Raw genomic sequence first — 43,602 nt, 5'->3', positions numbered from 1 at the left:
CCGCTTACCGCTTACCGCTTACCGCTTCAATCCCTATTAAACTGCAGCTCACATAATTTTTGATAAAGTGGATTACTCGCTAGCAATTGTTGATGAGTACCTGTTGCGATTATCTCTCCGTGCTCCATTACCACTATCATATCAGCATGTTTTACTGTGGCGAGGCGGTGGGCAATGATAAGCGTAGTACGGTTTTGCATTAAATGTTCAAGCGCAGCTTGTACATGATGCTCACTTTGCGCATCTAAAGCGCTGGTTGCTTCATCGAGTAACAGTATTTCTGGGTCTTTTAATATTGCTCTTGCTAATACAATTCGTTGTTTTTGGCCGCCTGATAAGCGCACCCCTTGCTCGCCTAAAAAGCTCTCGTAGCCGTTAGGTAATTGTGCAATAAATTCATCCGCGTGAGCATGCTTAGCGGCAGCATATACTTGTTCGTCGCTTGCATCTGGGTTGCCATAACGAATGTTATGCATCACATCAGAGCTAAATAAAATCGGGTTTTGTGCCACCATGCCCATGCTGTTTCTGAGCGTATTAAGGGATAGATCTTTGATATTAATATTATGAAACTTAATGTCGCCACCTGCAGGGTCATAAAAGCGTTGTAGTAATTCAAATAACGTGGTTTTACCAGCACCTGACGGACCAACGATTGCTACTGTTTGGCCTTGTTCAATCGTTAATGAAATAGTTTTTAAGGCGCTCACATCAGGACGCGATGGATAATTAAAAGTTACTTTATCAAGACTAATGGCTGGAGCGTTAGAGTTGTTATGTAATAACTGATCTTGTGGTGCTGCAGGGTTTGTGATCTCACTTTTAACCGCGAGCAGTTCAAGTAACCGCGCGGCAGCGCCCGCTGCACGTTGTAGCTCGCCATATACCTCAGCAACGGTTGCTACCGACATCGCTACCATAATGGCGTAAAACACAAATGCACCTAACTCACCGCCAGTCATTGTGCCTGCCAGTACATCACTACCACCTATCCACAGCATCACGCTAATTGCGCTAAAGGTCAAAAATATTACTGCAGCAATTAAAAATGAGCGCTGTTTAATGCGGCTTTTCGCAACGTTAAAGGCTTTTTCGGTCTCTAGTGCAAAAGCGTGTTGTTCGCGTTGTTCGTGGCTATAGCTTTGCACTACTTTAATATTTTGAATTATTTCTCCCGCATAAGTGCTGATATCGGCAATCGCATCTTGGCTGGAGCTGGCAAGTTTGCGTACTTTTTTACCAAAAATCATCATGGGTACTAACACCAGCGGCACACAGGCAACTACAACTAAAGTGAGTTTTAAGTTAGTAAATAACAACATGGCTAAACCACCGACTAGCATCAGAGCGCTGCGCAGTGCCATTGAAAATGACGAGCCAATGATTGATTGCAACAAAGTGGTGTCGGTTGTTAAGCGCGACATTAATTCGCCACTGCGGTTTTCTTCAAAGTAACTCGGGTGCAGGGTGACTATGCGATCAAATACCGCTTTACGAATATCATTACTGACGCGCTCACCAATCCATGACATTAAATAAAAACGGCTGAATGTTCCTATGGCTAATAAGCTGATCAAGCCAATTAGCACGATTATGGCTTGTTTTAATTGTTCTTGAGAGCCCGCAATAAAGCCGTGATCAATAACAAATTTAACTCCTTGGCCCAATGATAAATTAACCCCGGCAGTAACAAGTAATGCTGCAAGAGCTGCAAAAACCACCCATTTATACGGCTTAATAAACTGAAAAATAGGAATTAAACTACTAAAAGCAGCTTTGTCTTTTTGCTCGGTTTTACTATTGCTCATAGTGGATTCTTTTAGATGAATAGGGTATAGATATGGTTACTTAAATCATAATTTCAATAACTAACTAAGGGACTAACCATGACAACTGAAAAAGTAACGGGCGAATTTAACGTTAAACTCAATCCTATTGAAGGTTATGCAAAGGGCATTGATGGCGTAAACCTGGGTCGTATGTCGATTGATAAAACGTTTACAGGTGAGCTTGATGCAACCAGCACTGGCGAAATGCTCAGTGCCATGACCGCAACTCAAGGCAGTGCCGGTTATGTGGCAATTGAACAAGTAGTTGGCACACTTGCAGGTCTTCAAGGCAGCTTTGTGCTGCAACATTTTGGCACTATGGATAAAGGCCAAGATTCATTAATTTTAAACGTGGTGCCAGATTCTGGCAGTAATGAACTTGCAGGCCTTAGCGGAAAAATGGCAATTCGCATCGAAGCAGGTATACACATTTATGATTTTGAGTATCAATTATAAGCGATACAGCCATGCAGAAAATAATTGAGTTTAAAAAGCAGCGTGGCTTTTTTAGAGGCGGTATTGATATTGACGCACTTAATGAGCGAATTTATCAATTAAACCAAGATGGCTGGAAAGTAATAAATGTTAGCGCCTCTACAGGATTATACGGCCAAGTTTATGCATACATCTTACTTATTGAAAATGAAGAACTATAAGGAATATAAATGACGTTATCACTGTGGCTAAGCTTAGTCGCCATTTGTATGATGGGTGCAATGTCTCCTGGGCCAAGTTTGGCTGTGGTGTTAAAACACAGCATTCATGGCAGTATGAAGAACGGCATGTTGGCAGCGCTGAGTCATGGTGTTGGCGTCGGTTTTTATGCTGCAGCATCGTTACTTGGCCTCGGCGCACTAATGTTGCAATTTCCTACTGTGTATCAAGTGTTAGTTTACTTAGGTGCAGCGTACTTGGCATATTTAGGGGTTAAAATCTTATTAGCTAAACCAAGTAATAGTGAGTTAAAAGTGGCTCAGCAAAGTGGCAGTGCAAAACAAGCTTTGCAAGACGGCTTTGCTATTGCGTTTCTAAATCCTAAATTAGCGGTATTCTTTTTAGCCCTGTTTTCACAGTTTATAGATCCTGCCAATCTCAGTTTTAAGGTCGGTTTGATTATGTGCTTAACGGTTTTTACTATTGATACTGGCTGGTATCTGATTGTTGCAGCATTGACAGAGCTTTCAAAGAAGCGCTTTGCTTTTACTAAATCATCCCCATGGTTTGATAAAATATTAGCGGTGATTTTTATTGGTCTAGCAATAAGGGTGGTGCTAATGGTGTAGTTTATTAAACTTAACTAATCCTTACTACTTCCCTTTAAAGCTGTTTTTAGCAATTTCTAATTCACCTGTGTAATAGTGGCTTATGACTGAGTTATTCCGTTAGTCAGTCGATTTATTTTACGTTATCTACATGATCGCAGCACTTCTAAACTAAGTTCCTCACCTTGCTAGCTATTGCCCTTACTGCTGCATACGTATTCATCACACTTATTTTACTTTTTAGTTACACTTTATTGGTTTTATTTTATCCATAATTTCAAAACAAACAGCACACAATTATAAAATCAATAGGGTAGAAAGCTCATGGGGAAATTCAAACTAAGTGCGTTAATGCTCGCAATGTTTGCAGCCAGCAGTGTATTAGCTGCGGTTGAAAGTGACGCGCAAAGTACCGTAAAAAAACCACAACTAGAAGAAGATCTTGAAGTCATTGAAGTGCGTGGCTTTAGTCGTAGTTTAATCCAATCACTTAATCAAAAACGCTTTACTGATACGGTATCTGAGCAGTTATCGGCGGATGACTTAGGTGCTTTGCCTGATGTATCTATGGCTGATGCGCTCACTCGGTTACCGGGGATCTCAGCGGTACGAACCGGCGGGCAGGCGGCAGAAATCAACATTCGCGGTATGTCCGGTGGATTTGTATTTTCAACTTTAAATGGCCGTGAACAGGTATCAACTAGTGGCAGCCGTAGTATTGAGTTTGACCAATATCCGTCTGAATTGATCAGCTCAGCAGCCGTGTATAAATCACCAAAAGCATCGCTTATCGAAGGTGGTGTTGCAGGTACGGTAGAACTGCAAACAGCTAGCCCGCTTGATAATGATCAGCAACATAAGTTTGTGGTTAACGCCAGAGGTATGTACAACGACCGAGCGTCAGAGGTGAACGATGCCACTGAGTTTGGCGACCGCATTAGTTTTTCCTATCAAGGTAAATATCTTGACGATACTTTAGGTGTAGCACTTGGTTATGCACGGTTATTTCAACCCAGCGTAGCAACACAGTTTATTGGCCTTGCCTATAACGATAATAAAGACGTTGATGGTGTTGCAAATGATACTAATGGCCCCGAACTTAAACCTGAAAATGAGTATATCAGCGAAGGTTTTGAGCTTCAGCATTTAGGTGGAGAAGAAACCCGTAACGGTTATATGGCGGCGATTGAATGGGCACCGGTGGATAATTTTAAATTAAAAGGGGACGTGTTTTTATCACGCTTTGATACTGAGTCATTTGCCCGTGGGTTACGAGTGAAATTAGGTGGCCCAACGGCCACTTATACAAACGCTCAGCTAGAGGGAAATTCAGTAGTTGGTGCCTCTGTTAATCGTACTTCAAAAGGCTACACTCGCGTTGAAATTGTGAATGATGATAACCAAGACTTTGATGAAGTAGATAGCTACGGTGTTAACGCCGATTGGCAAGTGACAGAACGTTTAAACGTTAATGTTGATGTGTCGCTGTCACGGGCTAAAAGTAACTTTCGCAATGGCTTATTGTGGGCGTTGGTTGCCGAAGACGCCTCAGCCGAAGAACCTGTGTTAGATAAAAACGTATCAATAAACTACCAACTTAATGGTTTAAATTTACCTGATGTAGGCTTTAATCAAGCGGCTGCATTTAGCGATATCGACCGAGTAATGGTTAGTAAATACGGTATTTACCCTTATCAAAATGAAGATGAAGTAAGCGCTTATCGCCTTGATTTTAAATACGAGCTGAATAACAGCTGGTTTAGCTCTGTTGAATTTGGCGCGCGTTATTCAGATCGCGAATACAGCAATAACCGCTCAGTGTTTGAATACGGTAATGATGGTGATTTTTCAGTGAGTGAGCCGCCACTGCGTTTAACCAATGACATGGTAAATGTTGTTGACTGGGAAGGTGACTTTAGTTATTTCCCGTCATATTTGGCGATTGATTTAGACAAAGCGCTTAATGCTTGGTTTCCTGAAGGCGCACCAGAGCCAGTTAAAACTTGGGGTAATGCAGATGGGGTAGTTGACTCGCAAGGTTACACCACTAACTATTCGTGGACCATGCTACAAAGTGGCTCAGTGTATGAAGAAGTGCTTTCAGCCTACGCCATGCTTAATATTAATACTGAAATTGGTACTATGCCGGTACTGGGTAATATTGGTATTCGCCGTGTTGATACCGACCAATCGGCCACTATTTTAGAAAATGTTAATGGTGATTTATCACTCGGTGCACAAAACATTACCGACAGTATCGGCATCATAAATAAAAATTATTTACCTAATGTACTTGGCACAACTTATACCGATTATCTGCCATCCCTTAATTTAAACTTTCAGCTAACGGATAACACGCAATTACGCTTTGCGGCGGCTAAAGTAATGTCGCGCCCACCGATTAATCGCCTAGCGGGGGACGCCAGTGCGCAAGCTGATAAAACCAGTGGCAAAATTAACGGCTCAAGTACCAATAATCCATTCTTAAAACCATTTTATGCCGACCAATACGATATCTCTTACGAGCATTATTTTGATGAGTCAGATGGTGCGCTAGTGATCGCAGGTTTCTATAAAAACATCGATTCGTTTATCGATACCATCGCCATTGAAGGGTTTGACTTTAAAGGTAATGGCTTTAACGTCCCTGACTATATAGAAAATCCAGTCAGTGGTGAGCAAGTTGCCACAACTAACGGCACTTACACAACGGCGGTAAATAACGCCAATGGCGGTTATATTCGCGGTATTGAACTTGCCTACACGCAAGTATTTTCGTTTTTACCCGCGCCGTTTGATGGCCTTGGGTTTAACGGTAGCTATTCATACACCGAGAGCGAAGTTGAATCTATCACCAGCTTAGGTGGTGAAACGGTTACACAAGGTTTACCTGGTTTGTCTAAAAACGTGTTAAACGGCACTTTATTTTACAGCTTAGATAATTTTGAAACCCGCCTTAATGTGCGTTACCGCTCAGACTTTGTTTCAGAGCAAGTGGCGATCAATGAGCAAGTGGTTAATTTTGATGCCGAGACCGTGGTCGATTTTCAAACCTCTTATCAATTTACAGACTCATTTGGCATGTTGCTACAGGTTAATAATCTTACTGATGAACCAACCCAAAGTTACTTTGGCAATGAAAACATCACCGGTACTACCCAGTACTTTGGTCGTCAGGTTTATTTAGGTTTTACCTATAGCCACTAATAGCAAATTGGAGCATAAATAATGAATAAAATAACTAAATTGACTCATTTGCTATTAGCAGTGAGCTTAACACTACTGTTTGGCTGTGGAGGCTCAGGTAGTAGCGATGTAAAAGCAGGCCAAGCCTTATTGACTTGTGATGTACCGCAAGTCCCTAGTGCAGCAGGCACTCAATGTGTTGATCCTGAGCCTATCTCTTGTGACGCACCGCTGTTTCCAGATGCAAATAATGAAAGCTGTACCAGTGGCTATAACCCCGACTTACCAGACCCTGTGGTATTTGCAGGCGAAGGTGAGGCTATTTTATTTTATAAACGTGATAAGAATGAAGGGTACGAAGGCTATCGTTTACACTCTTGGAATACCGACGGCTGTGATGCTTACGCGCCGCCGTTTGATGCCACCGATTGGGCTAATGGCCATGAATATAATGGTGTCGATCCAAACTATGGAGCTTATTGGATTGTCGCGCTAAAAGACGGTTATACCGAGTGCGCTAATTTTATTATTCATATTGGCACAGAAGGTTCAGGTAAAGCCCATGGTGATGTGGATTTAACCATGCCACTGATGCAGGACGACGAGCGTTTTGTACGTATGAACTTTACCTTTGACGGTGAGCCAACAGTATTTGAATACCCAGTAGAAGCGCTTGGCGAACGCCCCGTTGCAATTGACGGTGCATCAGCACACTGGATTGATTTAAATACTGTGCTGTATAAGCCAAGTAATGAGCTTACGCAGATTATTAAGCTGCATTCATCAGCTGCTGCCGATTTGGTTGTTGATGTTGATACTGGCTTAAATGGTGAAACCGTTGAATTAATGGCAACGAGTTTAACCGATGCACAAGCAGCGAAAGTACCGCACTTAACAGATTGGACTGCCTATCAAGGTAATTGGGATGCCGCTACTGCAAAACAACTTATAAAACAACAGCTCGTTGTAGCGGGCTACGATGCAGAAGGCAAGCTACTTGAAGCAAGTTTTGTGCAAACCGCCAAAGCCCTTGATGCACTTTACACCCAAGGTGAAAACGACGCAAATGAAGCCATGCTAGGCGTGCATTATAATAACAATGCAATTGATGTTTCAGTATGGGCACCAACCGCTAGCAATATGATGCTTAATGTATTTGACGCCGATAAAGCACAAGTACATAGCACTGCCATGACGTTAGACAGCAATACAGGTATTTGGTCAGTGAGTTTAGACAGCAAATACGACCGTCATTATTACCGCTATGCGTTTGATGTTTACCACCCTACTACTCAAGCGATTGAAAGTTTATGGAGTACCGATCCTTACTCACTGAATGTATCAAGCAATGGCCTGTATTCGCAGTTGATCAACTTAAATGATGACGATACCAAACCACAAGGCTGGGATGAGCGCAGTGTACCAACAATTACCAACCCGGAAGATGCCATTATCTATGAAGGTCATGTACGTGATTTTAGTATTCGCGATACGTCAGTAAGCGCAGCAAACCAAGGTAAATATTTAGCATTTACTGAGCTTGAAAGCATCCCTATGCAGCACCTTAAGCAACTAGCTGACAAAGGTTTAACGCATTTTCACTTACTCCCTGTAACAGACATTGGCACCATTGAAGAAGATGCGGATAAGCGCGTTGAAATCACTGACACCCTAGGTAAGTTATGTGAGCGAATAGACGATGCCGCCGATGCTTGTAAAATCGAAAATAAAAACAGCATCATTGCTGATTTAATGCAAAGCTACTTTCCGGGTTCTGATGATGCTCAAGCACTTGCCAGCGCGATGCGTGATTTAGACGGTTTTAACTGGGGTTACGACCCGCATCACTTTATTGCCCCAGAAGGTTCGTATGCATCAAGCAGTGAAGGGGTTGCCCGGGTTAAAGAGACGCGCGCCATGGTACAGTCACTTCAAGAGATTGGCCTTCGCGTGGTTCTTGATGTGGTATACAACCATACAACGTCATCAGGCATTTGGGAAAAATCAGTGTTTGATAAACTCGTGCCGGGTTATTACCACAGATACAGTGAAATAACGGGGGATATCGAGCGTTCAACCTGTTGTGAAAACACCGCGACTGAACATGTGATGATGGACAAGTTTGTTAGCGATTCACTGGTCATTCTTGCCCGTGATTTTGGTTACGACAGCTTTCGCTTTGATGTTATGGGGCACATGCCTAAATCATCAATTTTAGCAGCGCGTGAAGCGGTGCAAGCTGTTGACCCTGACAACTACTTTTATGGCGAAGGCTGGGATTTTGGTGAAGTCGCTAATAACCGATTGTTCACTCAAGCTAAGCAAGCTGATATGGCAGGCTCTGAAGTTGGCACATTCAATGACCGCATCCGTGAGGCTGTGCGCGGTGGGGCTATGTTTAGCAATAACCCGACCGATGGTAATTTAGCAGACCAAGATACTCTGCGTTTATCACTGGCGGGTAATTTACAAAACTATATCCTGAAAGACTTTAAAGGTAATTCGGCAAAAGGTAATAGCTTTAGCTGGAATACTCAGCCGACGGCTTATGCTTTAGACCCTGCTGACAGCATTAACTACGTATCAAAGCACGATAACGAAACCTTATGGGATCAACTGCAATATAAACATGCAACAAGTATGAGTATTGAGCAACGAGTGCGTGCGCATAATATGGCATTAGCAATTCCATTAGTAAGCCAAGGTATCCCGTTTATGCAACTTGGGGCTGATTTACTACGCTCAAAATCAATGGATCGTGACAGCTACAATGCAGGGGATTGGTTTAATGCGGTAGATTTAACGAAAGAAAATAATAATTGGAATATTGGTTTACCTAATGCTGAGAAGAACCAACAGAAATGGCCTGAAATCATTAAGGTCTCAGGTAATCCACAAGCTGCTGCACAGCCGCAAGATATAGCTTACGCAGGGGATGTGTTCCAAGAGTTTTTAGCTATTCGTAGTAGCAGCCCATTATTTAGATTAACCACAGAGCAAGATGTTATTGACCGTGTAGGTTTTCACAATGTTGGTAAAAACCAGCAACATGGTTTGATTGTAATGAGCATTGATGACGGTCAAGGTTTTGCAGATTTAGATAACCAAGTTGACGCGCTCGTAGTAGTAATTAATGCAACTGAGCAAGCGCTTTCACATACAGTACCAACCGCTGCTGGGTTTGAATTACATCCAATACTTAAAAACAGCACCGATAGCAGTATGTCTGGAGTGAGTTTTACTGCCAGTGAAACCGACGGTACATTTACAGTCCCAGCTTATACAATCGCGGTATTTGTAAAACCACAAGGCGAGAACCAAGGTGTAGGCTTAAGTGCGAATGCAACAGTGGGCGCGCCAGACGTAGTGCCTTTTGGCAGCACCACAGTATATGTGCGAGGTAGTTTAAATGATTGGGGCACAGCTGACAGCTTTGAGTATATGGGCAATGGTGAATACCGTATCGCTATTACTTTAACAGCGGGAGATTATGAATTTAAAATTGCCTCTGAAGATTGGTCGAGTGTGGATTTTGGCGCGCTGTCTGATGCTGATAAAGCAGTGTTGGAAAATCAAACCGAGCCTTTAATGCGCAGTGGCGCGAATATGACCTTTAATGCCGCAATTGATGCAACTTATGTATTCTCGTTTGATGCCAGCGATAAAGACAATCCAACGCTGAGAATTTATAACGAAGAACGATTCGTTGGCACGCCTGTATTTGTTCGTGGCAGCTTAAATGAATGGGGCACCAGTGATGAGTTAATCTATCAAGGTAAAGGCGTTTATACCTTTACTAAAATTCTCAGTGTAGGTAGTTATGAATTTAAAATTGCTTCTGAAGATTGGGATACCGTTGATTATGGTTCCGGTGAAGCGGATGCAATCGTAACCGTTGCCGAAGATAAGTTATTAGCTGTTAAAGGCGCTAATATGACGATGGATGTTGCAACCGAGGGTGAATATCAGTTCATTTTTGATGCCAGTGATTTGAATGCACCCACGCTGAGTGTATTTAATGCGCAAATGTTTGCAGACACTCAAGTTTACTTACGTGGCAGCTTAAATGGCTGGGGTACCGACAACCCCCTAATCTATCAAGGGAATGCTATTTATAGTACATCACTTGATTTAGATGCCGGTGATTATGAGTTCAAAATAGCCTCTGAAGATTGGAACACTGTGGACTACGGCGGGGTAGGTGAATCTCCACAGGTTATAGTTGGCGAGCAAAGTTTGCTTGAAGCTGTAGGGGCAAATATTAATGTAGCCATTGCTGACGCAGGCAACTATACCTTTACGGTTATTGGCCCTAATCGTAATAATGTGCAGGTACTGATCAATAAGAACTAAGCATTAATACACTTTATAAACAATCAGAACCGAGTATCCTAGATGCTCGGTTTTTTTATGATCAAATTGCAGCCTAGGCAAAGTTAGCGTAATTTATAATCATAATACGATTATGGGTAACTACGATGTCAGAAGCTATGTTAAAAAGTGCTACGTTTGATCCTAAAATAAAGCCTTATTGGTTAATTTTTGCAGTATGTGCAAGCACCTTAGGAGTTGTGACTATTCCGCTTATCCCGGTAATAGTACTGATTGTTTGGATTGTAAGTGGCAGTATATTAGCCGCTATGTCGGCTCAATTACTTGAGCGTAAACTGGTAGTAAAGCGCGGTGTATTTTTCAAAGAAGAAAAGTCCATCCCACTTGAAAAAATAACTGACGTCGGGTTAAGCCAAGGCCCGTTGATGCGTTTATTTGGTTTATATCGACTAAGCTTTGAAACCGCAGGTCAGTCTGGTCATGGCGCATTAGTATCGTTACTTGGGGTAGTTGATGCCAGTGAGTTTCGCGAGGCAATCTTAACTCAAAAAGATAATCTAACCGCACAGCAACCAACAAAAGCGAACAGTGATGAGCCACAAAGCCAAGTTGAGCTAATACGCGCACTTACTTACAGTGTGAAAAATATTGAACAAATGTTAGTGACGTTATTGGATGAGCGGAAATAGTTAGATATGAGTAATCCTATTTTGCTTTAAGGAAAATATGGAAAATACACCTTATATTAAGCTGTTTCGTAGGAAGACTCTGATACCAAGATTCATTGTTTTATTCTCGGTGCTTGTAGTTATTTTTCTAGCAAGCTTTTTATTTTTTACGGTTAATAGCCCTGAATCAAAAGCTAAAAACTTTCTCAAAAAACACGAGAATGATTTGGAGCACGCCATTTTACTTGCAGAGCAAAGGGATCTTCAGGCTGTACAATGGGTTGATGATAAAAGTGGTGAGCGTTTCGCGCATAAGTTAATAAGAAAAAAAGGCAGTAAAGAATTCGTGAAGGTGACCGATCCAAGTTTGGATGAGCTCACTGAGTTTTTACTGAATAAAAATATAGATGTTCTTTGGATTCAATATTTTCAGGGTGTTTGGTTGATTAGAAAAGCATTTACCTTTTCATACCAGGATAGGCAACAAGAAGGTTATTTTGTTTTTGGTAACCCTGAGAAAATAGGTTTATGTGTGCTCGGTTACGGCGCTAAAGATTATGGTAAGTACGAACATGTAACTGGCAATTGGTATATGGCAATGTGCGAGTATCCGCGAAATTAATACAGTGCTATGCCAATGTATTCACTAAACAGGGAGCTTAAGTTTACATTCGATAACCCAAGACTATTACATTAACTATCATTGGTTCCAGTTGTTTTAACCCTCCCAAAGTGTCTTATGCTATTAGCTCAAATTATCTCTAAACCCCTTGTTTTGTACCTTTTATGGGTGTAATTTAAAGCGATTTTATCTGAAAAGGATGCAGTTTTATTAGGGTTCAAAGTAGTTGATTTCTAATAGGGCTCTAATTTCGTAGCATATATTTGTGCTACACAAACACATGGAGAGAAGTTAAATGGCTAGTAAAGAGTCAACCGCAGTGATTTGGATGTTGTCAGATTCATTTATCTTAAGTGTGATGTTACTAATCGGTGGTTTTTTAGGTAAAGCTATCAGCCCATTCCAAGTTGTCTTTTTGGTTAATGTAATTGCAGCTTTTGCGGCCATTATATTATTCTCGAAAGGCAAATGGGAAAATATCAAACCCCAAAAAATGAAGCTACATATTTTCAGAGGACTGCTTGGTGTTAGTTCAACAATATGTTTGTTTTATGCTCTGCAATATTTAAGTTTAGCGGAAGTAACCGCGATTAACTTTTTTGTGCCACTTATAACGTCCATTTTGTCGGTGTTTATCTTTAGAGAAAAACCAAAAGCCTATGTCTATATGGCTATTATTTTGAATTTAGCTGGAGTGATGATGCTGCTTTCTCCAAAACTAATGGCGAGCCAAGTAACGCAGCAAAACCTCTATCTAGGATTGATCTTTGCACTGTCAGCGGTAGCTATTTTAGTCATTTATAATATTAATTTAAAGAAAATAGGCAATGCAGAGAAAGTTGTGCCTCAAATGGTTTTTGCTCCCCTCTATTCGGCGATTATCTTATTACCCGTCGCTATTTTTGTGTGGAAACCTTTAGGTACAAATAGTGCTCTACTAATTATGCTATATGGTGGGCTCCTTATTACTAAACTTGCAGCACGTTTTTTCGCTTTTAATAAAAGTGACTTATCTAAGCTAATGCCGCTTGAATATGCGCAAATTCTATTTTCTAGTATTTTGGGCTACATTTTTCTTCAACAAACTCAAACTTTATTGGGTATCGCAGGCATTGTATTGATCGTGCTATCAAGTATCGCTCATGTTTTATTCATGCACTTTGAGAGGAATAGCGACACTAAGAATATGAAAGGAATTACCAATGATTAAAGTCTTAACGCAAAAATTCCGGCGATCAAGTGATCGCCGGGCTGTTTTAATCTTTCATCTAAAGCTTTTTCCTAGCACCTAGAATCTTTACCCTTGTATTACTGGCTGACCTGCTAGCATACGTAGTTCTTTACTGCGCTCGGTTTGCATTTCGTATGAAGCGGTTTTAATGCTGCTCACGTAATTCCACTTAGCGGTGGCTTGCTCTGGGGTAAAGGTCACGGTTAAGTAACCTCTATCGACTAAGTTGTTATAGATAAGATCATTGACTAATAGTGCAATAACTTGCTCCATTTGTGCCGTAACTTCAGGTCCTTGTGTATTCAGCGCTAGGTATTCTTCAAGACCAGGCGAAGACACCGAAGAGGTAGCAAATTCTACACCGGCATTTTGTGACGCTGCAATTGGGTTTGCAGCATCAGTAACTAATTGCCCAGCCCAACCGTTATGAGTATCACCCGCTAAAACCACTAAGTTCTTTTGTGCGGCAATGGCAGTACCAAGCAGCACTTCACGTTCGTAGGCGTAACCATCCCATGCATCTAAATTGTATGGTGCAGTAGTATCAACTCGAGCGCGTTCCGCATCAGTAACACTTGGATCGCCTGCAAGCACGCGGCCTTTGATTTGTGCAAGTTCAGCAAATAATGCCGATGCTTGTGCTAATAATGCATTAGTGTCGCCGCCATTTGCTTGACTTATTTGTAAGCTCACTAGTAGTTGCAGTACTTCAAACGGCAAATGCATTTTGGTCATCAGTACTTGTTGGCCAAGTACCTGCCATTTTGAGTTTGATGTTGTCATGCCATCAGTGAGCCATGTTAGCTGCTCATTGCCAAGTAATGCGCGCGATGGTGAGCTTAGTGCATTTGCAAAATCACTTTGTCCTTGTGCACTGGTTAGGTCAAAATCAGCATAGCTTAGCTGTTCATCACGGGCGAGTACACGCGTGTCTAGCATGTATAAAGAGACTAAATTACCAAACTCAAAGCGACGGTAAATTCGTTCTTTATCAGCTACATTACGAATTGGCATCCATTCAAAATAGGCCTGTAGGGCATGTAGCTTACGTTCGCTAAATTCACCTTCGCCTTCATTATGGTTTTCTGCGCCATTTCGCCATGTGTCATTGGTAATTTCGTGGTCATCCCACACAGTAATAAATGCACAGTTACTATGCGCAGCTTGTAAGTTTGAATCAGTACGATAGTGGGCATAGCGGTTACGGTAATCAGCTAAGCTAATTATTTCGTCACTGTTATCTTCTGGCAGTAAACGGCCTAAAATACCAGCATCTTCAGTAGCGTAGCCATCATTGCCGTATTCATAGATGTAATCACCTAAATGCAATACAGCGTCTATGTCTGTTTGCTTGGCTATTTCACCATACACATGGAAAAAGCCTGCGGGGTAGTTGGCACACGATATAACAGCAAATTTCACTTTATCAATACTGCCTGTTGGTAGTGTTTTACCTGCACCAATAGGTGAGGTTTTGCCATTCGATTTAAAGCGATAATAGTAAGTGGTGTTGGCGTTTAAGCCTTGTAAGTCGACTTTTAAGGTGAAGTCTGTAGCTGCACTTATATGTGTTTCACCATTGTGGCTGATATTAGCAAAGTTAGGGTCGGTTGCTGCTTGCCATTGTACTTTAATGCTGGTGGTTGTTGGATCTAGAGGGGTTACACGAGTCCACAGAATTAGGCTGTCAGCTAATGGATCACCACTGGCAACACCATGAGCAAAGCTTACGTCAAGAATGTCGTCATCTTCATCATCAAACCGACAAGCTGTTAATCCTAATGATAAAACGGCGACACCAAATCCTGCCGCCGAGGCTTTTAAAAAATTTCTTCGTGTAAACGTCATTGCTCTGTACCGCTAAATTTAAAAGTAAGAGCTTATCCGACCAGTATGACTTTTATGTGAAGCTGTTATGCCAATTGCATTAAAATACTTGGCAAACCTGTTCTGCATTACAGGTAATAACGGTGACGTTTTCATAACCAACGCGGGTAAGTGCTTCAGCGCTTAATGTTGCGCGTGCGCCACTGGCGCAGTGTAAGTAAATTGGCCGAGCTGGGTCTTTTTCGATTTCCATTAACTTCATTTCTAGTAAACCACGGGGAATATTAATTGCGCCGATAGCTGCTTTTGCCGCATGTTCGGCGGGTTCACGTACGTCAATTAATAGCCCTTTGTTGTCAGCAATTTCTTGCTTGGCCTGTGTAGCCTCAATGCGGCGTTGATTTGGCGTAATTATTTTCATTAGATCTGGGATTGAAGTAAGCATGTTATTCCTCGAAACCTAGTTTTTTTAAAAGAGTGATCATCGGGCACCATTTACTAAATGCTGATTGAATTAAGTTTAGAGCAATAAACACTGTAAACCAAATCCACAATGGATCATGAAATTGCTGTAGTAACAATGATATGCAAATCATTACACCTGCTATCAAGCGAAGAGCATCGTTTAGTTTCACGGTTAACCTTAGTAATAGTGACTGTTACTATTTAATATATTAGATAAAGCTACATTAGTAAATTATAATATTAGACTTTTCTAATATAGCTAACTATAATCTGCTGTACTTTGAATATAAGAGTGGAACTATGACTATCGACTTTGCAGCTATGGCTAATAACGTAGAGCATGCTGAGCAGCTATTAAAAATTTTAGCAAATAAAAACCGTTTAATGATTTTGTGCTCTTTGCAGGGGCGTGAAATGAGTGTTTCTGAATTAAATGCGGCTGTACCATTGGCACAGTCTGCTTTATCGCAGCATTTGGCTACACTACGAAAAGCAAATATTGTTAGTACTCGTCGCGAAAGCCAGACCATCTATTATCGGGTGATTAACGACAACGCACAGGCTATGTTAGCCACGCTCTATGGTTTATTTTGTAAGGAATAACCTAATGGATAAGCTCGACAGTGCAGTAAAAAATAGTCTTAACGGGCGTATTCCTATCATTATTTTTGTAATGGCTGTGTTGCTTGGCATTATGGCTTTACAGCAAACTCCCCGTGAAGAAGAACCGCAAATAGTGGTGCCGATGCTGGATATTTATGTCTCAGCTCCTAACATTGAAGCTCCCGAAGTGGCAAGGCTGGTCACGCAACCACTCGAGAAGTTATTGGCGCAATTACGCGGTGTTGAGCATATTTATTCAACCACACAAAGTAATGGCACTGTGGTGACATTGCGCTTTACTGTGGGTCATGATCGTGAACAAGCAATCCTCGATACTTACGCCAAACTATATAGTTATCAACATACCATGGCGTCAGTTATTAGCTCATGGCAGGTGCGCCCGGTCGAAGTAAATGACGTGCCGATTGTGATGCTAGGCTTATTTAGTAAAGATCCTAAATTATATAACGACTATGAGTTAACCCGTTTTGCTAACGAAATTGCGAATAGTTTACAGCGCATAGAAAACACCAGTGAAGTTAAAGTGATTGCTGGGCGCAAACGCACTTTAACGGTCAATTTAGATGCGACGGCCCTAGCAGCTCATCAAACTACGCTCAGCGATGTTTATTATGCACTGAGTGTATCTAATCAATTATCTCAGGTTGGCAGTGTTGTTAATGCAGAGCAACAAATAATGCTACAAGCTGGTGATGTGTTACGAACAAAAGCCGCGATTGAGCAGCTTGTTGTAAATGTTATCAACGGCAAAAGTGTTTATTTAAAAGATATTGCAAAAGTACTCGATGGACCAAGTGAGCCTGAAAATTATCAGTGGCTAGCGCAATCTGATACCACACAAGAGCATCCTTTAGTCACCTTAAGTGTTGCTAAAAAAGCGGGCACAAATGCAGTCGCGGTCGCAAATGATGTACACGCAATGATGGCTGATTTAAAAACTAATTTTTTACCTTCGCAAATAGATTACACAATACTTAGAGATTACGGGCAAACCGCTAACGAAAAAGTGAATAACTTAACCTCAAGCTTAGTGTTTGCGGTATTTACCGTAGTGATTTTTGTTGGCGTGTTCTTAGGCTGGCGACCCGCTATCGTTGTTGGTTTAGCTGTGCCAATTTGTTATGGCATAACCTTAAGCCTCGATTTTGCGTTTGGTTACACCATCAACCGAGTAACGTTATTTGCATTGATATTATCACTGGGCTTGCTGGTGGATGATCCGATAACGGGCATTGATAATATTAGCCGTTTTTTACAAAACAAAGGCAATAAAAAACAACAGATTGTCGCTGCAATGAGCGAAATACGTGGTGCATTATTAATGTCGACACTGACCATCATGGTGGCTTTTATTCCTTTGGCTTATATCACTGGCATGATGGGCCCATATATGGCACCAATGGCATTTAATGTGCCTGTAAGCGTGATGGTCTCAACCATTGTGGCATTCTTTGTAACTCCTTGGCTTGCCATGAAGTTATTAAAAGAACCGGTTGTTGAGCACAATGATTTAACTTCCCCTAAAGTAGCTATTTATGAACGCTTATTAACGCCTTTACTGGCCAGTAAAGGGCGCGCAAAACTGATTTTATGGGCAACCTTAGGATTATTTATTATCAGTGCATTGCTGCCCGTGATGCGAATGGTGCCGCTGAAGTTATTGCCGTTTGATAATAAAAATGAACTACAAGTACTGATAGATATGCCCGAGGGGACGAATCTGGAGCAAACAACACTGACCGCTCGTAAAGTACAAGCTATAACATGGCAGCTTAGTGAAGTAAGTGAAATAGCTGCGTATGTTGGGCAACCATCAAGCATGGATTTTAATGGTATGGTGCGCGGTTATTATCGCCGTGAGGCCGCTAATTTAGCTGAGCTTAGAGTATTACTATTAGACAAAGCGCAGCGCGAGCAACAGTCTCATGGTGTCGTGATGCGTTTACGTAAACAGCTTGAGCCATTGGCCGTTAACGGCATTGTGATAAAAGTGGTTGAAGTTCCACCCGGGCCGCCAGTATTTAGCACCTTAGTGGCTGAAGTGTATCGTGATCCGTTTGTTGATACGCAAACCCACCATCAAGCGGCTCAACAAGTTGCACAACGACTGAAGCAAGAGCCCCATGTGGTTGAAGTTGATACAAGTATTGCAGCCACGGCACCGATGCAGCGCTTTATTACCGATAAAGCCAAGGCGGCTTTGTCGGCGGTATCAACACAAGATATTGCCAATACATTAACGATTGCATCTGCGGGTAAAAATGTGGGCGTAATGTATGTCAGTGGTGAAACGCAGCCCGTTGAGATCAAAATGCAATTACCATATCAGCAGCGAAACCAATTAGCGCAACTGCTTGCTATACAAATCAGAGGTGATAGAGAGCTGGCAAAATCAACTAATGAGTTTGGTTTAACTAGTGCGCCACGACCGTTGGTGGCTTTATCTGAGCTGGGTGAATTTTATAACCTAAATGTCGCAAAACCGATTATGCGTAAAGACCAACGCGAGGTTGTATACGTGATGGCAGAGCTTAATGGCCGTACTCCTGCAGAAATCATTGCGGACGTAAACGCTGATTTAAATGTAAGTAGCGATGATTTTGAGCAAACAAATTGGTTAGCCCGCAGCTTTTTTAATAACGGTGGAACCAAGGCTTGGCAATTACCACAAGGCACGCATGTAACGTTTAGTGGTGAAGGTGAATGGCGGATCACAATTGATGTGTTTAGAGATATGGGAATTGCGTTTGCTTTTGCGTTAACCGCCATTTTTATTATTTTACGAATACAAACGCAATCTGCCAGTTTATCGCTGATTATTATGTCGGCTATTCCACTTACTGTGATTGGTATTATGCCGGGTTTTTGGTTATTAAATCAGTTTGGTGAGCGCTCCATAGCCGGTGCTCCAGAGCCTGTGCTATTCACCGCAACAGCGATGATCGGCATGATAGCACTTGCTGGTATTGTGGTGCGTAACTCGCTTATTTTAGTTGAGTTTATTAATCAAGCTCGCGGGCAAGGGATGGCAATAAAAGCGGCATTGATTGCCGCAGGCACAACGCGGATGCGGCCAGTATTACTGACTGCTGGCACAACTTTATTAGGCAACTTAGTGATTACGTTAGACCCCGTATTTAGTGGTCTTGCTATCGCTATTATTTTTGGCATTGTGGCATCAACATTGTTTTCGTTGTTTGTGGTGCCGCTAGTTTATTATTTAGTGTTTGCGAACACACAAACAACCGAGGATGAAGCTCATGCAAGGTAAATCAAAACTGTTCGGCTCAATCATTGCGTTGTTAGTGATTATTGTTGCTGTGCTTTATATGGCAGGCAGCTTTTCAAATAAACAAGCCGCAGGAAATAAACCCGTATTAGCAACGACATATGAGGGAAAAGTCGCTACCGTTGAGCTGACGGCGATCAAGCGCAGTGAAGATGTTCCCGGTACTGTGATTGCAAAACAAAACACGCAAATTTCGTCACGAGTGATGGCACAAGTGGAACGTTTAAATGTACGTGCTGGTGATAGTGTTGTGCAAGGCGATGTTCTCATTACTTTGCAGCAAGACGATTTTAAAGCGCAATTGGCACAAAGTGATGCGCAAATAAAAGCCATTCAAGCGTCACTTACACAAGCTGATAAACAGCTTAAGCGCGTAACTGACTTATATTCACAAGGGTTGGTATCGGTTAGTGATAATGATGAGGCAAAAGCGAAATTTGATAACTTAACCGCAAGCTTAGCTGTTGCCAAGCAACAGCAAACCCAAGCACAAGTCGCACTTGAATTTACCCGTATAAAAGCGCCCATTTCTGGAGTTGTTGTAGAGCGGTTAGTTGAACCAGGTGATACCGCAGTGCCTGGTTCACCTTTATTGGCACTTTATAATCCACAACAATTACAGCTTGAATTTAATGTGCGAGAACGTCAGGCAATTAGCCTCACACTGGGTCAAAGCTTAACGGTCAGTTTGCCTTCACTTAATATAACCGCTGTTGCGGTGGTGAGTGAAATTGTTCCGATTGCCGATAGTGCTGCACGTAGTATGTTAATTCGTTTAGAGTTGCCAACACAATCAAACTTGATGCCTGGTTTATATGCACAGCTTCACTTGCCACTGGATACCGAGCAAGGAATTTTAATTGAGCCAAGTTGGGTGCATGAGTACGGTCAATTAGCCATGGTATATGTTATTAACGAGCAAAAGATTGAGCGCCGCTTTGTTCGTTTAGGGGAGGTGATTAATGCTAAACAGCATATTATCGCCGGGCTTAACGCCGGCGACACATTAGCGGTGGATTTTAAACCTAAATGAAGGTCGCAACTTCATCGAGTGATTTTTTCACCAAGGCATGATTAGGCACAGTAGCATCATCACTTGGGTAACCGGCAATGAGCAGCATATAGGGGCGTTCGTTGTCTTTGTCGCGGCCACAAATGTCGGTTAAAAAGCTCATTGGTTTAGGTGTGTGAGTTAGTGTTGCAAGCCCTGCGCGATGTAATGCTTGAATTAAAAAGCCGGTGGCAATACCGACTGACTCATGCACATAGTAGTTGGTGTTTTTATCATCAGTATTTAAGCCGCCTTTCTTTTGGCTGAATACGGCAATTAGCCAAGGTGCATGCTCTAAATAAGGTTTGCTGGCATCAGTGCCTAATGGCTTTAGAGCATCTAACCACTCTTCACCAGCGCGGCCTTCATAAAATGAGCGTTCTAATTTCTCGGCTGCTTCACGAATTTGCTTTTTCACATCACTACTATTAATTGCTACAAAATGCCACGGTTGGTGGTTTGCACCACTTGGTGCTGTAGCTGCGGCTTTAATGCAGGTTTGAATAATATCTTTTGGCACCGGTCGGTCGCTAAAACTACGAATTGTATGACGACGCTGGCTTGTCTTTAAAAACTCATTAGCGCGTTCAAGCATCTGTTCATGTGGATATTCAATAAAGTCTGTAAGTGGTTGGTGGTCATGTTGCTGCATGGCTTTTCGCTTCTTATTAAATGTTGATAACTATTTTTATACCCAGTAGCGAGATTAGGTGCAAGTAATATCTACTTTACAGTTATGTTATTTCCTAAAATAATGATTGTTAATTGCACATTGTGTTCACAGATTGTTCAGCTATATTTTCATACAGTATAGTTCGAAATTAAGAATGCATGGGTAGCTAAAAACAAAGCAACATTATTACAAGCACATGCTTTGAATACTCAGCCGAGCATACCGGCAGTCATTATTTAGACATTCAAAAATCATTAGTGCAGGCAGATTTTGTCGATAACTTAGTTATATAAAGTTATCGCTAGTGCAAACTGATGATGAAAATAACTACTGCAGTATTAAATACAGCTTTGAGTTAGTGTTACTTCAGAATTTAAGTTCACCTCTCCTAAGAGTGAAACCAAGCCGCACTTATTGCGGCTTTTCTGTTTTCATTCTGTTACAAAATTACAACCTCCTGCTATTGTTACTAACTTACTGGTAATGTAACTTACTTCGTATAAATAATTATTATAATCAAATACTAGGAAGTAAAAATGCTATCAATAACTGGGTTATCAAAAACTTACGATAACGGGGTGCACGCACTACAAGGGGTTGATTTATCAATAGGAAAAGGTCTGTTTGGATTACTTGGACCAAATGGCGCCGGTAAATCATCGTTAATGCGTACTGTTGCCACTTTGCAGTCAGCCGATGCAGGTTCTGTGATCTTTGACGGTATTGATGCATTTAAAGACCCACAAGCGCTTCGTCAGCGTTTAGGCTACCTACCACAAGATTTTGGTGTTTATCCGCGAGTTTCAGCTTATGACTTACTTGATCATATGGCTGTTTTAAAAGGGCTCGATAATAAAGCACTGCGTAAAGAGTCGGTTGAAGGCTTGTTGGCACATACAAATTTGTATCAGCATCGTAATAAAGCCGTGAGTGGTTTTTCTGGTGGTATGCGCCAGCGTTTTGGTATCGCACAAGCATTACTTGGTGACCCTGATTTACTGATTGTTGATGAGCCAACAGCAGGTCTTGATCCTGAAGAGCGTAATCGTTTTCATAATTTATTAGTAAGCCTTGGCGAGAAAAAAGTGGTCATTTTATCAACTCACATTGTTGAAGATGTCGCGGAGCTTTGCCCTAATATGGCGGTATTAGCCAGTGGCAAAATTTTACTTGAAGGTAACCCAATAGCACTTACTGATAAACTCCAAGGTAAAATTTGGCAAAAAACAACCAACCAAACTGAAGCGCAAGAGCTTGAACAGCATCTACCAGTGATTTCAAAGCGTTTATTCGCTGGGCAGACAATTTTAAATGTGTATGGTGAGCAAGCTCCTGAAGGGTTTACTGCTAGTCATGCTAACTTAGAAGATGTGTATTTTTCTACTTTGCATCAGCATCGTAATATCAGTGCAGCGTAGGGGAGGATATCATGTTTTTAAATATGCTTACCTTTGAGCTGCGTTATTTTATACGTCAGCCTTCATTTTATGTAACCGCTTTAATCTTTTTTTTAGTGGCTTTTTTTGCAAGTAGCAGTGACAACGTCTTACTTGGTGGCAGCAACGTTAATGTGAATTCACCATTTAGTATCTTGATGCTAGTTAGTATTTTGCTTCAGTTTGCTATTTTTTTAGTGGTAAATTTTGTTGCTGGTTCTGCGATTCGTAATGATGAAACGAATATGTCAGAGCTAGTTTTTAGCAAGCCATTCAAGCCATTAATGTATCAATTAGGGCGCTTTTTAGGTTCGTACTGTGTTGTTGCGCTTATTTTTGCGTTTGTACCGCTGGGAATATATTTAGGATCTGGTTTTGGTTTGCTAGTTGGTTGGCTTGATCCTGAGTTGGTAGGAGATAACAAGTTAGGCTATTACTTAACGGCCTATTTTTATATGGCAGTGCCTAGCTTGTTTGTTTTAGCGGCTATATTTAATGGTGTGGCAACGTATTTTCGCTCAATGATGGCAGTATATCTTACCGCGGTTGCATTTTTAATCGCCTACTCTACCGTATCTGTTTACTTTGATGATTTAGCGTTTCGATGGATAGTGGGTTATGCCGATCCTTTTGCAAGTGGCTCATTACTTGATATTACTCGTTATTGGACTGCGAGTGATAAAAATACTCAAACGTTAGAGCTAACAGGGGTTTTACTATTTAATCGTATATTATGGGTTATATTGGCAGCTGTTATATTTTTTGCCTCAGGCAAGCTGTCATCTCGCATTGTTATCAAGCGCGAAAAGAAGAAACTCGCTGCCTCTAATTTAACTAAACAAAAAGAGGCGGCTCTCATTGCTTCTTCGGTAAATCACAAAGCGAGCGCAAGTTCTTTCAAACAACAGCTATTATTGCGCTGTGCTTTTGAGTTTAAACAAGTTGTTATCAGTGCGCCATTTTTGATTTTAGGTATTATTACTTTAGCTGTACTTATGGTGCCATTACTAGCTCCAGTTGGTTGGTATGGCACAGTTAATTGGCCTGTTACTCAAAACATGGTTGGTATCATTCAAAATGCAATAGGACTATTAATTACTATTGTTATTGTGTACTACAGCGCTGAGCTAGTATGGCGTGAACGTAATAGCGGCATGGGTGATATTGTCGATAGCTTTCCGGTGCATAATAGTGTGTTTTGGGTGTCTAAGCTATTGGCTTTAGTGAGTGTTATTGGTCTGCTTTATATTTTTAGTATGGTACTGACAATTACTGTACAGCTAATTAAAGGACAGTTTAATTTAGAGCTTGGACAATACCTATTTAGGTTAGGTTATTTTGCTTTTTTACCTTTTGTAATGCTCGCTATTCTGGCCTTTTTTCTGCAGATAATCAGTGCTAATAAATACATCGGCATGGGATTATTTGGACTGTATTATTTAGTGTCAATAGTGCTAAGTAATTATGGGTTTAGTCATAATATGTTTCATTTTGCCCAATCAAGTCCTGCTGCTTATTCAGATATTAACGGTTATGGTCATTACTTAACTGGAGTGGCATGGTACACACTTTATTGGGGAGGGTTAAGTGTGGTGCTAGCCGTTATTGGGCTTGCATTGTGGCACCGTGGCCCGTCACAAAGCTTACGCAATCGTTTTGCGCAGTTAAAATATAACTTAGGTCGAAAAGGGCAAGCGGCGGCAGTACTTGGGTTAGTGGTATTTATCGCTGCGGGCGCACAAATTTATTATAATACAAGAGTGCTGAATGATTTTTATACTAAAGATCAACTTGAAAACTTGCAAGTTGAATACGAGCAACAGTTTGTGCAGTATAAAGATGACCCACTGCCGATAATCACTGACGTTGATCTTAATGTTGCGATATATCCACAGCAGCGCAAAATACTCGCCACTGCCAATGTGCTTATTACCAATACTAGTGAGCAAGCAATTAAGCGATTTTTGGTGAGTAAACCGGATAACAGCCCTCAGTGGAGTGTTAAAATTGCCGGAGGGGACATCACTGAACAATTGCCTGACTATAACTCAGCGTGGTTTGAATTTACTCAGCCATTAATGCCTGGTGAAGTGCGCAAAGGTGAGATTTCAGTCGAGCGCAGCCACCAAGGTTTTGCCGATAGCAACACCGATACTAAGCTTGTTGCTAATGGCACCTTTATTGATAATTGGCGCTTATTCCCGCGCTTTGGTTATAACGACAGTTATCAATTAACGGATAAACATGAGCGTCGTAAACGTGGCTTACCTGAGCTACAGCGTGCTAATAAACTTGAAGACACTCAGTATTACAAACAAAGCATGTTTGGCGCGAATGGTGGTTTTATCAACTTTGCTGCAACCATTACTACTGATGAGTCGCAATTTGCAATTGCACCAGGTTATTTAAAAAGTGAAACAGTGACTGACGGACGACGCACGTTCCGTTATGAAATGGATTCACCAATAATAAACTTTTATGCCATTTTATCCGCTCGTTTAGAGTCTAAAAAAATAACGCATAATGGAGTAAATGTTGAAGTCTATTACCATCAAGACCATACGTGGAACGTGGATCGTATGATTGAGTCGGTTACTGATTCAATTGATTATTTTTCTGCGGAGTTTGGTCCTTATCAACATAAGCAAATGCGTATTATTGAGTTCCCTGGTTATGAGTCATTTGCACAAAGCTTTGCTAATACTGTACCTTATTCAGAGCAAATAGGCTTTATTACAGATAACCGAGACAGTACTAAGATTGATGTGCCTTACTATGTTACTGCTCATGAGGTGGCTCACCAGTGGTGGGGGCATCAGGTTACCGGAGCTAATGTGCAAGGTGCTGCAGTATTGTCAGAAAGTTTATCGCAATACAGCGCAATTATGGTACTTAAGAAAAAATACGGTGAGCAAAAGCTACGTAAATTCTTAAAGTATGAACTTGATAAGTATTTGCAAGGTCGCTCAGTTGAAGCGTATCAAGAAATGCCGCTGTATAAAGTAGAAAGCCAAGCGCATATTTATTACCAAAAAGGTTCAGTGGTGATGATGGCCATGCATGATTTGTTTGGTGAGGAGCGTTTAAACAGCATTTTAAAAGAGTTTGTTAGTGACTTTAAATATCAAAGTAATCCTTACCCGACCACGTTAGATTTACTTAGTTATTTGAAACGTGACGCGACTCCCGCAGAGCAAGCGTTCATTGATGATCAGTTTATGTATATCACTTTATATGAGCTGACAATGAAAGAAGCGAAAGTATCTGATGAGGCTGATAGTGATGGCTTGTACACGGTCACTCTAACTGTCGAGGCCGCTAAAAAGCGTGCCGATGGTCAAGGTGAAGAAGCAGAGCAACCACTTGATGAAATGATTGATATTGCATTATTTAACGATGATCCTGAAAACCTACTAGCTGAAGATTTTGTGATTTATTCACAAAAGCATCGGTTAGTAACCGGCACTAACACCATTGAACTAAAAGTGAAAGAAAAGCCGCTTTTCGCAGGGGTTGATCCTTTTGTTAAGTTAATTGATAAAGATAGTGTTGATAACTTGGCTAAGTTTTAGAGTTCGTTAGCTGAGACTTGGTTTATATCCACTTTCACAAGGTGAAAAGCCGCATTTATTGCGGCTTTTCTATTGCTCTAAAACGGGCTAATTCATCAGTTAACCATTTGCTAGCGGTTAATGTGCTACTATCAGGTAAAATAACCGTATAGGCTTTACCACTCCATGAACTTTTGCTGGCAAGGTTGTCAATAAAATCATCAGCGGTTTTTGCATAGCGTTTGGCTTTTCGGTATTTCATGGCTAAATGCTCAGCCGCTTCTTCACTGTTATGTTCATCGCCATTTCGAATAAACGTTGCTTTACTTTGCTTAATAAAACTAATTAAGTGACTGACTTCCTGATCTGCGCTTGCTGCAACACTTAGCCGACTAACGCACAGTAAAAGGCACGCTATAAAAACGTATATATTATGGGGTAAGTGTTTCATCTATAGCCTCATTTAGGTGTAAATTTACCATTATAGGATTGTGATCTGAGCTTTGTTGTTGTGGCACACGGGTTGTATTAACGGTCACACCGCGGGGCTATATTTGTTAAAGCGCAAGACCAAAAGCATTTGTCCGTTTATCATCAATATAAAGCGTTTTTGAGAAACCAAGCTTATAAAGTGCGGTAATAGCTACCTTTTGCCTTGCATCACTACATGCATTGAGTTCCCCTGCAAAAATAATCGGTCCTTGATGTTGTTACATCTTGCGTGAGTGTATGAGCTGTTTCAGTAACGCCTTTATATTCGTCTGACAATGGTGCTGTGGCCAATGCTGTGATGCTTAGCAAAGCAATGGCAATTGCTACAATAGCAATAAAAGAAAATGATTTTATCTGCATCAATGACCTTAAAGCAATTTGACTAAAAAGAATGTTACTGCATTTTAGGTGCTCTAAATAAGAAAAAGTTCCTAAAAAAGCTTGCCAAGCTAATGAATACAGTTTGTTTCTACATTTTCAATACAGTTTCTTACTTTTTTTAGTAGGCATTCATTTTACACTCTGCACCACTAAATTAATCAGGATTAAGTTATGCGAATTTTTTTAATAAGTTTGTTATTTATTGTGCTTGGAGGGTGTTCAGCTGTAACAATCCAACCACAAAAAATGGCTAAACTTAGCTCAAAACCAACTTATCAAGATAGCCGTCCATTTTTTATGTGGGGACTGGTTGGTGAGCAGCGTGTTGATGTAAAAAAGGTATGTGGCGATCAAACTGTGGTGCAAATGCAATCACAACAAACATTTACCGATGGTGCGCTAGGGTTAGTCACGTTAGGTATTTATGCACCACACACAATTAAAGTCTGGTGTCAGGAGCAAGGTAGCGAAGGAGTTGGAATATGAAAAAGTTAACAGGGTTGTTCACTATTGTATTTATTGTCGTGTTAGCGGGGTGTACTAATATTCATTTTGATAACGGTGAATATGATGACTTAGCTGAAAACCATAAAAGTGAGCAATGGCATCACAACTTTGCCGCCGCTCTTTATGAGGGCTCGAATGCGGTTGATTTATCTGAGATTTGCCCTGATCCGCAATGGCAAAGTGTGCACACTTATAAATCATTTACTAATGGCTTAGCAGAACTGGTTGTTAACGAAGTTGGGCCTATTTGGTACCCAAAAACAGTTGAGGTGAGTTGTGCACAGGTACCGTATAAAGTGCAGTAATTTTTAATAATCAAAGATCATGTTAAAGTTGTACTAGTTAAGTACCTTAACCTTATTTAACTCAATCATATAGTTAGCATCGCACTCACTTTTAATGGGTGCTTTTTCTATGCTGGATATATTATCTTCTTCTCTCTATTAAAAGTATATTAAGTTAGTAGAATATAGTCCATTCGTATAGAGGCTGGCATTTTTTAGCATCGTGCACCAAATAGTTGAGAGATAATAATGAACAACGCAGAGCGTAAAATTGACGAACTAGTACTAGGGTTTTGGCGATTATTAGATTGGCAAATTACTCCACAACAGTGTTTAGCTTTTCTCGAGCAAGCAATTGAAGCTGGCGTAAGGCACACCGATCACGCTGACATTTACGGTGGATATGGCTGTGAAGCAGAGTTTGGTAAAACCTTGGCTTTAAAGCCAAGTATTCGAGATGAGATTAGAATTATTACCAAGTGTGGTATTAAACCTGCTTTTGCAAGCTTAGGATTAGCAGGCCAAGCTAATCATTACGATTCGAGTGCCGCACATATTATTAGCTCAGCACAGCAATCGTTAAAGCATTTTAATACCGATAGATTAGATGCATTACTTATTCATCGCCCTGATTATTTGATGAATGCAGACGAAGTAGCTGAGGCATTCACTACTCTTAAGCAAAATGGTGATGTACTCGATTTTGGTGTATCAAACTTTACGCCATCACAACTAAGTTTATTGCAGTCGCGTCTTGATTTTGAATTGGTGACCAATCAAATTGAATTTTCACCGTATGAAATGCAAGCACTTGATGATGGTAGTTTAGACCAATGTCAGTTACTTGATATTAAACCTATGTGTTGGTCACCTTTGGCTGGCGGTCGCATTTTTGCAGAAAATGATGAAAAAGCGATTCGCCTGCGTCATGTACTCGAACAAGTAGGCAGTGAAATAGGTGCAAGTTCAATAGATCAAGTCGTATATGCATGGTTATTAATGCACCCAAGCAGCCCATCAGTGGTACTGGGTACAGGTAATATTACACGAGTTGAATCAGCTGTTGCCGCTAAGCAGTTAAAACTCAGTCGTGAACAATGGTATCGTATTTGGCAAGGTTCAACAGGGCACAGTGTGCCATAGGAGTTGTAAGTTTTAAGCTATAAGCAGTCTGAGTTTAGGGTAAGTCTTGACATAAAATCTGAACTTAGTCGCTTTTACCGCTTACCAAGATCGAGAAAGGGCCTTACGGCCCTTAGTGTTGCAGCAAGTAACACATTCTTTTTATAGGCTAAAGTCCATTGAAAAAGCAACGTAAGCCTTAATATCACTGTCATCCATATCGGTATCAGATAGACCAAAAGTGAAGCCATCTTTAGAGATAGATACGCCGTAGTCGATGATATCGTCATCACCAATAAAATCACCAGAGTAGTGACCTAAGTGTAAAGCCATTTCAGTGCCATTAGTACCAACTGCGAAACCGTAATCTGCAGTCAGGTATAACGAATCACCAAAGTCTGTGCCATCACCGCTTGCGGCTGAAGTTGCAAGAACTGATGCGCCAAAGCTAAAGCCACCCATACTGATGCTACCGTAAATTTCAGAAAAATCAGCGTCTGCGCCAGAAGCTGCATCAGGGTAAGCGTAATAGATGTAGCCAACGTCGTAGCTCATATTTTCATTAATATCGCCACCAAAACCAGCATAGAGATCAAGCTCGTAGGTCATTTCATCGGCCCAGCTTGCATTTGAAGCCCAAGTACCAGCATAAAAACCTGATTCGTTGGCATAATCAATACCACCTGAAATTGCAGCATCACCACCGGTTTGTTCTTGACCACGCCATAAGTAGTTTGAAGTTGCTGCGGCATTGGCTGTTACTTCTGCATATGCTGCTGTAGATGTTGCACCCATGAGTACAAGTGTGCTGATCGCAATTGCTGATTTTAGTTTTAACATGTTTGGTATCCTGTTGTTATGCTGATTTTTTGGCTCGCAATTATTAATTAGATTGCAGTCTATAATTGCGGATCCTATTTTTAGTTGTCTACTAGGATAATTGCACTGCTTGTGCCAAGTTAAATGAAAAGCAATAATTTATATTTAAATTACTTTATAAACAAAGGTATAAATATTTATAGTGAAAGGATGAGATTGTTTTTTACGAAGCTTGCGCACTTTATTGGTGCGTAAAAAAACCCGCATGCACAACTCAGTTGCAGCGGGTTTTTGTATTTTTTACTGTGGTTTAACCAAAAATAGTACGCATTAGGCTGATTGTTTCGTTCACGCCACGGCCTTTTTGTACTTCGCTGATTATTGAATCACGCTTTGCGCGAATATGCTCAGGCATATCGTCAGCAGCAAGTGCGCGATCAACAAGTATTTCAGCAGACTCTTTACCACGACGCACTTTTCTAGTGCCAGTGGTTGTTGTACGCTTTGGTTTACTCAATAACTTGATGTAGTTAGAGTTTTCAGGCGTGTTTTTGTCCGCGTGGTAGAAGAAGCACGGAATTAACGCTTTGATTGCAACAAGTTGTTGATCCAGCTCGCTGTCACCACTTGCCATTTTAAACCAAGACATACCATGAACTGCTTGGACAATATCCTGCCAATAACGCGCAAAGTCACGATTATTTAATTTAGTAATAGCCAATGCTGAACAAAGTGCATCTAAACGGGTGTTATTAATTGGTGTAAAAACATCTGGGCGGCGCATTGCTAATAGACGAGTTGCCGGTGCAAGCGTTGGCTTTTCATTGCTATCAGTAAAGGCTTTTAAATATTTGACCACAAATTCTTGGTAATCAGCTTCAGTTACTTCACCTTCTAAAGGTATATGTGCTAATGCTTCATCAAATAATGCAGGCAGGTCGGCAAGCATTTGGTGAAAAGCTTTGGCGCTTTTAGTAGAGCTAAACCATTCGACATCAAAATTATAACTACTTGGATCCAGTGCAGAAGTATGTTTGCCACTAAATGCTAATAAATCTTCAGGGATCATCTCTTTCAGTGATTGCTCGCGAATACCAGCTATATAGTTGGCAAGGCGTAACTGTTCATCAAGGGCTAACACATCTTTATGTTGCTCTATAAATACACTAACTACAGGCCAAGGCGCTACGCGTAATGTTTTCAATTGTAAGAAGCTGATTGCTGAAACTAATAAGTCATTAAGCTTTTTTAAAATTGGTAATTGATTGGTTTCGAGTAAGTCATGATTAATACGGTCACGGCTAGCATTAAGTAGTTCATAGCACCAACCTAAGAAGTCTTCAGGATGATTTTCTATTTTCACCGCCATCAGGTTTAAGCTGATTTCAGAAGCCTGCTTTAGAATATTTTGATAAATATGGCCTTCTTGTTCGCCTAATGCCATTTGTGAAGGTGAAATGAGCAATTTTTTCATGCCTGATGGTACTCCGGTTAAATACATTTTTCAGTTGTTTAATTTTAGCGCAAAACGTCTTAAAACAACAGGGCTGTGCATCATACCGGAGAATACAGGGGATGCAATCTTGATAAGTTAAATCTGCACAAGATTGCATTTAAAGGGGTTAATCTGCTTCTTCAAGTGAAAATAACTGCTCCACAGTAGTTTCAAACTGCCGAGCTATCTTCAATGCAATGATCACTGAAGGTGTAAAGCGTGATGTTTCGACCGTGCTGATTGTTTTGCGTGAAACGGCGATAGCATCGGCTAGCTCTTGCTGTGAAAGCCCAGCGGCTTTGCGAAATTCAGCTATATGGTTTTGCACATTATCTCCTAATCACGGCTTTGCCAAAAAATTGAAAAGCCATATACCAAACTCATAACAGCTAAGTAAAAGGTGGCCATGGTACTGTGTGTTACATCAACAGCAAGGTTATCTGAAGCTAAATATATCGCCCCCATGCTAAACAGCAGAGCGAGTACAACATGTTTATAGGCTATCGTGTCTATAGTATTTAAATACTCATCTTTATAAGTCAGGCGGTAACTTAATTTCCATGTAAAGCCACCTCTGATCACAAACATAAAAAATGAACCAAGAAAAGCAGCACTTCCTAAAAACAGCAGCGGTGCTGATGTGTGATTAAGCATGGGGTAAACGCTAATAATTAGTAAGGTTATACCCATGAAGATCGAAAACCATGCGTTTTGGTTCATAAATTTTTCTTCGGTTTTAATATCTTGTTGTTTCATAAAGTCCATCCTGTGAAAGTGTTAATTTATATTTTTGTAACCTACAGGTATCAATGTAACCTTGGGGTATCATTTGGTCAAGTTGTTTTTTGTAACCTAAAGGTATCAAAATATTTCAGTCACAATTCATATATTCAATGTAGAATGCAGGGAATAGCATTTTTATTCGTTGCACAATGATTTTAATGCTAACTCCCGCTATGATAAGAACATTATTTGCACATTTGAAAGGACCATCATGAAGACCTTATTTAAAGTTATTGGTGTCATATTATTATTGCTTGTTGCTTTAATTATTGCTGCACCGTTTTTAATTCCAACCGATGCCATTTTTAATAAAGTCTCTGAGCAGGTTGAGCAAACCACAGGGCGTACTTTAACTATTAAAGGCGATAAAACATTATCCGTTTTTCCTTCTTTGAAGCTTGAACTTGAAGATGTGCATTTTGCCAATATGAAAACTGGCTCACGTGCAGATATGGCAAGCATGCAGCAACTTGCAGTTCATATTCCTTGGTTTTCGCTATTTGGTGGTGAACTTAAACTAGAAAAGTTTGTGATCAATGAACCAAACATTCTGCTTGAAACAGATAAAAATGGTAAAGCTAACTGGCAGTTATTTGATGCAGTAGCTACGAAACCTGAGCAGCAAACTCAAGCAGGTGAGGCAGTCAAACTACCTGAAAACTTTGATATTCAATTAGGTGAAGTAGCTATATATGGTGGGTCGTTTACTTATTTAGATGGTCAAACGGGAGCTAAACAGCAAATTAGCGATTTAGAATTGGCTATCTTACTGCCTTCACTGCATAAATCACTCGAAGTCAAAGGTGGGATCACTTATATGCAAGAGCGCTTTGAGCTTGATGTAACAGTTGATAACCCAGCTAAAGCAATAGAAGGTGATACATTTAATGTGACAACTGATGTCACTTCAAAGTTAGTTGATGTTGAGTTTAAAGGCTTAATAGCCGGTCAAGGTAAAGATATTCAAGGTCAATTAGCGCTCAGTGGTGATTCAGTAAAAGACATTGCTAAATGGCAGGGAGTCGAGCTGAACGCTAAAGAAAGCGCCTTTAATGCATTTAGTGTTAGCGGCAAAATGCGTATGCAAGGTGATAAGTTCAACCTAGCTGAATTAGTCGCCACTCTTGATGCATTAGAGATCAAAGGAAAAAGCGAGCTTAATTTAGGCAAGCGTTTAGCCGTTAATGCTGACATCGATTTAGGTATGCTGGACTTAAACCCTTACTTACCTGAGGTGGTAGCGCCAGCAGATAAACCAGAACCTAAAAGTGACGAGCCAGCCAAACCAATTGTATGGGATGACACAAAAATGGATTTAAGTGGCTTAAATGCCTTAGATGCGAATGTGGTGATCCGTTCAAGTGGCTTAAAAGCAAATGAAATCAAACTTGGTGCTAATCAATTCACTGTAAACCTTAACAAAGGCGTAGCAAAAATCAGCCTAGATAAGTTTGCCGCCTACGAAGGTAATGGTAAAGGCACAGTAACGGTTAATGCGAAACAAGCTTCTTACAAAATCAGCACCAACTTCTCGTTAGAAAAAATAGATGCACAACCATTGCTAACAGATGCCGCTGGCTTCGATAAGCTAATGGGCAAAGGCTCACTCAATTGGGACTTAGCAACATCAGGTCAGAGCCAAAAAGACTTTATGAGTGCCCTACAGGGTAAACTAGCATTTGAATTTGCCGATGGTGCAGTAAAAGGCGCCAACATTGCTGAAATGGTTCGCAAAGGCAAAGAGCTAATTAAGGGTAACTTTGGTGCAATATCACAAGGACTAGATACTGGCTTTGATAATTCCCAGCAAACCGACTTCTCTGCGCTAACGGGTAGCTTTAACTTTACCAATGGCGTAGGTAAAAACACAGATCTGAGTTTGTTAAGTCCATTAGTACGTATTAGTGGTGAAGGGGATGTTAATCTACCTGCAACGACAGTTAACTACCGCTTAGTGACAGGTATAGTCGATTCACTCGAAGGACAGGGTACCCAAGATGACAGTACCGGCTTTAAAATTCCAGTGCGAATCAAAGGACCATTTCATGATGTTGGCATCAGCTTAGATGTAAGCAAAGCGGCAGAAGATGAAGTAAAAGAAAAAGCGAAAGATAAAATTAAAGATAAGTTAAAAGGTTTGTTTGGCAAATAATGCCGATTTTATTCGGTGATAAAACAATCAGGGCATAAAATTGCCCTGATTGTTTTATAATCAATGCTAAAATAGCAAAATATGTTTCATCGACAAAACAACCATTCTCGTTATTCTAAATTAATTAAAAAATAACCTACCACTACCCCCGCAATGCTGATACAATTGCCCGCCCTTGGGAGACAACTAGATTGTTTTTTGAGTGGTTTTTAACCTAAATGTCTTGATTTTAAACAAATTTAAGACAGTTGTAATAACTACACCGGAGGTCATTAACATGATCCAAATGCAAACTCAGCTGGAAGTTGCTGATAACAGCGGCGCTCGCAAAGTGCAGTGTATTAAAGTCTTAGGCGGTTCGCACCGTCGTTATGCAGCGATTGGTGACATCATTAAAGTTTCTGTTAAAGAAGCGATTCCTCGCGGTAAAGTGAAGAAAGGTGATGTTAAAAACGCGGTAGTTGTGCGTACTAAGAAAGGCGTTCGTCGTCCAGATGGTTCTTTGATCCGTTTTGACAGCAATGCGGCTGTTATCTTAAATGATAACTTGCAGCCAATTGGTACACGTATTTTCGGCCCTGTGACTCGCGAACTTCGTAATGATAAGTTCATGAAAATCGTTTCACTAGCCCCAGAAGTACTGTAAGGAGTCAATCATGGCAGCAAAAATCCGTCGTGATGACGAAGTAATCGTTCTAGCAGGTAAAGACAAAGGTAAGCGCGGCAAAGTGCTTTCAGTTGTTACCGAGTCTGGTCGAGTATTTGTCGAAGGCATTAACTTAATCAAGAAGCACCAAAAGCCGGTTCCACAATTGAACCAGCCAGGTGGTATTGTTGAGAAAGAAGCGTCTATTGACGTATCAAACGTTGCGATCTTCAACTCGGAAACGAGTAAAGCAGATCGTGTAGGTTTCAAGATTGAAGATGGTAAGAAATTACGTATCTTTAAATCTACTGGTAAAACTATCTAATAGTTGGAGTAGAATGATGGCGAAACTGCATGAAGTATATAAAGACAAAGTAGTTGCTGAACTTCAAGAGAAGTTTGGTTTCAGCTCTGTCATGCAAGTCCCTCAGATCGAAAAGATCACATTGAATATGGGCGTGGGCGAAGCCCTAGCTGACAAGAAAATTCTAGACAACGCTGTTGCGGATCTAGAAGCAATCGCTGGTCAGAAGCCACTCATTACTAAAGCACGCAAATCTGTTGCTGGCTTTAAAGTACGTGAAGGCTACCCAATTGGTTGTAAAGTAACCCTACGCGGCGAGCGTATGTGGGACTTTTTTGAGCGTTTGGTTTCAATCGCTATCCCACGTATCCGTGACTTCCGTGGTGTAAGTGCTAAGTCTTTTGATGGACGTGGTAACTACAGCATGGGCGTACGTGAACAAATCATCTTCCCAGAAATTGATTATGATAAAGTAGACCGCGTACGCGGTATGGATATCACAATCACTACATCTGCGAAAACAGATGAGGAAGGCCGTGCGTTGTTAGAAGCGTTTAACTTCCCATTCAAGAAATAAGGGTAGGGTTATGGCAAAGAATTCTATGAAAGCGCGCGAAGCAAAGCGCACGAAATTAGTTGCTCAGTTCGCTGAAAAGCGCGCAGCACTAAAAGCTATCATCAGTGATGTGAAAACATCTGACGATGATCGTTGGGACGCGGTACTTAAGCTACAAGCTTTACCACGTGATTCTAGCCCTGCACGTCAACGTAATCGTTGTAACATTACGGGCCGCCCACATGGTTACCTTCGCAAATTCGGCATGAGCCGTATTAAAGTTCGCGAAGCAGCTATGCGCGGTGAAATTCCTGGCCTTAAAAAGGCTAGCTGGTAATAGAATCACGGGAGTAAGACTATGAGCTTGCAAGATCCTATCGCGGATTTGTTTACACGAATTCGTAACGGTCAGTCAGCGAAAAAAGTATCTGTAACGATGCCTAATTCAAAGCTGAAAGTAGCATTAGCTAAAGTATTAAAAGATGAAGGTTATATCGTTGATTTCACAATCAGCGGTGATGTTAAACCTGAGCTTTCTATCGAGTTGAAATACTTCGAAGGCAAAGCTGTTATTGAAAATATCCAGCGTGTTAGCCGCCCTGGTTTACGTATCTATAAGAGACGTGACGAATTACCAAAGGTAATGGGTGGTCTAGGTATCGCTATCGTATCAACTTCTAAAGGCCTAATGACAGACCGCGCCGCACGTAGTGCTGGTGTTGGTGGTGAAATCATTGGTTTTGTAGCTTAATCGGAGGGGAACTATGTCTCGCATAGCAAAGGCACCAATTAATGTTCCTGCCGGTGTAGAAGTTACATTAAAAGGCCAGGACATCACAGTTAAAGGCAAAAACGGCGAATTAACGCGTACTATCAACTCTGCAGTTGAAGTACAACTTAACGACAACGTTATTACAACTTTACCTCGTGAAGGCGTAGCCAATGCATGGGCACAAGCAGGTACTGCTCGCGCTCTAATCAACAATATGATTGTTGGTACGCATGAAGGTTACGAGAAGAAACTTCAGTTAGTAGGCGTTGGTTACCGTGCTGCAGCTAAGGGTAAAACATTAGATTTAACTCTTGGTTTCTCACACCCAGTTAATTTCGCAGTTCCTGAAGGAATTACGATTGAAACTCCAAGCCAAACAGAAGTTCTAGTTAAGGGCGTAGATAAGCAGTTAGTTGGTCAAACAGCTGCTAACATTCGTGCATACCGTAAACCTGAGCCTTATAAAGGTAAAGGTGTTCGTTATTCAGATGAGAATGTACGCCGTAAAGAGGCTAAGAAGAAGTAAGGTAAGACGATGGATAAAAAAACAGCTCGTCTACGTCGTGCTAAACGCACTCGTAGAAATTATATTGAACAAGGCACAACGCGTCTTGTTATCCACCGCACGCCACGTCACATTTACGCTCAAGTTGTAAACGCTGAGGGTAATGTACTGGCTGCTGCTTCTACTGTTGAGAAAGCTATTAGCGAAACAGTTAAAGGCACAGGCAACGTTGCAGCTGCGCAAGCAGTTGGTAAAGCGGTTGCTGAACGTGCGGCTGACAAAGGCATCGAAAAGATTGCTTTTGATCGCAGTGGCTTTAAATATCACGGCCGTGTGAAGGCGCTAGCAGATGCTGCGCGTGAAGCCGGTTTGCAATTCTAGGAGTAGACAATGGCTAACGTAGAAGCAAAGCAACAACAGCCTGATCTAGCTGAAAAGCTAATCGCGGTGAACCGTGTGTCTAAAGTAGTTAAAGGTGGTCGTATCTTTAGCTTCACTGCACTAACTGTAGTTGGTGACGGCGCAGGTAAAGTAGGTTTCGGTTATGGTAAAGCACGTGAAGTTCCAGCTGCTATTCAAAAAGCAATGGAAAAAGCACGTCGTAACATGATCAACGTAGACCTAAATGGCAACACATTACAGCATCCTGTTAAAGGACGTCATGCTGGCTCTCTTGTGTTTATGAAACCAGCATCTGAAGGTACTGGTATCATCGCAGGTGGTGCTATGCGTGCAGTACTAGAAGTTACTGGTGTGCAGAACGTACTTTCTAAATGTTACGGTTCTACTAACCCGATCAACGTTGTACGTGCAACGATCTCAGCTCTTGAGAATATGAATTCTCCTCAGTCGATCGCTGCAAAACGTGGTCTTCGAGTAGACGAGATTCTGGGGTAAACCATGGCTAATAAAACTGTAAAAGTAACACAAGTAAAGAGCTCTATCGGTCGTTTACCGAAACATAAAGCTACATTACGCGGTCTTGGTTTACGTCGTATCAATCACACTGTTGAGTTAGAAGACACAGCATGTGTACGTGGTATGATCAACCAAGTTTCATACATGGTTAAGGTTGAGGGGTAATTCGAATGCATTTGAATACACTTTCTCCTGCTGCAGGTTCTAAATCTGCTGGTAAACGTGTTGGTCGTGGTATCGGTTCTGGTCTAGGTAAGACTGGTGGCCGTGGTCACAAAGGTCAAAAGTCACGTTCTGGCGGTAAAGTACGCGTTGGTTTTGAAGGCGGTCAAATGCCTATGCAACGTCGTCTACCTAAGTTTGGTTTCACTTCTCGCAAATCTTTAGTATCTGCAGAAATAAACCTATACGAGATCGCTAAAGTTGAAGGCGATGTGGTAGACCTAGGTACGCTACAGGCAGCTGGTCTAGTTAAAAAGAACGTTCTGTTCGTTAAAGTTGTTAAATCTGGCGAAGTTTCACGCGCTGTTACCGTTAAAGGCCTTAAAGCCTCTAAAGGTGCTCGCGAAGCTATCGAAGCCGCCGGAGGCAAGGTAGAAGACTAAGGAAGTACTAATGGCTAAACCAGGTCAAGATACACAAAGTGCACAAAGTGGGCTTTCGGAATTGAAACGTCGATTACTATTCGTATTGGGCGCTATCATTATTTACCGTCTAGGTTCATTTGTGCCAATCCCTGGGATTGACGCCGCTGTACTTGCCGATTTCTTCGAGCAACAAAAGGGCACCATTGTTGAAATGTTCAACATGTTCAGCGGTGGTGCGCTTGAGCGCGCTTCGGTGTTAGCACTGGGTATAATGCCTTACATCACAGCTTCAATTATTACGCAACTATTAACGCATATGTATCCTCCGTTTATAGAGCTTAAGAAAGAAGGTGAACAAGGTCGTAAGAAAATTAGCCAGTACACACGCTACGGCACGCTCTTGCTTGCTACTATCCAATCGATCGGTATTGCCACAAGCTTACCGGGTATGATGGACGGGTTAGTTGTTAACCCAGGTCTCGGTTTCTACTTCACCGCAGTGGTGAGTTTAGTAACTGGTACTATGTTCCTGATGTGGTTGGGCGAGCAAATAACTGAACGTGGTATCGGTAACGGTATCTCAGTTCTAATATTTGTTGGTATTGTAGCTAACCTGCCGTCTGCTATTGGTTCGACAGCCGAAATGGCGCGCCAAGGTGATTTACATGTTTTAGCACTGTTATTGATTGCGGTAATCGTATTCGCTGTTACTTATCTTGTAGTGTTCTTTGAACGTGGACAACGTCGTATCGTCGTTAACTACGCAAAGCGCCAACAAGGTCGTCAAGTATTTGCTGCCCAAAGCACGCATTTACCACTAAAAGTAAACATGGCGGGTGTTATTCCACCAATCTTTGCTAGCAGTATAATTCTGTTCCCTGGTACTATTGCCAGCTGGTTCGGCCAGGGTGAAGGTCCTGTCGCTGATGTGCTACAAGCGATTGCTACAACGTTGACTCCAGGTCAGCCTTTGTATGCAATAGTTTTAGCTGCGGCTATTATCTTCTTCTGCTTTTTCTACACAGCGTTGGTTTTTAACCCACGTGAAACAGCAGATAACCTGAAAAAATCTGGCGCATTTATCCCAGGTATTCGTCCAGGCGAGCAGACATCGAAATACATTGATAAAGTGATGACACGCCTGACATTGGCAGGTGCTTTGTATATAACCTTTATCTGTCTGGTGCCCGAATTCATGACCATGGCATGGCAAACGCCATTCTACTTCGGCGGTACATCAATTTTGATTATCGTTGTTGTGATCATGGACTTTATGGCACAAGTACAGACTCATATGATGTCTCATCAATATGATTCTGTGCTGAAAAAAGCGAACCTTAAAGGCTACGGTCGATAAGGTCAGTTTACGGAGTTGAGCAATGAAAGTACGTGCTTCCGTTAAGAAAATATGCCGTAACTGTAAAGTTATTAAACGTGCCGGTGTTGTACGTGTAATTTGCAGTGAGCCTAAGCATAAGCAAAGGCAAGGTTAATTTATAAGTCGTGCAGGCTGAGGTTTCTCGGCCTGTGTTTTCAGTTGTGATTTGGTCTTCGTTTGAGTATCCTTACGGGCTCTTCAAACAGATGATAACCGAATTCAAATATAGGAGATGTGTTAGTGGCCCGTATCGCTGGCATTAACGTCCCTGATCATAAACATGCAGTTATTGGTTTAACAGCTATTTATGGCATAGGTAAGACTCGCTCTAAGGCTATCTTAGTAGCGACTGGTATCGCCGAAACCACAAAAATCGGTGAACTTTCAGACGAAACACTTGACGTATTGCGTGAAGCAGTTGGCAAGTACACTGTAGAAGGTGATCTTCGTCGTGAAGTTACTTTGAATATCAAGCGCCTTATGGACCTTGGTTGTTACCGTGGCCTACGTCACCGTCGCTCTTTACCACTACGTGGTCAAAGAACAAAGACTAACGCGCGTACCCGTAAGGGTCCTCGTAAGCCTATTAAGCGATAAGGGGATAGTATTATGGCTAAGACACCAATTCGTCGTAAAAAGGTTAAAAAGCAAGTTGCTGATGGTATGGCTCATGTTCATGCTTCTTTCAACAACACTATTGTTACAATTACCGACCGTCAAGGTAATGCACTATCATGGGCTACTGCCGGTGGTTCAGGTTTCCGTGGTTCACGTAAATCTACACCATTCGCTGCTCAGGTTGCTGCAGAGCGTGCAGGTACTGCTGCTCAAGAATACGGTTTAAAAAATCTAGAAGTTTTCATCAAAGGTCCAGGTCCAGGTCGTGAATCTGCTGTACGTGCTTTGAATGCTGCTGGTTACCGTATCACCAACATTACTGACGTGACGCCAATACCACACAATGGTTGTCGTCCACCGAAGAAACGTCGCGTTTAACAATAGGTTAGGAGAAATAACATGGCAAGATATTTGGGCCCTAAGCTCAAGCTGAGTCGTCGTGAAGGTACTGACCTGTTCCTTAAGAGCGGCGTAAGAGCTATCGACTCTAAGTGTAAACTTGAGACTGCACCTGGTCAGCACGGCGCTCGTAAAGGTCGCTTATCTGATTACGGTTTACAATTACGTGAAAAGCAAAAAGTACGTCGTATCTACGGTGTATTAGAAAAGCAATTCCGTAACTACTACAAAGAAGCTGCTCGCCTTAAGGGCAACACAGGTGAAAACTTGTTACAGCTTTTAGAGCAACGTTTAGACAATGTTGTATACCGCATGGGTTTTGCAAGCACACGTGCTGAAGCACGTCAGTTAGTAAGCCACAAAGCGGTTTTAGTTAATGGTCGTGTAGTGAACATTCCTTCATTCGTAATTACTCCAGAAGATGTAGTAGTTATCCGTGAAAAGTCTAAGACACAAGCTCGTATCATCGCTGCTCTAGAACTAGCCGAGCAACGTGAAAAACCGACTTGGGTTGAAGTTGACGGTAAGAAAATGGAAGGTAATTTCAAACGCCTACCAGAGCGTTCAGACCTGTCTGCGGACATCAATGAACAACTAATCGTCGAACTTTACTCTAAGTAAAGTTAAGAGTTAAGAGAGGATAAAATGCAGGGTTCTGTTACAGAATTTCTAAAACCAAGGTTAGTCGATATCGACGCTATTAACCCAACTCGTTCTAAAGTAGTTTTAGAGCCATTAGAGCGTGGCTTCGGTCATACTCTTGGGAATGCCTTACGCCGTATACTTCTTTCGTCAATGCCAGGATGTGCAGTAACCGAAGTTGAAATCGACGGTGTGTTGCACGAATACAGCGCGAAAGAAGGCGTACAAGAAGACATCATTGAAATTCTGTTAAATCTTAAAGGTCTAGCAGTTACTTTGGAAGGTAAAGATGAAGTTTTTCTTACCCTGACTAAGTCTGGTGTAGGCCCTGTGACTGCGGCTGATATTCAGCACGACGGCGATGTAACCATTGCCAACCCAGATCATATTATTTGTCATTTAACGGCAGATAATAGTGCGATCAGCATGCGAATTCGTGTTGAACGTGGTCGTGGGTATGTGCCGGCATCTAGCCGTTTATCCTCTGATGACGATGAGCGTCCAATTGGTAGATTGTTGCTTGATGCATCATTTAGCCCAGTTGAACGTATTGCGTACTCGGTTGAATCAGCACGTGTTGAACAACGTACAGACTTAGACAAGTTAATCATTGATATGGAAACAAACGGCACTATAGATCCAGAAGAAGCGATCCGCCGTGCGTCGACTATCTTAGCTGAGCAGCTAGAAGCATTCGTAGACTTACGTGATGTTACTGAGCCAGAAGAGAAAGAAGAGAAGCCAGAATTCGATCCTATTCTACTTCGTCCAGTTGATGATCTTGAACTAACAGTGCGTTCAGCAAACTGTTTGAAAGCCGAGCAAATTCAATATATCGGTGATTTAGTTCAGCGCACAGAAGTCGAGCTTCTTAAAACGCCTAACTTAGGCAAGAAGTCTCTGACTGAAATTAAAGACGTGCTAGCTTCACGTGGTCTATCTCTAGGTATGCGCCTAGAAAATTGGCCACCTGCAAGCCTAGCTGAATAATCTAAATCACTATATTAGTTTAGTTAGAAGGATAGGGTCATGCGCCATCGTAAGAGTGGTCGTCAATTAAACCGTAACAGCAGCCATCGTAAAGCGATGTTCAGCAATATGGCAGGTTCTTTGGTGAAACATGAAATCATCAAAACTACTTTGCCAAAAGCGAAAGAGTTACGTCGTGTAATTGAACCTTTAATCACACTGGCTAAGACTGACAGTGTAGCAAATCGCCGTTTAGCGTTTGCTCGCACGCGTGATAAAGAAGTAGTTGGTAAGTTGTTCAGTGAAATCGGTCCTCGCAATACAGACCGTCCAGGTGGTTACACTCGTATTATTAAGTGTGGCTTCCGTGCTGGTGACAATGCACCAATGGCTTATATTGAACTAGTAGGTCGCACATCTGCGAACGAAGAAGTTCAAGAAGACGCGCAGTCTGCTGAGTAAGTCTTAAAGACACCAAAAAGCCGAGCATAAGCTCGGCTTTTTAATATCTAAAATTTGGCAAAAAATAATATCGCTATCAGTATCCCTGTATATAGCGCAACATTTCAACTATACCATTATCAAACCAACATCTTTGTAAGCCCACTAAGCGTCACTAGAATCTACTTCCCTTAATAACCATTTGTTATTCAACTAGCTTGTTAATTTAAATTTCATGGTCGGTAATAACATTTATAGCTTTGAAAGTTATCTTGCTACTGAATATGTAGCTGTATAAATCTATAGAGTCTACTTTTACCTATGATTTAAATGCGTGATAACTGCGACTGTCAGTGTTTGACCCTCATAAGTTATTAACAATATACATAGGTAAAGATTATAAACTTAGGTCATTTGATCAAAATATTGATCATTTCAGTAGTGGATCGTTTTTTCGATTAAAGATTGAATCTGGGTTTCTTCATTTAACTTGCACTTATATAGTTAAAAACAGTCTAGTTTAGTGTTGTTTTTGAGCGTTTAGCTTAAATACTCAGCGAACTGTGTTTTATTTTAAGTTTTCTTCAAAAAAAGGTTGATCTGTTTTTGGATCTCCCTATAATGCGACCCCACTGAGACGGCAGCAGGCAACGCTTAAGCTGCAAGAGTTAATCAGTTAGTCGAGTAAAACTTAAGTTTAGATTTTTAATAAAGTTTAAAATTAAGTGTTGACAAAAAAATAGGAAAGCGTAATATGCGCAGCCCTAGCGAGATAAAGTTTAACTT

Annotated in this window: 45 protein-coding genes; 34 read left to right on the top strand and 11 right to left on the bottom strand. The window is 41.3% G+C overall.

Annotation, left to right across the window (positions count from 1 at the left end; all coding sequences use genetic code 11):
* Window positions 1–26: 26 nt before the first annotated feature.
* A complete protein-coding gene (locus H5183_RS18255; RefSeq protein ID WP_182732375.1) occupies window positions 27–1,808 on the bottom strand; it encodes an ABC transporter transmembrane domain-containing protein in 1,782 nt (593 codons plus the stop codon).
* Window positions 1,809–1,886: 78 nt separating this feature from the next.
* Between H5183_RS18255 and H5183_RS18250 the strand changes: the two genes are divergently transcribed.
* The 8 genes from H5183_RS18250 to H5183_RS18215 all read left to right on the top strand — a co-directional run bounded on the left by H5183_RS18250 (window position 1,887) and on the right by H5183_RS18215 (window position 13,109).
* Entirely contained in the window at window positions 1,887–2,285 is a 399-nt protein-coding gene (locus H5183_RS18250) for a DUF3224 domain-containing protein (RefSeq protein WP_145241975.1), read from the top strand.
* An 11-nt stretch (window positions 2,286–2,296) separates the two neighbouring features.
* On the top strand, window positions 2,297–2,485 hold the full coding sequence (locus H5183_RS18245) for a hypothetical protein (protein ID WP_145241973.1): 189 nt from the start codon (window positions 2,297–2,299) through the stop codon (window positions 2,483–2,485).
* A gap of 9 nt (window positions 2,486–2,494) precedes the next feature.
* Window positions 2,495–3,112 (top strand): LysE family translocator, encoded by a 618-nt coding sequence (locus H5183_RS18240; RefSeq protein WP_145241971.1) that lies wholly within the window; start codon window positions 2,495–2,497, stop codon window positions 3,110–3,112.
* A gap of 303 nt (window positions 3,113–3,415) precedes the next feature.
* A complete protein-coding gene (locus tag H5183_RS18235) occupies window positions 3,416–6,298 on the top strand; it encodes a TonB-dependent receptor (protein WP_182732374.1) in 2,883 nt (960 codons plus the stop codon).
* 21 nt (window positions 6,299–6,319) lie between these two features.
* Window positions 6,320–10,630 carry an alpha-1,6-glucosidase domain-containing protein gene (locus H5183_RS18230; protein ID WP_182732373.1) on the top strand — a complete coding sequence of 1,437 codons (4,311 nt, stop codon included), beginning with the start codon at window positions 6,320–6,322 and terminating at the stop codon, window positions 10,628–10,630.
* A 125-nt stretch (window positions 10,631–10,755) separates the two neighbouring features.
* Entirely contained in the window at window positions 10,756–11,298 is a 543-nt protein-coding gene (locus tag H5183_RS18225) for a PH domain-containing protein (protein WP_064668490.1), read from the top strand.
* 37 nt (window positions 11,299–11,335) lie between these two features.
* A complete protein-coding gene (locus H5183_RS18220) occupies window positions 11,336–11,899 on the top strand; it encodes a hypothetical protein (protein WP_182732372.1) in 564 nt (187 codons plus the stop codon).
* 295 nt (window positions 11,900–12,194) lie between these two features.
* Window positions 12,195–13,109 carry a DMT family transporter gene (locus H5183_RS18215; protein WP_182732371.1) on the top strand — a complete coding sequence of 305 codons (915 nt, stop codon included), beginning with the start codon at window positions 12,195–12,197 and terminating at the stop codon, window positions 13,107–13,109.
* A gap of 87 nt (window positions 13,110–13,196) precedes the next feature.
* On the opposite strand, the gene H5183_RS18210 is transcribed toward H5183_RS18215, so the two are convergent.
* From H5183_RS18210 to H5183_RS18200, 3 genes are all read right to left on the bottom strand, one after another.
* Entirely contained in the window at window positions 13,197–14,978 is a 1,782-nt protein-coding gene (locus H5183_RS18210) for an alkaline phosphatase (RefSeq protein ID WP_182732370.1), read from the bottom strand.
* 79 nt (window positions 14,979–15,057) lie between these two features.
* Window positions 15,058–15,402 carry a rhodanese-like domain-containing protein gene (locus tag H5183_RS18205; protein ID WP_182732369.1) on the bottom strand — a complete coding sequence of 115 codons (345 nt, stop codon included), beginning with the start codon at window positions 15,400–15,402 and terminating at the stop codon, window positions 15,058–15,060.
* A gap of 1 nt (window position 15,403) precedes the next feature.
* A complete protein-coding gene (locus H5183_RS18200; RefSeq protein ID WP_149983085.1) occupies window positions 15,404–15,592 on the bottom strand; it encodes a DUF2892 domain-containing protein in 189 nt (62 codons plus the stop codon).
* A 130-nt stretch (window positions 15,593–15,722) separates the two neighbouring features.
* Here H5183_RS18200 and H5183_RS18195 point away from each other — a divergent pair, with 130 nt between their 5' ends.
* The 3 genes from H5183_RS18195 to H5183_RS18185 are packed head-to-tail and all read left to right on the top strand — an operon-like array spanning window position 15,723 to window position 20,368.
* Window positions 15,723–16,025, top strand: coding sequence for a metalloregulator ArsR/SmtB family transcription factor (locus H5183_RS18195; protein ID WP_182732368.1), 303 nt, complete (start codon window positions 15,723–15,725; stop codon window positions 16,023–16,025).
* A 4-nt stretch (window positions 16,026–16,029) separates the two neighbouring features.
* Window positions 16,030–19,317, top strand: a complete 3,288-nt coding sequence (locus tag H5183_RS18190; RefSeq protein WP_182732367.1) for an efflux RND transporter permease subunit — start codon at window positions 16,030–16,032, stop codon at window positions 19,315–19,317.
* Window positions 19,307–20,368: an efflux RND transporter periplasmic adaptor subunit gene (locus tag H5183_RS18185; protein ID WP_145241951.1), complete on the top strand. Its 1,062-nt coding sequence runs from the start codon at window positions 19,307–19,309 to the stop codon at window positions 20,366–20,368. The genes H5183_RS18190 and H5183_RS18185 overlap by 11 nt, the downstream gene beginning before the upstream one ends.
* Here the strand turns inward: H5183_RS18185 and H5183_RS18180 are convergent.
* Entirely contained in the window at window positions 20,361–21,038 is a 678-nt protein-coding gene (locus H5183_RS18180) for a nitroreductase family protein (protein ID WP_182732366.1), read from the bottom strand. The two genes, H5183_RS18185 and H5183_RS18180, sit on opposite strands and share 8 nt — an antisense overlap.
* A gap of 557 nt (window positions 21,039–21,595) precedes the next feature.
* Between H5183_RS18180 and H5183_RS18175 the strand changes: the two genes are divergently transcribed.
* Together H5183_RS18175 and H5183_RS18170 are read left to right on the top strand one after the other, a co-directional pair.
* Complete coding sequence (locus H5183_RS18175; RefSeq protein WP_182732365.1) at window positions 21,596–22,477, top strand: ABC transporter ATP-binding protein; 882 nt, start codon at window positions 21,596–21,598, stop codon at window positions 22,475–22,477.
* Between the two features lie 11 nt (window positions 22,478–22,488).
* Window positions 22,489–26,067, top strand: a complete 3,579-nt coding sequence (locus H5183_RS18170; RefSeq protein WP_182732364.1) for a M1 family aminopeptidase — start codon at window positions 22,489–22,491, stop codon at window positions 26,065–26,067.
* 55 nt (window positions 26,068–26,122) lie between these two features.
* Here the strand turns inward: H5183_RS18170 and H5183_RS18165 are convergent, their stop codons facing one another.
* Window positions 26,123–26,497: a DUF5329 domain-containing protein gene (locus H5183_RS18165; RefSeq protein ID WP_145241943.1), complete on the bottom strand. Its 375-nt coding sequence runs from the start codon at window positions 26,495–26,497 to the stop codon at window positions 26,123–26,125.
* A gap of 212 nt (window positions 26,498–26,709) precedes the next feature.
* Window positions 26,710–26,898, bottom strand: a complete 189-nt coding sequence (locus H5183_RS18160; RefSeq protein WP_145241941.1) for a hypothetical protein — start codon at window positions 26,896–26,898, stop codon at window positions 26,710–26,712.
* Window positions 26,899–27,090: 192 nt separating this feature from the next.
* On the opposite strand from H5183_RS18160, the gene H5183_RS18155 reads away from it, so the two are divergent.
* From H5183_RS18155 to H5183_RS18145, 3 genes are all read left to right on the top strand, one after another.
* Window positions 27,091–27,405, top strand: a complete 315-nt coding sequence (locus tag H5183_RS18155) for a Bor family protein (RefSeq protein WP_145241939.1) — start codon at window positions 27,091–27,093, stop codon at window positions 27,403–27,405.
* On the top strand, window positions 27,402–27,731 hold the full coding sequence (locus H5183_RS18150; RefSeq protein ID WP_145241937.1) for a Bor/Iss family lipoprotein: 330 nt from the start codon (window positions 27,402–27,404) through the stop codon (window positions 27,729–27,731). Before H5183_RS18155 ends, H5183_RS18150 begins: the two co-directional genes overlap by 4 nt.
* A gap of 228 nt (window positions 27,732–27,959) precedes the next feature.
* On the top strand, window positions 27,960–28,853 hold the full coding sequence (locus tag H5183_RS18145) for an aldo/keto reductase family oxidoreductase (protein WP_182732363.1): 894 nt from the start codon (window positions 27,960–27,962) through the stop codon (window positions 28,851–28,853).
* A 141-nt stretch (window positions 28,854–28,994) separates the two neighbouring features.
* Here the strand turns inward: H5183_RS18145 and H5183_RS18140 are convergent, their stop codons facing one another.
* The 4 genes from H5183_RS18140 to H5183_RS18125 all read right to left on the bottom strand — a co-directional run bounded on the left by H5183_RS18140 (window position 28,995) and on the right by H5183_RS18125 (window position 31,902).
* Complete coding sequence (locus H5183_RS18140; RefSeq protein WP_145241933.1) at window positions 28,995–29,672, bottom strand: TorF family putative porin; 678 nt, start codon at window positions 29,670–29,672, stop codon at window positions 28,995–28,997.
* Between the two features lie 289 nt (window positions 29,673–29,961).
* The gene (locus H5183_RS18135; RefSeq protein ID WP_145241931.1) at window positions 29,962–31,125 is read right to left on the bottom strand and encodes a hypothetical protein; all 1,164 of its coding nucleotides are present in this window, start codon (window positions 31,123–31,125) and stop codon (window positions 29,962–29,964) included.
* A 148-nt stretch (window positions 31,126–31,273) separates the two neighbouring features.
* Window positions 31,274–31,474, bottom strand: a complete 201-nt coding sequence (locus H5183_RS18130; RefSeq protein ID WP_145241929.1) for a helix-turn-helix transcriptional regulator — start codon at window positions 31,472–31,474, stop codon at window positions 31,274–31,276.
* A gap of 8 nt (window positions 31,475–31,482) precedes the next feature.
* Window positions 31,483–31,902 (bottom strand): hypothetical protein, encoded by a 420-nt coding sequence (locus tag H5183_RS18125; protein WP_145241927.1) that lies wholly within the window; start codon window positions 31,900–31,902, stop codon window positions 31,483–31,485.
* Window positions 31,903–32,140: 238 nt separating this feature from the next.
* Between H5183_RS18125 and H5183_RS18120 the strand changes: the two genes are divergently transcribed.
* The 18 genes from H5183_RS18120 to rplQ all read left to right on the top strand — a co-directional run bounded on the left by H5183_RS18120 (window position 32,141) and on the right by rplQ (window position 42,837).
* On the top strand, window positions 32,141–34,081 hold the full coding sequence (locus H5183_RS18120; protein WP_182732362.1) for an AsmA family protein: 1,941 nt from the start codon (window positions 32,141–32,143) through the stop codon (window positions 34,079–34,081).
* A 277-nt stretch (window positions 34,082–34,358) separates the two neighbouring features.
* Window positions 34,359–34,727: a 50S ribosomal protein L14 gene (rplN, locus tag H5183_RS18115; RefSeq protein WP_011329449.1), complete on the top strand. Its 369-nt coding sequence runs from the start codon at window positions 34,359–34,361 to the stop codon at window positions 34,725–34,727.
* Window positions 34,728–34,737: 10 nt separating this feature from the next.
* Window positions 34,738–35,052: a 50S ribosomal protein L24 gene (gene rplX / locus H5183_RS18110; RefSeq protein WP_016710194.1), complete on the top strand. Its 315-nt coding sequence runs from the start codon at window positions 34,738–34,740 to the stop codon at window positions 35,050–35,052.
* Between the two features lie 16 nt (window positions 35,053–35,068).
* On the top strand, window positions 35,069–35,608 hold the full coding sequence (rplE, locus tag H5183_RS18105; protein ID WP_016710195.1) for a 50S ribosomal protein L5: 540 nt from the start codon (window positions 35,069–35,071) through the stop codon (window positions 35,606–35,608).
* Between the two features lie 10 nt (window positions 35,609–35,618).
* Window positions 35,619–35,924 carry a 30S ribosomal protein S14 gene (gene rpsN / locus H5183_RS18100; protein WP_058562128.1) on the top strand — a complete coding sequence of 102 codons (306 nt, stop codon included), beginning with the start codon at window positions 35,619–35,621 and terminating at the stop codon, window positions 35,922–35,924.
* A 21-nt stretch (window positions 35,925–35,945) separates the two neighbouring features.
* Entirely contained in the window at window positions 35,946–36,338 is a 393-nt protein-coding gene (rpsH, locus tag H5183_RS18095) for a 30S ribosomal protein S8 (protein ID WP_145241923.1), read from the top strand.
* A gap of 13 nt (window positions 36,339–36,351) precedes the next feature.
* Window positions 36,352–36,885 (top strand): 50S ribosomal protein L6, encoded by a 534-nt coding sequence (rplF, locus tag H5183_RS18090; RefSeq protein WP_145241920.1) that lies wholly within the window; start codon window positions 36,352–36,354, stop codon window positions 36,883–36,885.
* Between the two features lie 9 nt (window positions 36,886–36,894).
* A complete protein-coding gene (gene rplR / locus H5183_RS18085) occupies window positions 36,895–37,245 on the top strand; it encodes a 50S ribosomal protein L18 (RefSeq protein WP_008115388.1) in 351 nt (116 codons plus the stop codon).
* Window positions 37,246–37,254: 9 nt separating this feature from the next.
* Window positions 37,255–37,761 carry a 30S ribosomal protein S5 gene (gene rpsE, locus H5183_RS18080; protein WP_002959485.1) on the top strand — a complete coding sequence of 169 codons (507 nt, stop codon included), beginning with the start codon at window positions 37,255–37,257 and terminating at the stop codon, window positions 37,759–37,761.
* 3 nt (window positions 37,762–37,764) lie between these two features.
* A complete protein-coding gene (gene rpmD, locus H5183_RS18075; protein ID WP_016710201.1) occupies window positions 37,765–37,947 on the top strand; it encodes a 50S ribosomal protein L30 in 183 nt (60 codons plus the stop codon).
* 5 nt (window positions 37,948–37,952) lie between these two features.
* Window positions 37,953–38,387, top strand: coding sequence for a 50S ribosomal protein L15 (gene rplO / locus H5183_RS18070; RefSeq protein WP_064668467.1), 435 nt, complete (start codon window positions 37,953–37,955; stop codon window positions 38,385–38,387).
* A gap of 10 nt (window positions 38,388–38,397) precedes the next feature.
* Window positions 38,398–39,726, top strand: a complete 1,329-nt coding sequence (gene secY, locus H5183_RS18065; RefSeq protein ID WP_145241918.1) for a preprotein translocase subunit SecY — start codon at window positions 38,398–38,400, stop codon at window positions 39,724–39,726.
* Between the two features lie 22 nt (window positions 39,727–39,748).
* The gene (gene rpmJ, locus H5183_RS18060) at window positions 39,749–39,862 is read left to right on the top strand and encodes a 50S ribosomal protein L36 (protein ID WP_002959476.1); all 114 of its coding nucleotides are present in this window, start codon (window positions 39,749–39,751) and stop codon (window positions 39,860–39,862) included.
* Between the two features lie 125 nt (window positions 39,863–39,987).
* Entirely contained in the window at window positions 39,988–40,344 is a 357-nt protein-coding gene (gene rpsM, locus H5183_RS18055; RefSeq protein ID WP_145241916.1) for a 30S ribosomal protein S13, read from the top strand.
* 12 nt (window positions 40,345–40,356) lie between these two features.
* On the top strand, window positions 40,357–40,743 hold the full coding sequence (gene rpsK / locus H5183_RS18050; RefSeq protein ID WP_002959471.1) for a 30S ribosomal protein S11: 387 nt from the start codon (window positions 40,357–40,359) through the stop codon (window positions 40,741–40,743).
* 21 nt (window positions 40,744–40,764) lie between these two features.
* Window positions 40,765–41,385 carry a 30S ribosomal protein S4 gene (gene rpsD / locus H5183_RS18045; RefSeq protein WP_016710205.1) on the top strand — a complete coding sequence of 207 codons (621 nt, stop codon included), beginning with the start codon at window positions 40,765–40,767 and terminating at the stop codon, window positions 41,383–41,385.
* Window positions 41,386–41,409: 24 nt separating this feature from the next.
* Entirely contained in the window at window positions 41,410–42,396 is a 987-nt protein-coding gene (locus H5183_RS18040; protein WP_145241913.1) for a DNA-directed RNA polymerase subunit alpha, read from the top strand.
* Window positions 42,397–42,435: 39 nt separating this feature from the next.
* The gene (gene rplQ, locus H5183_RS18035; RefSeq protein ID WP_016710207.1) at window positions 42,436–42,837 is read left to right on the top strand and encodes a 50S ribosomal protein L17; all 402 of its coding nucleotides are present in this window, start codon (window positions 42,436–42,438) and stop codon (window positions 42,835–42,837) included.
* Window positions 42,838–43,602: the final 765 nt, after the last annotated feature.

Source organism: Pseudoalteromonas sp. SR44-8 (assembly GCF_014163635.1).
Classification (GTDB): Bacteria; Pseudomonadota; Gammaproteobacteria; order Enterobacterales; family Alteromonadaceae; genus Pseudoalteromonas; species Pseudoalteromonas rhizosphaerae.
Note: the sequence above shows the minus strand (reverse complement) of the source record. Positions and strands in the feature narration are given on the sequence as shown.

Bases quoted from the DNA above. Each gene is read 5' to 3' on its own strand.
- H5183_RS18240 (WP_145241971.1), top strand. From the start codon at position 2,495: ATGACGTTATCACTGTGGCTAAGCTTAGTCGCCATTTGTATGATGGGT.
- H5183_RS18190 (WP_182732367.1), top strand. From the start codon at position 16,030: ATGGATAAGCTCGACAGTGCAGTAAAAAATAGTCTTAACGGGCGTATT.
- rplE (WP_016710195.1), top strand. From the start codon at position 35,069: ATGGCGAAACTGCATGAAGTATATAAAGACAAAGTAGTTGCTGAACTT.
- rpsK (WP_002959471.1), top strand. From the start codon at position 40,357: ATGGCTAAGACACCAATTCGTCGTAAAAAGGTTAAAAAGCAAGTTGCT.
- H5183_RS18250 (WP_145241975.1), top strand. From the start codon at position 1,887: ATGACAACTGAAAAAGTAACGGGCGAATTTAACGTTAAACTCAATCCT.
- H5183_RS18040 (WP_145241913.1), top strand. From the start codon at position 41,410: ATGCAGGGTTCTGTTACAGAATTTCTAAAACCAAGGTTAGTCGATATC.
- H5183_RS18195 (WP_182732368.1), top strand. From the start codon at position 15,723: ATGACTATCGACTTTGCAGCTATGGCTAATAACGTAGAGCATGCTGAG.
- rpsN (WP_058562128.1), top strand. From the start codon at position 35,619: ATGGCAAAGAATTCTATGAAAGCGCGCGAAGCAAAGCGCACGAAATTA.
- H5183_RS18245 (WP_145241973.1), top strand. From the start codon at position 2,297: ATGCAGAAAATAATTGAGTTTAAAAAGCAGCGTGGCTTTTTTAGAGGC.
- rplF (WP_145241920.1), top strand. From the start codon at position 36,352: ATGTCTCGCATAGCAAAGGCACCAATTAATGTTCCTGCCGGTGTAGAA.
- H5183_RS18220 (WP_182732372.1), top strand. From the start codon at position 11,336: ATGGAAAATACACCTTATATTAAGCTGTTTCGTAGGAAGACTCTGATA.
- rpsH (WP_145241923.1), top strand. From the start codon at position 35,946: ATGAGCTTGCAAGATCCTATCGCGGATTTGTTTACACGAATTCGTAAC.
- H5183_RS18170 (WP_182732364.1), top strand. From the start codon at position 22,489: ATGTTTTTAAATATGCTTACCTTTGAGCTGCGTTATTTTATACGTCAG.
- H5183_RS18180 (WP_182732366.1), bottom strand. From the start codon at position 21,038: ATGCAGCAACATGACCACCAACCACTTACAGACTTTATTGAATATCCA.
- rpmD (WP_016710201.1), top strand. From the start codon at position 37,765: ATGGCTAATAAAACTGTAAAAGTAACACAAGTAAAGAGCTCTATCGGT.
- rplR (WP_008115388.1), top strand. From the start codon at position 36,895: ATGGATAAAAAAACAGCTCGTCTACGTCGTGCTAAACGCACTCGTAGA.
- H5183_RS18225 (WP_064668490.1), top strand. From the start codon at position 10,756: ATGTCAGAAGCTATGTTAAAAAGTGCTACGTTTGATCCTAAAATAAAG.
- H5183_RS18165 (WP_145241943.1), bottom strand. From the start codon at position 26,497: ATGAAACACTTACCCCATAATATATACGTTTTTATAGCGTGCCTTTTA.
- H5183_RS18215 (WP_182732371.1), top strand. From the start codon at position 12,195: ATGGCTAGTAAAGAGTCAACCGCAGTGATTTGGATGTTGTCAGATTCA.
- H5183_RS18255 (WP_182732375.1), bottom strand. From the start codon at position 1,808: ATGAGCAATAGTAAAACCGAGCAAAAAGACAAAGCTGCTTTTAGTAGT.
- H5183_RS18145 (WP_182732363.1), top strand. From the start codon at position 27,960: ATGAACAACGCAGAGCGTAAAATTGACGAACTAGTACTAGGGTTTTGG.
- H5183_RS18210 (WP_182732370.1), bottom strand. From the start codon at position 14,978: ATGACGTTTACACGAAGAAATTTTTTAAAAGCCTCGGCGGCAGGATTT.
- H5183_RS18160 (WP_145241941.1), bottom strand. From the start codon at position 26,898: ATGCAGATAAAATCATTTTCTTTTATTGCTATTGTAGCAATTGCCATT.
- H5183_RS18230 (WP_182732373.1), top strand. From the start codon at position 6,320: ATGAATAAAATAACTAAATTGACTCATTTGCTATTAGCAGTGAGCTTA.
- H5183_RS18135 (WP_145241931.1), bottom strand. From the start codon at position 31,125: ATGAAAAAATTGCTCATTTCACCTTCACAAATGGCATTAGGCGAACAA.
- rpsE (WP_002959485.1), top strand. From the start codon at position 37,255: ATGGCTAACGTAGAAGCAAAGCAACAACAGCCTGATCTAGCTGAAAAG.
- rpmJ (WP_002959476.1), top strand. From the start codon at position 39,749: ATGAAAGTACGTGCTTCCGTTAAGAAAATATGCCGTAACTGTAAAGTT.
- rpsD (WP_016710205.1), top strand. From the start codon at position 40,765: ATGGCAAGATATTTGGGCCCTAAGCTCAAGCTGAGTCGTCGTGAAGGT.
- H5183_RS18185 (WP_145241951.1), top strand. From the start codon at position 19,307: ATGCAAGGTAAATCAAAACTGTTCGGCTCAATCATTGCGTTGTTAGTG.
- rplN (WP_011329449.1), top strand. From the start codon at position 34,359: ATGATCCAAATGCAAACTCAGCTGGAAGTTGCTGATAACAGCGGCGCT.
- secY (WP_145241918.1), top strand. From the start codon at position 38,398: ATGGCTAAACCAGGTCAAGATACACAAAGTGCACAAAGTGGGCTTTCG.
- H5183_RS18150 (WP_145241937.1), top strand. From the start codon at position 27,402: ATGAAAAAGTTAACAGGGTTGTTCACTATTGTATTTATTGTCGTGTTA.
- H5183_RS18155 (WP_145241939.1), top strand. From the start codon at position 27,091: ATGCGAATTTTTTTAATAAGTTTGTTATTTATTGTGCTTGGAGGGTGT.
- H5183_RS18175 (WP_182732365.1), top strand. From the start codon at position 21,596: ATGCTATCAATAACTGGGTTATCAAAAACTTACGATAACGGGGTGCAC.
- H5183_RS18205 (WP_182732369.1), bottom strand. From the start codon at position 15,402: ATGCTTACTTCAATCCCAGATCTAATGAAAATAATTACGCCAAATCAA.
- H5183_RS18140 (WP_145241933.1), bottom strand. From the start codon at position 29,672: ATGTTAAAACTAAAATCAGCAATTGCGATCAGCACACTTGTACTCATG.
- rplQ (WP_016710207.1), top strand. From the start codon at position 42,436: ATGCGCCATCGTAAGAGTGGTCGTCAATTAAACCGTAACAGCAGCCAT.
- H5183_RS18120 (WP_182732362.1), top strand. From the start codon at position 32,141: ATGAAGACCTTATTTAAAGTTATTGGTGTCATATTATTATTGCTTGTT.
- rplO (WP_064668467.1), top strand. From the start codon at position 37,953: ATGCATTTGAATACACTTTCTCCTGCTGCAGGTTCTAAATCTGCTGGT.
- H5183_RS18125 (WP_145241927.1), bottom strand. From the start codon at position 31,902: ATGAAACAACAAGATATTAAAACCGAAGAAAAATTTATGAACCAAAAC.
- rplX (WP_016710194.1), top strand. From the start codon at position 34,738: ATGGCAGCAAAAATCCGTCGTGATGACGAAGTAATCGTTCTAGCAGGT.
- H5183_RS18235 (WP_182732374.1), top strand. From the start codon at position 3,416: ATGGGGAAATTCAAACTAAGTGCGTTAATGCTCGCAATGTTTGCAGCC.